49 protein-coding genes and 2 pseudogenes (1 of these 51 cut by a window edge) are annotated in these 56904 nt (G+C 72.9%); 25 read left to right on the top strand and 26 right to left on the bottom strand.

What is annotated here, in order from left to right; translation table 11 throughout:
• Window positions 1-22: 22 nt before the first annotated feature.
• Together E4N63_RS22755 and E4N63_RS22750 are read right to left on the bottom strand one after the other, a co-directional pair.
• Complete coding sequence (locus E4N63_RS22755; protein ID WP_230241574.1) at window positions 23-982, bottom strand: permease; 960 nt, start codon at window positions 980-982, stop codon at window positions 23-25.
• On the bottom strand, window positions 975-1331 hold the full coding sequence (locus E4N63_RS22750; protein WP_230241573.1) for a helix-turn-helix transcriptional regulator: 357 nt from the start codon (window positions 1329-1331) through the stop codon (window positions 975-977). Before E4N63_RS22750 ends, E4N63_RS22755 begins: the two co-directional genes overlap by 8 nt.
• 281 nt (window positions 1332-1612) lie before the next feature.
• Here E4N63_RS22750 and E4N63_RS22745 point away from each other — a divergent pair, with 281 nt between their 5' ends.
• The 3 genes from E4N63_RS22745 to E4N63_RS22735 are packed head-to-tail and all read left to right on the top strand — an operon-like array spanning window position 1613 to window position 2756.
• Window positions 1613-1756, top strand: a complete 144-nt coding sequence (locus E4N63_RS22745; RefSeq protein WP_185831248.1) for a hypothetical protein — start codon at window positions 1613-1615, stop codon at window positions 1754-1756.
• Window positions 1753-2322 (top strand): PRC-barrel domain-containing protein, encoded by a 570-nt coding sequence (locus E4N63_RS22740; protein WP_125624525.1) that lies wholly within the window; start codon window positions 1753-1755, stop codon window positions 2320-2322. Before E4N63_RS22745 ends, E4N63_RS22740 begins: the two co-directional genes overlap by 4 nt.
• Complete coding sequence (locus E4N63_RS22735; RefSeq protein ID WP_125624524.1) at window positions 2322-2756, top strand: PRC-barrel domain-containing protein; 435 nt, start codon at window positions 2322-2324, stop codon at window positions 2754-2756. The genes E4N63_RS22740 and E4N63_RS22735 overlap by 1 nt, the downstream gene beginning before the upstream one ends.
• A 33-nt stretch (window positions 2757-2789) precedes the next feature.
• Here E4N63_RS22735 and E4N63_RS22730 read toward each other — a convergent pair whose 3' ends face one another.
• Entirely contained in the window at window positions 2790-3992 is a 1203-nt protein-coding gene (locus E4N63_RS22730) for a VanZ family protein (RefSeq protein ID WP_230241572.1), read from the bottom strand.
• A 212-nt stretch (window positions 3993-4204) separates the two neighbouring features.
• On the bottom strand, window positions 4205-4993 hold the full coding sequence (locus tag E4N63_RS22725; protein ID WP_230241571.1) for a helix-turn-helix transcriptional regulator: 789 nt from the start codon (window positions 4991-4993) through the stop codon (window positions 4205-4207).
• 158 nt (window positions 4994-5151) lie between these two features.
• Between E4N63_RS22725 and E4N63_RS22720 the strand changes: the two genes are divergently transcribed.
• Together E4N63_RS22720 and E4N63_RS22715 are read left to right on the top strand one after the other, a co-directional pair.
• The gene (locus E4N63_RS22720) at window positions 5152-5907 is read left to right on the top strand and encodes an SDR family oxidoreductase (RefSeq protein WP_125624522.1); all 756 of its coding nucleotides are present in this window, start codon (window positions 5152-5154) and stop codon (window positions 5905-5907) included.
• A gap of 140 nt (window positions 5908-6047) precedes the next feature.
• Entirely contained in the window at window positions 6048-6257 is a 210-nt protein-coding gene (locus E4N63_RS22715; protein WP_019709133.1) for a 4-oxalocrotonate tautomerase family protein, read from the top strand.
• Window positions 6258-6322: 65 nt separating this feature from the next.
• Here the strand turns inward: E4N63_RS22715 and E4N63_RS22710 are convergent, their stop codons facing one another.
• From E4N63_RS22710 to E4N63_RS22700, 3 genes and pseudogenes are all read right to left on the bottom strand, one after another.
• Window positions 6323-6520, bottom strand: a complete 198-nt coding sequence (locus E4N63_RS22710; RefSeq protein WP_230241570.1) for a DUF397 domain-containing protein — start codon at window positions 6518-6520, stop codon at window positions 6323-6325.
• A 3-nt stretch (window positions 6521-6523) separates the two neighbouring features.
• Window positions 6524-6829, bottom strand: a pseudogene (locus E4N63_RS22705) (Scr1 family TA system antitoxin-like transcriptional regulator); the annotation flags it as partial.
• Window positions 6830-6859: 30 nt separating this feature from the next.
• A complete protein-coding gene (locus E4N63_RS22700; protein ID WP_125624520.1) occupies window positions 6860-7642 on the bottom strand; it encodes a TSUP family transporter in 783 nt (260 codons plus the stop codon).
• 174 nt (window positions 7643-7816) lie between these two features.
• On the opposite strand from E4N63_RS22700, the gene E4N63_RS22695 reads away from it, so the two are divergent.
• The 5 genes from E4N63_RS22695 to nirD all read left to right on the top strand — a co-directional run bounded on the left by E4N63_RS22695 (window position 7817) and on the right by nirD (window position 14064).
• Window positions 7817-8398 carry a TetR/AcrR family transcriptional regulator gene (locus E4N63_RS22695; RefSeq protein ID WP_230241569.1) on the top strand — a complete coding sequence of 194 codons (582 nt, stop codon included), beginning with the start codon at window positions 7817-7819 and terminating at the stop codon, window positions 8396-8398.
• Window positions 8395-9234, top strand: a complete 840-nt coding sequence (locus E4N63_RS22690; protein ID WP_230241568.1) for an oxidoreductase — start codon at window positions 8395-8397, stop codon at window positions 9232-9234. Before E4N63_RS22695 ends, E4N63_RS22690 begins: the two co-directional genes overlap by 4 nt.
• 180 nt (window positions 9235-9414) lie before the next feature.
• A complete protein-coding gene (locus E4N63_RS22685) occupies window positions 9415-10986 on the top strand; it encodes an NAD(P)/FAD-dependent oxidoreductase (RefSeq protein WP_230241567.1) in 1572 nt (523 codons plus the stop codon).
• A 130-nt stretch (window positions 10987-11116) separates the two neighbouring features.
• Window positions 11117-13666, top strand: coding sequence for a nitrite reductase large subunit NirB (gene nirB, locus E4N63_RS22680; protein ID WP_230242603.1), 2550 nt, complete (start codon window positions 11117-11119; stop codon window positions 13664-13666).
• Entirely contained in the window at window positions 13663-14064 is a 402-nt protein-coding gene (gene nirD / locus E4N63_RS22675; protein ID WP_125624516.1) for a nitrite reductase small subunit NirD, read from the top strand. The genes nirB and nirD overlap by 4 nt, the downstream gene beginning before the upstream one ends.
• A 133-nt stretch (window positions 14065-14197) precedes the next feature.
• Here the strand turns inward: nirD and E4N63_RS22670 are convergent, their stop codons facing one another.
• Window positions 14198-15325: an endo-1,4-beta-xylanase gene (locus E4N63_RS22670; RefSeq protein ID WP_125624515.1), complete on the bottom strand. Its 1128-nt coding sequence runs from the start codon at window positions 15323-15325 to the stop codon at window positions 14198-14200.
• Window positions 15326-15451: 126 nt separating this feature from the next.
• On the opposite strand from E4N63_RS22670, the gene E4N63_RS22665 reads away from it, so the two are divergent.
• The 7 genes and pseudogenes from E4N63_RS22665 (at window position 15452) to E4N63_RS22635 (ending at window position 25631) form a co-directional block, all read left to right on the top strand.
• Window positions 15452-16489 carry a LacI family DNA-binding transcriptional regulator gene (locus E4N63_RS22665; protein ID WP_019709123.1) on the top strand — a complete coding sequence of 346 codons (1038 nt, stop codon included), beginning with the start codon at window positions 15452-15454 and terminating at the stop codon, window positions 16487-16489.
• 662 nt (window positions 16490-17151) lie between these two features.
• Window positions 17152-18462 carry an ABC transporter substrate-binding protein gene (locus E4N63_RS22660; RefSeq protein ID WP_125626884.1) on the top strand — a complete coding sequence of 437 codons (1311 nt, stop codon included), beginning with the start codon at window positions 17152-17154 and terminating at the stop codon, window positions 18460-18462.
• Between the two features lie 5 nt (window positions 18463-18467).
• A complete protein-coding gene (locus E4N63_RS22655) occupies window positions 18468-19427 on the top strand; it encodes a carbohydrate ABC transporter permease (protein WP_125626885.1) in 960 nt (319 codons plus the stop codon).
• Window positions 19424-20326 (top strand): carbohydrate ABC transporter permease, encoded by a 903-nt coding sequence (locus E4N63_RS22650; protein WP_374112815.1) that lies wholly within the window; start codon window positions 19424-19426, stop codon window positions 20324-20326. Before E4N63_RS22655 ends, E4N63_RS22650 begins: the two co-directional genes overlap by 4 nt.
• Before the next feature lie 40 nt (window positions 20327-20366).
• A pseudogene (locus tag E4N63_RS22645) lies at window positions 20367-23139 on the top strand (glycoside hydrolase family 3 N-terminal domain-containing protein).
• Between the two features lie 54 nt (window positions 23140-23193).
• Window positions 23194-24174, top strand: a complete 981-nt coding sequence (locus E4N63_RS22640; protein WP_230241566.1) for an oxidoreductase — start codon at window positions 23194-23196, stop codon at window positions 24172-24174.
• A 299-nt stretch (window positions 24175-24473) separates the two neighbouring features.
• On the top strand, window positions 24474-25631 hold the full coding sequence (locus E4N63_RS22635) for an alkaline phosphatase PhoX (protein WP_230241565.1): 1158 nt from the start codon (window positions 24474-24476) through the stop codon (window positions 25629-25631).
• On the opposite strand, the gene E4N63_RS22630 is transcribed toward E4N63_RS22635, so the two are convergent.
• Both E4N63_RS22630 and ppdK read right to left on the bottom strand, forming a co-directional pair.
• Entirely contained in the window at window positions 25609-26667 is a 1059-nt protein-coding gene (locus tag E4N63_RS22630; RefSeq protein WP_125625598.1) for a helix-turn-helix transcriptional regulator, read from the bottom strand. The genes E4N63_RS22635 and E4N63_RS22630 overlap by 23 nt on opposite strands.
• A gap of 631 nt (window positions 26668-27298) precedes the next feature.
• Entirely contained in the window at window positions 27299-30049 is a 2751-nt protein-coding gene (ppdK, locus tag E4N63_RS22625; RefSeq protein ID WP_230241564.1) for a pyruvate, phosphate dikinase, read from the bottom strand.
• 618 nt (window positions 30050-30667) lie between these two features.
• Here ppdK and E4N63_RS22620 point away from each other — a divergent pair.
• The gene (locus E4N63_RS22620) at window positions 30668-32164 is read left to right on the top strand and encodes a trehalase family glycosidase (RefSeq protein ID WP_125625601.1); all 1497 of its coding nucleotides are present in this window, start codon (window positions 30668-30670) and stop codon (window positions 32162-32164) included.
• Between the two features lie 51 nt (window positions 32165-32215).
• On the opposite strand, the gene dusB is transcribed toward E4N63_RS22620, so the two are convergent.
• Together dusB and E4N63_RS22610 are read right to left on the bottom strand one after the other, a co-directional pair.
• Window positions 32216-33343 (bottom strand): tRNA dihydrouridine synthase DusB, encoded by a 1128-nt coding sequence (gene dusB, locus E4N63_RS22615; RefSeq protein WP_125625596.1) that lies wholly within the window; start codon window positions 33341-33343, stop codon window positions 32216-32218.
• A 222-nt stretch (window positions 33344-33565) separates the two neighbouring features.
• Window positions 33566-34948, bottom strand: coding sequence for a glycine--tRNA ligase (locus tag E4N63_RS22610; RefSeq protein WP_125625595.1), 1383 nt, complete (start codon window positions 34946-34948; stop codon window positions 33566-33568).
• A 175-nt stretch (window positions 34949-35123) separates the two neighbouring features.
• Here E4N63_RS22610 and E4N63_RS22605 point away from each other — a divergent pair, with 175 nt between their 5' ends.
• From E4N63_RS22605 to E4N63_RS22590, 4 genes are all read left to right on the top strand, one after another.
• Window positions 35124-36155, top strand: coding sequence for a metal ABC transporter substrate-binding protein (locus tag E4N63_RS22605; RefSeq protein WP_125625594.1), 1032 nt, complete (start codon window positions 35124-35126; stop codon window positions 36153-36155).
• A gap of 86 nt (window positions 36156-36241) precedes the next feature.
• A complete protein-coding gene (locus E4N63_RS22600) occupies window positions 36242-37012 on the top strand; it encodes a metal ABC transporter ATP-binding protein (RefSeq protein WP_039821314.1) in 771 nt (256 codons plus the stop codon).
• A complete protein-coding gene (locus E4N63_RS22595; RefSeq protein ID WP_230241563.1) occupies window positions 37012-37908 on the top strand; it encodes a metal ABC transporter permease in 897 nt (298 codons plus the stop codon). The genes E4N63_RS22600 and E4N63_RS22595 overlap by 1 nt, the downstream gene beginning before the upstream one ends.
• Window positions 37909-37993: 85 nt before the next feature.
• A complete protein-coding gene (locus E4N63_RS22590; RefSeq protein WP_125621786.1) occupies window positions 37994-38446 on the top strand; it encodes a Fur family transcriptional regulator in 453 nt (150 codons plus the stop codon).
• An 86-nt stretch (window positions 38447-38532) separates the two neighbouring features.
• On the opposite strand, the gene E4N63_RS22585 is transcribed toward E4N63_RS22590, so the two are convergent.
• The 11 genes from E4N63_RS22585 to E4N63_RS22535 form a co-directional block, all read right to left on the bottom strand.
• Window positions 38533-39372, bottom strand: a complete 840-nt coding sequence (locus E4N63_RS22585; RefSeq protein WP_125621788.1) for an isoprenyl transferase — start codon at window positions 39370-39372, stop codon at window positions 38533-38535.
• Between the two features lie 14 nt (window positions 39373-39386).
• Window positions 39387-40133 carry a DNA repair protein RecO gene (gene recO, locus E4N63_RS22580; protein WP_019712126.1) on the bottom strand — a complete coding sequence of 249 codons (747 nt, stop codon included), beginning with the start codon at window positions 40131-40133 and terminating at the stop codon, window positions 39387-39389.
• Window positions 40134-40209: 76 nt separating this feature from the next.
• Window positions 40210-40884, bottom strand: coding sequence for a TerB family tellurite resistance protein (locus tag E4N63_RS22575; RefSeq protein ID WP_230241562.1), 675 nt, complete (start codon window positions 40882-40884; stop codon window positions 40210-40212).
• Window positions 40885-41251: 367 nt separating this feature from the next.
• On the bottom strand, window positions 41252-43039 hold the full coding sequence (leuA, locus tag E4N63_RS22570) for a 2-isopropylmalate synthase (protein ID WP_125621793.1): 1788 nt from the start codon (window positions 43037-43039) through the stop codon (window positions 41252-41254).
• A 341-nt stretch (window positions 43040-43380) separates the two neighbouring features.
• The gene (gene era, locus E4N63_RS22565) at window positions 43381-44343 is read right to left on the bottom strand and encodes a GTPase Era (protein ID WP_185831064.1); all 963 of its coding nucleotides are present in this window, start codon (window positions 44341-44343) and stop codon (window positions 43381-43383) included.
• A 113-nt stretch (window positions 44344-44456) separates the two neighbouring features.
• Window positions 44457-44822, bottom strand: coding sequence for a cytidine deaminase (locus E4N63_RS22560; protein ID WP_125621796.1), 366 nt, complete (start codon window positions 44820-44822; stop codon window positions 44457-44459).
• Between the two features lie 87 nt (window positions 44823-44909).
• On the bottom strand, window positions 44910-46253 hold the full coding sequence (locus E4N63_RS22555; protein WP_125621798.1) for a hemolysin family protein: 1344 nt from the start codon (window positions 46251-46253) through the stop codon (window positions 44910-44912).
• Complete coding sequence (ybeY, locus tag E4N63_RS22550) at window positions 46250-46747, bottom strand: rRNA maturation RNase YbeY (RefSeq protein ID WP_230241561.1); 498 nt, start codon at window positions 46745-46747, stop codon at window positions 46250-46252. Before ybeY ends, E4N63_RS22555 begins: the two co-directional genes overlap by 4 nt.
• Window positions 46748-46759: 12 nt before the next feature.
• On the bottom strand, window positions 46760-47824 hold the full coding sequence (locus E4N63_RS22545; RefSeq protein ID WP_125621802.1) for a PhoH family protein: 1065 nt from the start codon (window positions 47822-47824) through the stop codon (window positions 46760-46762).
• A 196-nt stretch (window positions 47825-48020) separates the two neighbouring features.
• Complete coding sequence (locus E4N63_RS22540; protein ID WP_230241560.1) at window positions 48021-48938, bottom strand: ribonuclease Z; 918 nt, start codon at window positions 48936-48938, stop codon at window positions 48021-48023.
• Window positions 48939-48942: 4 nt separating this feature from the next.
• The gene (locus E4N63_RS22535) at window positions 48943-49302 is read right to left on the bottom strand and encodes a histidine triad nucleotide-binding protein (protein WP_125621806.1); all 360 of its coding nucleotides are present in this window, start codon (window positions 49300-49302) and stop codon (window positions 48943-48945) included.
• 147 nt (window positions 49303-49449) lie between these two features.
• Here E4N63_RS22535 and E4N63_RS31235 point away from each other — a divergent pair, with 147 nt between their 5' ends.
• From E4N63_RS31235 to E4N63_RS22520, 3 genes are all read left to right on the top strand, one after another.
• Complete coding sequence (locus tag E4N63_RS31235; RefSeq protein ID WP_125621808.1) at window positions 49450-49698, top strand: DUF397 domain-containing protein; 249 nt, start codon at window positions 49450-49452, stop codon at window positions 49696-49698.
• A 101-nt stretch (window positions 49699-49799) separates the two neighbouring features.
• Window positions 49800-53027: a S41 family peptidase gene (locus E4N63_RS22525; RefSeq protein ID WP_125621810.1), complete on the top strand. Its 3228-nt coding sequence runs from the start codon at window positions 49800-49802 to the stop codon at window positions 53025-53027.
• A gap of 133 nt (window positions 53028-53160) precedes the next feature.
• On the top strand, window positions 53161-53673 hold the full coding sequence (locus E4N63_RS22520) for a hypothetical protein (protein ID WP_228429794.1): 513 nt from the start codon (window positions 53161-53163) through the stop codon (window positions 53671-53673).
• Between the two features lie 34 nt (window positions 53674-53707).
• Here E4N63_RS22520 and E4N63_RS22515 read toward each other — a convergent pair whose 3' ends face one another.
• The 3 genes from E4N63_RS22515 to dnaJ form a co-directional block, all read right to left on the bottom strand.
• Window positions 53708-54448, bottom strand: coding sequence for a 16S rRNA (uracil(1498)-N(3))-methyltransferase (locus tag E4N63_RS22515; RefSeq protein WP_125621814.1), 741 nt, complete (start codon window positions 54446-54448; stop codon window positions 53708-53710).
• Window positions 54445-55632: a nitronate monooxygenase gene (locus E4N63_RS22510; protein WP_125621815.1), complete on the bottom strand. Its 1188-nt coding sequence runs from the start codon at window positions 55630-55632 to the stop codon at window positions 54445-54447. The genes E4N63_RS22515 and E4N63_RS22510 overlap by 4 nt, the downstream gene beginning before the upstream one ends.
• Before the next feature lie 142 nt (window positions 55633-55774).
• Window positions 55775-56904, bottom strand: the 3' portion of a protein-coding gene (gene dnaJ, locus E4N63_RS22505; RefSeq protein WP_043460094.1) for a molecular chaperone DnaJ. Its footprint extends 7 nt past the window's final position; only the last 1130 of its 1137 coding nucleotides appear in the window; its start codon lies beyond the right edge, outside the window — the gene reads right to left on this strand; its stop codon occupies window positions 55775-55777.

The following is a 56904-nucleotide window of genomic DNA, read 5'->3' as shown; positions in this document are numbered from 1 at the left end:
GACGGGGTCGCGGCGGCGGTTGTCACCGCACTACGACGGGCACGAGGTATCCGACGGCCACGGCGACGCCGACCACGGCAAGCGTGTAGGCGGCCAGCAGTCGGGGCGACAGCAGTCGGCTGAGCAGGCCCAGTTCGGGGATGTTGACTCCCGCCGCGGAGATGACCAGAGCGAACACGGCACCGAGGGCCATACCGCTGGACTCGAGGGCGGAGGCGATCGGCAGGAACGCCTCCGTGGAGACGTAGAAGGGGACACCCAGCAGGGCGGCGACCGGCACCGCGAGGGGGTTGTCCGAACCCGCCCAGCGGGCAACGAGGTCCTGCGGGACGAAACCGACGATCGCGGTGGCGATGCCGACCGCGATCACCATCGGCACCGCCAGACTCCGTGCCAGATCCATCGCGTAGCGCAGTGCCCGCCGGATCTCCGCGCGTCCGCCCCGCCAAGGGGTCTCGTCGCCGAACGGGTCCGGTGTGCCGCAGACAGGGGCACCGTCGGCTGTGCGGTCACCGGCAGGCGGTGCTGCGCGCCCGGCCGCCACCCGGGCGGGCAACAGGTGGCGCTCCAGGCGGGCGGCGTCCGCGGCCAGTGCGGCCGGCAGCACGGCAGCGAAGGTCACCACCGCGTAGCCGAGGGTGGCCTGCCAGCCGAACAGCGCGAGCAGCACCGCCACAACGACCGGGTCGAGCAGCGGGGAGGCCAGCAGGAAGCCAGCGATCGTGGCCGTCTGGACCCGGGCCTTGACCATGCCTGCCACCACGGGGATCGCCGAGTACGAGCAGAACGGCATGACGAAGCCGAGCAGGATGCCTTTCAGCGCTCCGCGCAGCCGCCCGCCGCCGAGCCGTTCCCGGAGCCGGGCCACCCCGATGCGCCGGGCGCCCAATGCCAGCAGCACCGCGACGGCCGTCATCAGGACCGCGAGCTCGGCCAGCAGTACCGCGAACTGCACGGCGGCATCCGCTGTCCGCTCACGCATCCCCGCCCCCCGCCTGCCACGGAGCCAGGGTGTGCCGCCTGCTGCCGGCCCTGACCGGGGCCTGCCCCATGACCACCTCGGCGGCGGAGGGGAACTCGGCCAGGCAGTCGGGATTCACCCGCACATGGCTGGCGGTGCCCACACGCTCGACGAACACGAACTCCAGCTCGGCAAGGCGCCGCACATGCCGCGAAACGGTGGGCTGACCCACGCCCACCCGGGCGGCGAGGGCGCCGACGGTCATGGGCTGCCGGGCGGTCGCCAGCAGGTGGAGCAGCTGCAGCCGGGTCGGGTCGGCCAGGCACCCGAACCAGCTCGCGTAGGCCTCGGCGTCAGCGCGGTCCAGCATCACGGCCTCCTCTATCGTTCATCGCCGATGATACATGAATGCCGGGCGGAGGCCGCACCGCAGTGGAGCGGGTGCCTGCCTTCGCGGTGCATGAACCGCCGCAGCCGGCGAAGCCCGGGGGAAGGCGGCCGGCTCGGCCACGTCTCCTGCTCGGTCAGCCGTCTCCCGGCCGAGGGTTCGGATGCGCCGTTGCCACGGCGCATGCCTGTACTCCGGAGATGCGGGCAGGATGCCGGTAGGAGGGATGCCGGCCTTTCCGGCGTCGTACCGGGAGGTGTGCGATGGAGTGGTGGCTGTGGCTCGTCATCGCCGGGGTGCTGGCGGTGGTGGTGATCGGGGCGATGCTGGGCGTCCAGGCCCGGCGCCGGTCCGGCGGTGTGATCGCGGTGCGCCGCGGCCGGGCGGGCAGGAAGGGGAGATCATGAGCACGCTGATGCTGGCCTCGGAGATCGGCAAACGTCCCGTGGTCACGCTGTCCGGCGAAGCGGTCGCGCAGGTGAAGGACATCGTCTTCGAGAGCGGTGCGGGCCGGGTGGCGGGCTTCACGCTCAGTGGACGGGGCATGTTCTCCGGCCCCAAGCGCCATGCCCTGCCCTGGACGGCGGTGACCGCCCTGGGCTCTCACGCGGTGATGGTCCGCGACGAGGCGGCGTTCGAGACCCGGAAGGAGGTCGTCGACCGCGGTGAGGCGGGCGGCGGGGACGTGCTGGGCTCGCGGGTGCTGACCGACGCCGGCACGGACGTGGGGAAGGTCACGGACGTGGTCATCGAGGTGACCGCGACCACGGCCGCCGTCGCCGGCTACCAGGTCGCCTCCAGTGAGGCACTCGGCCGCCAGGAGCGCACGGTGTACGTCCCGCTGGCGGAGACCGTCGCGGTCTCCGGCGAGGCGCTGGTGATCCCCGCCGCCGCGACCGACTTCGTCGCCGACGACCTGCCCGGTTTCGCCGGCATGGTCCAGGCGTTCCGCGCCCACCTGCAGGAGACCTGATGCTGCTCTCCCAGATCACCGGCCTGCCGGTCATGGACACGGCCGAGGCTCACCGGATCGGCAGGGTCGACGGGCTCGTCCTCGCCGCCCAGCCGCCGCGGGTCCTCGCCCTGCGGCTGAAGAAGACCGGCCGTTCCGGCTCCTACATCACCTGGGAGAACGTCCAGGCCGTCGGCCACGACGCGGTCATGGCCCGCACCGATGCCCTGCGGGACGCCGACGGTGATCTCGCCGCCCCCGCCGCCGTCTGCAAGGACCTGGTCGGCCGCCGCGTCCTCACCGCCCGGGGAGAAGAGGCCGGCACCCTCCAGGACCTCGACATCGACACCGGCACCGGAGCGGTGCTGACCGTGCACAGCGCCAACGACCAGCACCCCGGTGCCGCGCTGACCGGCATCGGCTCCTACGCCGTCGTCGTCACCACGGAGTCCTGACCCGGGGCCCGTTCCGCCGGACCGGGGCGGCGGTCAGCGGTGGGCGCCGGGAACGCGACGCTCGGAAGAGTGCGCCTCCGCGGCATCCCCAAGGGGTGGAACCGGGGATTCACGGGGGCTGAGGAAGGCTGTGTTGACGGTGGAGGACCACCGTTCGTACCAGGCCCCCTCGTCCCGCCGCAGCAGGACCGCCAGTACCGGGCCGCCCCAGACGAGGACACCGGCGAGCAGGGCGAGGTGCGGGAGCAGACGGCCGGCGAGGTCGGGGAGATCGAGCGACGCCGTGTGGTGGGCCAGGGCGGTCCAGGCCAGGGCGAGGGGGCAGTAGACGATCCAGGTGCGCAGGGTGAGCCTCAGCGCACCTGCCCTGGTGCCGTCGGGCCGGGTGAGGCGCAGGAGTACGGCCCGTTTGCCCGGGGTGGTCGTGAAGACGGCCGGCAGCAGCCAGAACCAGACCAGCCCGAGGGCGGCACCGACCGGCAGCGCGTAGTGCCGGCCGGCAGGCCAGGAGGTGGCGACGGCGAGCAGACCGGTGGCCAGCGTCCAGACGATGAGCCAGCCGGCCAAGTCGGTGAGGAAGGCGAGGAGCCGTCGGGTGAGGGTGATGCGCCATGCGTAGCGGTGGCGTTCGCGGTCCGGGTCGTTGACGGGCAGCACCCGGATGAGAGGGCCGGCGGCGAACCACCCCAGGCACGCGCCGGCGGTGTTGAGCATCAGGTCGTCCACGTTGAACTGGCGGTAGGGACAGGCGTAGACGAACCACAGACCGGTGTACTGGGTGGTCTCGAAGAACAGCGAAGTGGCGAAAGCCGCGAACGTCGCACGGAGCAGCCGCTGCCGCAGGTGGTAGCGGAGGTAGACGCCCAGCGGCAGGAGCAGCACGGCGTTGAGCACGGTGGTCCATGCCGGGGCGAGACCTGCCAGCACGCCGGGTGACCAGATGCCGCCACTCGCCGAGGAGATGGCCGCTGTGAAGGCGAAGGGCTCCAGTTGCGGCTCGGCGGCGTAGTGGACGGTGGTGCAGTAGTCGTCCGTGTCGGCGGGCAGCGGCATCACCGTTTGCAGCAGCGCGGCGAGCAGGTAGAAGACGAAGCTGTAGAACACGAGAACCGGCCAGCCGCCAGCCCGACCGCGCCTGCGGTATCCGCGGACGGCGGCCGGCACCAGGATCACCGCGGCGACGAGCGGGAACCAGGTGACCGCGGCCTCGACGGGCAACAAGTAGGTGCGGAACACGGCGTGCGCTTTCTGCGGCTGACGGGCGGCAGGCTCCGCCCCGGACTGCGGGAAGCGGGTGGCACGGCGGACAGCCGGCCCGAAACGAACTGACCGGCCCCGAGGGCTCGGTGTGCGTGCCGGGTAACAGACTAGGGCCCGCGCCGGCCGTCAACGCACACCACCACAGGAACGCGCGCACCGGATGACGCGGCCGCCCCGAGGGGGAGGCTTCAGCGCGTCGGTTCGCTGATGTCCTGGGTGCCGATGACGGCGAGCAGATCGAGGAGGTCGGCGCTGTCGGTGCCGACCGCGGGGGTGAACCAGAGCAGCCGCTGCCGGCCGTCCTCGCTGAACAGGTTGAGGCAGTTGACCTCGATCAGGCCGAGTACGGGGTGGACGAGGCGCTTGCGGTCGTCGCGCCGGAACGCCACGTCGTGGTCGGCCCACAGGGCGGCGAACTCGGGGGAGGCGTCGAGCAGCGAGCTGATCATGGAGCCGGCTTCGGTGTCTCTGGCGTCTCGTCTCGCGGCGGCTGCCCGCAGGTCGGCGACAAAGGCGCGGGACTGGCCCTGGTGATCGGCTTCGGGATACAGCCGCCGGGCGTCGGGCTCGGTGAACCACCGGTGGACGAAGCTGGCCCGTGGACCCCGGAGACCGGAGTGGTCCCCGAGCAGCGCCACCGCGAGCGGGTTCTGTACGAGGGTGACGTGCAGGTCGGTGATGACCTGTGCGGGTGTCGAGGTCAGACGGGTGAGCAGGTCGAGCATGCCGGGGTGGACGTGCGAGCCGGCCGAGCCGGGCACGGGCACCGGGCGGTCCGCCAGGTGGTACAGGTAGTCGCGCTCGTCGGCGGTCAGGCGCAGCGCCCTCGCCAGCGCGGCGATCATCTGCTCGGAGGGCTGGGATCCGGCTCCGCGTTCGAGTTCGGTGTAGTACTCCACCGATGCTCCGGCGAGCTGGGCGACCTCGTCCCGGCGCAGCCCGGGCACGCGGCGCCGGGGCCCGTGGGGCAGTCCCACGTCGGCCGGGCGGATGCGTCCGCGCCGCGACCGCAGAAAGGCCCCCGGCTGGTGTATTTCGCAGACCCCATGCCTCCCATTCTGCGTGCCGTCCGGCCGCGGACACAGGGGATGACATCCCCTGGTTCCGCCCGCGGGTCCCGCGCATCGTGGAGGACATGACTACGAACCATGCCCCTCCGGGGGCCGAACGGACCGCTGTCGTCACCGGCGGATCACGCGGCATCGGCCGGGCGGTCGCCCACCGGCTCGCCCGGGACGGCCTGGCCGTCGTGGTGAACTACGCCCGCGACGCGGATGCCGCCGAGGAGACGGTGGCTGCGATCACCGCCGCCGGCGGGCAGGCGATCGGCGGGCGGGCCGACGTGGCGGACGAGCACGCGGTCGCCGCGCTGTTCGACCGGGCGGAGCAGGAGTTCGGCGGCGTGGACGTCGTCGTGAACTGCGCCGGGCGGCTCGCTCTGTCGCCCATCGCCGACCTCGACCTGACCGTCCTCGACGCCGTGCACCGCACCAACATCCGCGGCACCTTCGTCGTCGCCCAGCAGGCCGCGCGGCGTCTGCGGGCGGGCGGCTCGTTCGTGGGGTTCTCGACCTCCGTGGTCGGCACCCGGTTCCCCGCTTACGGCGCGTATGCGGCGAGCAAGGGGGCCGTCGAGGCGCTCACGCTGATCCTCGCCCGCGAGCTGCGCGGGCGGGACATCACGGTGAACACCGTCGCCCCCGGCCCCACGGCCACCGACCTGTTCCTCGACGGCAAGACGCCCGAGCAGATCGACCAGCTCGCCAAGGCCCCGCCCCTGGAACGGCTGGGCACCCCGGAGGACATCGCCGAGGTGGTCGCCTTCCTCACCAGCCCGGCAGGGCACTGGGTGAACGGCCAGGTCCTCCGGGCCAACGGGGGCATGGTGTGAGGGCACCGCTCACGCCCCACGCCGGCCTCTGACACCACGCCGGCCCCGGCCGGGAAGCGGCCCCATTGCCGCAGGGAAGCGGCGCGCACCCCGGACACGCTCCCGCGCCCCGGAAGAAACCAGCCCAAGGAGAACCAGCCATGCCCTTCGCCCACTTCAAGGTCCCCGCGGGCACCATCACCGCCGAGGACAAGAAGAAGATCGTCGAGCGCACCACCGACCTGTACGCGGAGATCTACGGTGAGCGGGCCCGCCCCACCACTGTCGTCCTCGTCGACGAAGTCGCCGACGGCGGCTGGGGCGTCGCCGGCGACGTCCTGACCGCCGCCATGCTCAACGGCGACGCCTGACCTCCACTGCGTGTGCGGGGCCCGCTGCCACGGTCCACGGCGCCGGGCCCCGCACAGCCCTGCCCTCAACCGCCGAAGCGGAGGCCGGCGGACACAACGCCGCTGGTGAACACGGCCCAGCTCGGGGCCGCGACACGGAGTATCGGGCCGTCCGGGGTCTTGGAATCGCGTATGGCGACCTCGCCCGGGACGTTGCCCGCGACTTCCACACACTCCCCGCTCCCACTGCTGTAGGTGGACTTCACGAAGTCGTAAGAAGGCACGGCCTAAATCTCCTCGCGGATGCTTTCCAGAAGAGCGCGTGAGTCGTGTTGCGACAGGGACAGTCGCGCGATGCGGTCGAAGAGCGCGGCATGACGCGTGGCGTCCCTCTCGCTCTCCAGCCACAGCGTAGTTGACGTCGTGTCCATGTGAACCACGTCGACCGCGCCGGGCTCGGCGAAGGAAATCACGGTGAAGGAGCTGGTCATTCCCGGGTGGGCGCCTGCGCAGTACGGCACCACCTGAAGCCTCACGTTCGGCAGTCGTGCACTGTCCAGCAGGCGCTCAAGTTGCTCACGCATGACTTGGCGACCGCCGGCGGGTCCGCCGGCTGAAGCCTCTCAGCCCAGCCACTGGTCGTACGCCAGCTTGGCGACCAGGCCGAGGACCACGACCACCAGCACCACGCGGACGAAGCCGCTGCCCCGCTTGAGGGCCGTACGGGCGCCGAGGGTGCCGCCCGCGAAGTTGAAGAGGGCCATCAGGGCGGCCAGTTTCCACAGCACCGTGCCCTGCGCGGTGAAGACCACCAATGCGCCGAAGTTGGTGCAGACGTTGACGATCTTGCTGGTGGCGGAGGCCGTCACCAGGTCCAGGTGGAGGATCGCCACCAACGCGATGACCAGGAAGGTCCCGGTTCCCGGGCCGACCAGGCCGTCGTAGAAGCCGATGCCCAGACCCGCGACGAGGATCGCCGTCAGGACGCGCCGCCGGGTCACCGGGCCGCTCACCGGGACCGTCGTGCCGAAGGAGGGGCGGAGCATGACGAAGGCCAGCACGCCCAGCAGGATGACGATGATCAGCGGGCGGAGCACCGCGCTCTCGACGCCGGCGGCGAAGAACGCCCCGAGCAGGGAGCCGCCGAGCGCCGCCAGCCCGATCCGCACGGCCGTCCCGACGTCCACCGGGGCCTTGCGGGTGTAGGTGACGGCCGCGGCGGTCGTGCCGACGATGGACACGGCCTTGTTGGTGCCGAGGAGATACGCGGGCGGAAGGTGCGGCAGCCCCACGAGCAGCGCCGGGAGCTGGAGCAGCCCGCCACCGCCGACCACGGCGTCGATCCACCCCGCGGAGACGGCCGCCAGGCACAGCAGGGCCACGGTCGCCAGTGATACGTCGTCCATCCCCGCAGTTCCCGTTCACGGCGGAAGCGCTTCGCCGGCGACCGCACCACCCGGGGAATCGTACGTGCGTCCGCACGAAAGCCCGGAACCGGCCACCGCCGGACCCCTGGCCCGGCGAGGCGGGTCCCCGCCACCGGGTTGAACAGACTGACATTCCATGCAAATATTGTCAGCATGTTGGAGGATGAGCGGCTCGACCAGATCCTCGATGCCGCATATGCGTGTTTCACCCGGCACGGCGTGCGGCGCACCACGATGGACGACATCGCCCGGGAGGCGGGCCTGTCCCGGCCCGGCGTCTACCAGTACGTCCGCAATAAGCAGGACGCGTTCCGCCGCCTGACCACCCGGCTGCTGGACGCCTCGCTGAGCGACGCCCGTTCCGCGGCGACGGCCCGGGGAGACCTGGCCGAGCGGCTCACCGGCGTGCTGGAGGTGAAGCTGCGGCTGACCGCCGGGGTGTGGCGGGACAGCCCGGCGCACGCCGCCGAACTGCTCGGGGTCGATTCCCGTCAGTCGGCGGATCTGCTGGAGGCCTACGAGACGGCCATGTGCGAGCTGCTCACCTCGGCCATCACCGCCGCCCGCCCGGATCTGCCGAAGGCCGGGGCGGACGAGGTGGCCCAGCTGCTCCTGGCCTTCGCCCGCGGCCTGGAGGCCGACCTGACCGACCCACAGGCCCCCGTCCGGCGCCTGCGTCACGGCGTCGCGCTGTTCGTCGCCGGCATGGACCACTACTCCGAGGAGACAGCATGACCACGACCGCGATACTGATCACCGGGACCTCCTCGGGCATCGGCCGGGCCACGGCCCTGCGCCTGGCCGCCCGCCCGGACCTGACCGTCTACGCCACCGCGCGCCGGCCCGAGACGCTCGCCCCTCTCGCCGCGGCCGGAGCCCGCACCCTGGCTCTGGACGTCACCGACGAGGAGTCCATGGCCGCCGCCGTCAAGACCGTCGAGGCCGAGCACGGCTCGGTCGGCGTACTGGTCAACAACGCCGGATACGGCGCGTACGGGACCGTCGAGGAGACCGATCTGGCCGAGGTACGCCGCCAGTTCGAGACCAACGTCTTCGGTCTGGCACGGCTGACCCAGCTGGTGCTGCCCGGTATGCGCGCCGCCGGGCACGGCCGCATCGTCAACGTCGGTTCCATGGGCGGCCGGCTCGTCTTCCCCGTCGCGGGCTACTACCACGCCAGCAAGTACGCGGTCGAAGCCCTCACCGACGCGCTGCGCTTCGAGACCGCACCGTTCGGGATCAAGGTGAGCCTGGTCGAGCCCGGCCTGATCCGTACCGCGTTCGGCGGCACCGCGGCCCGTACTCTGGCCGGCTCCGCCGCTGCGACCGGCCCGTACACCCGGCTGAACGACGCGATGGACCAGCAGATGGCCCGGTCCTTCCAGTCACGTACGCTGTCCGCCCCGCCCGAGGCGGTCGCCGAGGTCATCGAGCGCGCCGCCACCGGAGCGCGCCCGCGGACCCGTTACGTGATCACGCCCGCCGCCCGGCTGCTGGTCCAGATCCGCCGGCTGTTCGGTGCCGGTGTCTTCGACGCCTACCTGCGCCGGCAGTTCAGGGCGGCGGTCTGACCGCGCGGCCCCTGCCGCGACCGCGGACCGGTGCACCGCGCGGTGCCGCACGCCGGCCGGCCGCGGCCCCACGGGAGCCGATCCGGCTCACAGTGAGGGGCGGGGCCCGCTGAGGGCAGCGTTGCCGGGGGGAAACAGCGGGGATGCGGTCGGGAAACAGCAGCCGCGCACGCTCTCCGTATGACCTCGAACAAGGAGCCGGACCGGGACCCGGGCCGCCGTCGCGTTGTGGTGATCGGCGGTGGCATGGCCGGTGCCCGGCTCGTGCAGCAGCTGACCGCCCTCGGCGGCGGTGCGCCCGCCGGCGGCACCGACGTCACCGTCATCGGCGAGGAACCGCACGGTCCGTACAACCGGGTCCTGCTCGCGGACGTCCTCGCGGGACGGTACGGGCCCGAGGTGATCGCCCTGCCCGCCCCCGGCGCCTCCGTGCGGCATCTGACCGGCGTGCGCGCCGTGCGGATCGACCGCGACGCGCGGCTGGTGCTGTGCGACGACGGGCAGAGCGTGCCGTACGACGCGCTGGTGCTGGCCACCGGCTCCAACCCCGTACTGCCGCCCCTGCGCGGCCTGTTCGAGCCCGACGGCCGCGATCTGCCGGCCGGGGTGCACCCCTTCCGCACCCTCGACGACTGCCGGGCGCTCGCCGAGGCCGTGCGCCCCGGCGTGCGCGCCGTGGTGATCGGCGGCGGGCTGCTCGGCGTCTCCGCCGCACGGGCCCTCGCCCGGTGCGGCGCGCAGGTGGTACTGGCGCAGCAGGGCGAGCACCTCATGGAACGCCAGCTCGACGCCGACGCCTCGGGCATGCTGCGCGGCCACCTGGAGGCGCTGGGCGTGGAGGTGCACACCGAGTGCCGGGTCCGCGGGCTGCGCACCCGGAGCGTCACCCGGGACGGCGGCTCGTCCGCCCGCGAGGTGACCGCCGTGGAGCTCGCCGACGGTTTCCGGCTCGACGCCGAGATCGTCGTCCTCGCCTGCGGGGTGCGGCCCCGCACGGGCCTCGCGCTGGCGGCCGGGCTGAAGGTCGCGCGCGGCATCGTCGTCGACGACGAACTGCGCACCGCCGACCCCCGCGTCCACGCCATCGGCGACTGCGCCGAGCACGACGGCATCGTCTACGGACTGGCCGGGGCCGCGCAGGAGCAGGCCGACGTCCTGGCCGGGGTGCTGGCCGGAGCCGCGGGCGGTCCTGCCCCGCGCTACCGCGGCACCCGCGCCCTGACCCGGCTCAGCCTGCCGGCCTGGTCCGGCCCGCTGCCGGCCGGTGGTGGCGGCAACGGCGCCGCCGCCACCGGCCGGACGGTCCCGGTACCGGTCCCGGCGGACGACGGTGACCTGTCCGCCCTTCGCCCGGATCCGCGGCGCCCGGAGCCGCAGCCCGTCACCGCCGGGGCCGCCACCGCTGCCGCCGGGGACGCCGCGGCCACCGCGGCCACCGCGCTCGCCGCCGCGCCGGGATCCGGCACCACCGGCCCCGCGGCGGACGACTCCGGAGCCGGCGCAGCCGCCGGCCCTCTCGACCTCGCCGCCTTCGGCGAGACCACCCCCGCCCCCGGGGACGACGTCATCCATCTCTCCGACGCCACGCGCGGCGCGTACCGCAAGGTCGTCGTCCGCGGCGACCGGCTTGTCGGCGGAATCCTTCTCGGCGATCTCGGCACTGTCGGCGCGCTCGCCCGCACCTGGGAGGGCGACGAGCCGCTGCCCTCCGCTCCCCTGCTCCATCTGCTCACCGATGACGGAGGTCGCTGAGATGGCACCCGACCGGACCCCCCGCCTCAACCGCGTGAACGGCGTGAACGGGACGTTCGCCGCGACCGCGGGCACCGCCCCGGGCACCGACGGCACCGGCCGTCCCACCATCGTCCTCGTCGGCCATGGCATGGTCGGCCAGCGCTTCCTGGAGGCCCTCGCCGACCGCGGGCTGACGGAGCGCGCCCACATCGCCGTGTTCTGCGAGGAACCCCGCGCCGCCTACGACCGGGTCCAGCTCACCTCGTACTTCTCCGGCCGCGCCCCGGAGGACCTGGCGCTCGCCGAGCCGGAGTTCATGGAGAAGCACGGCATCGAGTTCCACCTCGGCGACCCGGCCGTGGCCGTCGACCGCGAGGCGCGCACCGTCACCTCGCGCGCCGGGCGCACGCTCCGGTACGACACCCTCGTGCTCGCCACCGGCTCGTACCCCTTCGTCCCGCCGGTGCCCGGCAAGGACGCCGAGGGCTGCTTCGTCTACCGCACCATCGAGGACCTGCTCGCCATCGAGGAGTACGCGAAGAACTCCCGCACCGGCGCGGTCGTCGGCGGCGGCCTGCTCGGCCTGGAGGCCGCCGGGGCGCTCAAGGGCCTCGGCCTGGAGACGCACGTCGTGGAGTTCGCGCCCCGGCTGATGCCCGTCCAGGTGGACGAGGGCGGCGGCACCGCGCTCCGCCGCACCATCGAGGACATGGGCGTCGAGGTGCACACCGGCGTCGGCACCCGGGAGATCACCACCGGCGACGGCGGCTCCGTCACCGGCATGGCCCTCTCCGACGGCTCCGTGCTCGCCGCCGACCTCGTCGTGTTCTCCGCCGGCATCCGCCCCCGCGACCAGCTCGCCCGGGACTGCGGCCTGGCGGTCGGCGAGCGCGGCGGCATCACCGTCGACGAGAGCTGCCGCACCTCCGACCCGGCGGTCTACGCCATCGGCGAGTGCGCCCTGGCCGCCGACGGCAGGGTCTACGGCCTGGTCGCCCCCGGCTACGAGATGGCCGAGACCGCCGCCGCCGCCATCGCCGGCGCGGAGGCCGCCTTCACCGGCGCCGACACCTCCACCAAGCTCAAGCTGCTCGGGGTGGACGTGGCGAGCTTCGGCGACGCGCACGGCACCGCCGAGGGCTGCCTCGACGTCGTCTACTCCGACTCCCGCTCCGGCGTCTACAAGAAGCTGGTCGTCGGCCCCGACGGTGCGCTGCTCGGCGGCGTCCTGGTCGGCGACGCCGACGCCTACGGCATGCTGCGCCCGCTCACCGGGTCCGTGCCGCCGGTGCCGCCCGAGCAGCTCGTGCTGCCCGCGGGGGCCGGGGCGCCGGTCGCGCTGGGGCCGTCCGCGCTGCCCGACGAGGCCGTCATCTGCAGCTGCCACAACGTCACCAAGGGCAGCATCCGCGGAGCCGTCACCGAGCACAACTGCGGCACGGTGCCCGAGGTCAAGAAGTGCACCAAGGCCGGCACCGGCTGCGGCAGCTGCGTCAAGGTGCTCACCACGCTCGTCAACCACGAGCTGGAGGCCCAGGGCGTCAGCGTCGACAAGGGCCTCTGCGGCTGCTTCGCGCACACCCGCGCCGAGCTGTACGAGATCGTCCGGGTGCGGCAGCTGACCTCGTACGCACAGGTGCTCGACGAGCACGGCCGTGAGGAGGCGCGCGGCGGCGACGGCTGCGAGATCTGCAAGCCGACCGTGGCCTCGATCATCGCCTCCCTCGCCCCCTCCATCGGTGCCGACGGCTACGTCCTGGACGGCGAGCAGGCCGCCCTCCAGGACACCAACGACCACTTCCTCGCCAACATCCAGCGCAACGGCTCCTACTCGGTCGTCCCGCGCATCCCCGGCGGTGAGATCACCCCGGAGAAGCTGATCGTGATCGGCGAGGTGGCCCGCGACTTCGGGCTCTACACGAAGATCACCGGCGGGCAGCGGATCGACCTGTTCGGCGCCAGCGTGGACCGGCTCCCGCAGATCTGGGCCCGGCTGGTCGACGCGGGCTTCGAGTCCGGGCACGCGTACGGCAAGGCGCTGCGCACCGTGAAGTCCTGCGTCGGGCAGACCTGGTGCCGCTACGGCGTGCAGGACTCGGTCCGGATGGCCATCGAACTGGAGCTGCGCTACCGGGGCCTGCGCTCGCCGCACAAGCTGAAGTCCGCCGTCTCCGGCTGCGCCCGGGAGTGCGCGGAGGCGCGCGGCAAGGACTTCGGGGTCATCGCCACCTCGAACGGCTGGAACCTGTACGTCGGCGGCAACGGCGGCGCCGACCCGCGCCACGCCGACCTGCTCGCCCAGGACCTGTCCGACGCCGAACTGGTCCGCCTCATCGACCGGTTCCTGATGTTCTACATCCGCACCGCCGACCGGCTGGAGCGCACCTCCGTCTGGCTGGAGCGGATCGAAGGGGGCCTGGACCACGTCCGGGACGTGGTGGTGCACGACTCGCTCGGCATCTGCGGCGAACTGGAGCGGCTGATGGCCGACCATGTCGCCGGCTACCGCGACGAGTGGGGCGCGACGCTGGAGGACCCGGAGCGGCTGCGCCGCTTCGTCTCCTTCGTCAACGCCCCGGGCACCCCCGACCCGTCCGTCCGCTTCGTGCCCGAACGCGACCAGGTCAAGCCGGACCTCGACATCCTGGCCGGCCCCGTTCTCCCCGTCCGCACCCTCGAAGGGAGCTCCGCCCGATGACGCTCGCACCCGAGACCACCCTGGACCGGCTCACCCCGGCCGCCGCCGGTACGGCCACCACCACCACGACCCGTGTCGAACTGCTGGTCGGCAACCGCTGGCACGCGGTCTGCGACACCGCCGGCCTCACACCCGGCCGCGGGGTGGCGGTGCTGCTGCCGGACGGGCGGCAGGCGGCCGTCTTCCTGGACCGGGCGGGCGCGGTGTACGCGATCGGCAACCAGGACCCGTTCACCGGCGCCTACGTCCTCTCCCGCGGGCTGATCGGCCGCACGGGGCGGGACGGCCGGCCGTTCGTCGCCTCGCCGCTGCTCAAGCAGCGCTTCGACCTGGCCACCGGCCAGTGCCTGGACGACGCCTCGGTGGCCGTGCCCGCGTACACCGCGCGCAGGAGCTGAGACCGCCACGGTCGGCACCACCGCGGCCGCCGCCCTCCACGCCGTCGTCCGCACACGCGTCCGGCGCGCCACCGGTCCCTCACGGGCCGGGGCGCGCCGGAGCCATGCGGCGGGGCGGGCGGCTGTCCGCGGCTCAGCGCCGTCCGGGCAGGTGGTGCTTCCATCCGGCCACGGTGTAGGCGAGCTTCATGGCGTAGTAGGCCGGCTTCGGCCGGTACTCCTCGTCGTACGGGCAGGCCGCGCCCTCGCCCTCGAACCAGCCCGGCACCCAGGAGTCGGCGTCCGAGAAGCCCCAGACGGTGATGCCCTCGCAGCGGGCGACGGCCGTGCAGGCGTCGGTGACGGCCTTGTACTCGACGGCCTGCCGGAGCAGCTTCTTCTTGGTGACCGGCAGCTCCATGCGGATGTCGAGCTCGGTGACGACGACGTCCAGGCCGAGGTCGGCGAAGCGCTGGAGGTTGGCCTTCATGTCCTCCGGCTGCTGTCCGAGCACCAGATGGCCCTGGACTCCCACGCCGTGGATCGGCACGCCCTCGGCCAGGAGCTTCTTGACCAGCCGGTACGTCGCGTCGCTCTTGGGGCCGAGACCGTCGGTGTTGTAGTCGTTGATGAACAGCTTCGCGTCCGGGTCCGCCCGGTGGGCGGCGTGGAAGGCCTCGGCGATGTAGTCCTCGCCCATGGCGTTGTGGAAGATGGTCTCCCGGAAGGTGCCGTCCTCGTTGAACGCCTCGTTGACCACGTCCCACCGGTCCACCCGGCCCTTGTAGCGGCCTGCCACGGTGGCGATGTGGTCTGTCATGATGGTACGGATATCGGACGGGCTGAAGTCGCCCTCGTTCAGCCAGGCGGGGAGCTGGCTGTGCCACACCAGGACATGTCCATACAGATCCTGCTCGTTCGCATCCGCGAAGTCTGCGATACGATCGGCGTCGGTCCAGTTGAACTCGCCGCGCTCCGGCTCGACCGACTCCCATTTCATCGCGTTCTCGGGAGTGATACTGCTGAACTGCGTGGCGGCGATACGCGCGTAGGTGGGATCGTCCAGCCGGTGGGCCGCGACGGCCGTGCCGGCGAAGCGGCCCGTCGACGCGGCGGCATCGCTCAGCGTCCTGCCGTGGGCCTTGCGGTGAGCCTCGCCGTGGGCTCCTCCGGAGGTCTCCGCGGCGGTCGCGGGCGAGGCCGAGACAGCGCCGAGACCACCGAGCAGGGCGGTCGTGACGAGAGCCGCCACCGCGGCCCTCCGGACGCGCAGTAGATTCATGAGGTTCCCTCTCAGCTTCACGCGCTTCCAGTTTTCCGGAAGAATGCTGCAAGTTTTCGGAGGCTGCGCCGGGAACGCTAGAGCTGGTTGGGACACCCGTCAACGGGTGTGGTGCAAGGAGGTTCCATGGCGGTCGACGAAGCCGGGCAGTCGCGACCCAAGGTCACGATCACGGCGATCGCACAGGAAGCGGGGGTTTCCGTCCCGACGGTCTCGCGCGTGGTCAACGGCCGGTCCGACGTGGCGCCGGAGACCCGCGCCAAGGTGGAGGACCTGCTCCGCCGCCACGGCTACCAGCGGCGGGGCACCGCCGGCCGCGAGGGGGCGGGCCTGATCGACCTGGTCTTCAGCGATCTCGACAGCCCGTGGGCCGTGGAAATCATCCGGGGCGTGGAGGAGGTGGCGCACGCGGCCGGCATGGGCACGGTCGTCTCCGCCACCCACGGCCGGGCCGGTGCCACCCGGCAGTGGCTGGAGAATCTGCGGGACCGCGCCTCCGACGGCGTCATCCTGGTGACCTCCGCCCTGGAACCGCTGCTCCAGAAGGAACTGCGGCGGCTGGACGTCCCCATCGTGGTGGTGGACCCGGCCGGCTCCCCCGCCCTGGACGCCCCGACCGTCGGCGCCACCAACTGGGCGGGCGGCATGGCCGCCACCGAACACCTGCTGGAGCTCGGGCACCGCCGGATCGGCTTCATCGGCGGCCCCATGCGGCTGCTGTGCAGCCGGGCCCGGATGGACGGCTACCGCACCGCGCTGGAGGCGGCGGGCATCCCCGCGGTGGACGAACTCATGGTGGGCGGCGACTTCTACCACGAGTCCGGTTTCACCGGAGCGCAGAAACTGCTGGACCTGCCCGAACCGCCCACCGCGATCTTCGCCTCCAGTGACCAGATGGCCCTGGGCGCGATCGAGGCGCTGCGCCGCCGGGGACTGCGGGTGCCGGACGACGTGAGCGTCGTCGGCTTCGACGACCTGCCCGAGATGCGGTGGTCCTCGCCGCCGCTGACCACCGTGCGGCAGCCGCTGGCCGAGATGGGGAAGGTCGCGGCGCGTACGGTGCTGCGCCAGGCCCGGGGTGAGGAGCTGGACTCCCCGCGGGTCGAGCTGGCGACCGAGCTGATCGTCCGGCACAGCTCGGCGGCGCCCGCCCGGGAGTCCTGAGCGGCGCCGGCCCCGCCGCCGGTCCAGCCCGTCCGACCGCCCCGCCGCCGGTCCAGCCCGTCCGGCCGGTCCCGCCGCCGGCGCCCTCCGGGGTCCGCGGCTCCGGGGCACAGGGCCCCGGGCCCGCAGCCGGCGGGCCCCTCAGGCGCCCCTCCGGACCCGCTCGGGGCCCCTGGTGCCCTCGGCGCCCCGGCGCCCCGTGAGGGCGGGAGAGCGTGAACCTCCCGCGCCGGCCGCACCACCGACCCGGGGCCGGCCCTGTGCATCCCGCCCACCCCGGCGGCCCCCGAACCCGGCAGCCCCAAACAGCCCCAATGGACACTTGGGTCCCACACACCCCCTCGGCCACCCGCACCGGGAAGCACCGGCGAACGCGGACGCGGGCGCCGGGGCGGTAGCCTCAGGCAACCGGCAACCCCCGTGGCCCCTGCACCCGTTCCGCGGACCGCGCCGGCGGCCCGGCCTTCCGGCACCCCGTCAACCGGCCCTCCATGCCCCGGCATTCGGGTGCCCGTACGGCGGCCCGGGGGGGCCGCCCGAACCCCTCCGGCACGAACCCTCCGATCCCATTTTCGTTACAGCCGTTGACACAGCTCATGATGGATCCGTAACTTCCAGAAACATCGACCGATAATTTTCGGAAAGCTTCCGGAAGGTGTGCCATGCGGAACAACCTGTCACGTAGAGGCGGCCGTACCATCGCCGCCGTCACGGCCACGATCGTCGCTTCGTCCGTCCTGGCCGCCTGTGGCAGCAGCGGCCCCGAAGGCTCCGGAGGCGGTGAGGAAGGGACCCTCAACGTCTGGGTCTACGGAGACGCCTCGACCAAGGTGCAGGACGAGGCCGTCAAGCGGTTCAACAAGAACTCCGACGTCAAGGCCAAGCTCACCAAGGTCCCCGGCGACAGCTACCAGGACAAGCTCCGTACCGCGATGGGCACCCCCAACGCCCCGGACGTCTTCTTCAACTGGGGCGGCGGAAGCATCGCCAACTTCGTCGAGAAGGACATGCTCGTCGACCTCACTCCGGAGTTCGAGAAGGACCCGGACCTCAAGGGCGCGTTCATCGACACGATTGTCGACGCCGGCAAGGTCAACGACAAGTACTACGGCGTCCCCATGCGCGGTATGCAGCCGGTGATCCTGTTCTACAACAAGAACGTCTTCGAGAAGGCCGACGCCGAGCCCCCGCAGTCCTGGGAGGACATGCTCGCCCTCGTCGACACCTTCAAGGAGGAGGGTGTCACCCCGTTCGCCCTGGCCGGCGCCGACGCCTGGCCCGAGCTGATGTGGGTCGAGTACCTGCTCGACCGCAACGGCGGCGCCGAGGTCTTCCAGCGCATCCAGGACGGCGACTCCGAGGCCTGGGGCGACCCGGCCGTGCTCAAGACGGCCGAGCAGATCAAGGAACTGGTGGACCGGGGCGCGTTCGGCAAGAACTACGCGTCGGTCAACTACACCGAGGACGGTGCCTCCACCCTCTTCGCCAAGGACCGCGCCGCCATGCACCTGATGGGCAGCTGGGAGTACGCCAACCAGAAGGCGAACCAGCCCAAGTTCGCCGAGGACGGCATCGGCTGGACCTCCTTCCCGGCCCTCCCCGACGGCGAGGGCGACCCCAAGAACGTCGTCGGCAACCCGACGAACTACTGGTCGATCAACGCCAAGGCCAAGGAGCAGGAAGCGGCTCTGGAGTTCGTGAAGACCGCCGCCGAGGACGCGTACGTCAAGGACCTGGTCGCCAACGGTGACGTGCCCACCACCTCCGACGCCGAGGAGCGGCTGAAGGCCCACGACGCCCCGCAGTACGCCGAGTTCCAGTACGAGATGGTCAAGGCCGCCCCGAACTTCACCCTCTCCTGGGACCAGGCGCTCCCGTCCCAGCAGGCGGAGCCCATGCTCACCAACATCCAGAAGCTCTTCAACGGCCAGCTCTCGCCGAAGGACTTCGTCGAAGCGATGAAGGGTCTGTAAGTCACATGCCGGCGTCCGCCACCCCTGGTACCACGGTGAAAGAGCCCCCCACGGGAGCGGTCAGGGCCCGGCCGTCCCGCGCCTCATCAGGCGCGGGGCGGCCGGGCCTCGGCTGGGCCGTCCCCGGGCTGCTCTTCTTCACCTTCTTCGCGATCATCCCGATGCTGCTGGTCGTGGCTCTGTCCTTCACCTCGTGGCAGGGCCTCGGCCTCCCCGAGTGGACCGGCGGCGCCAACTGGTCCCGGCTCTGGGAGGACCCGGAGATGCGGCAGGCCATCTGGCTGAGCGTGCTGCTCACCGGGCTGTCCTGGCTCTTCCAGACCCCGGTGGCGCTGCTGCTGGGCGTCTGGGCCGCAGGGCCGCAGCGCAACCGCGCCGTCCTCTCCGCGATCTTCTTCCTGCCGCTGCTGGCCTCCTCGGTGGCCCTGGCGCTGCTCTGGAAGTCACTGCTCGACCCGAACTTCGGTCTGATCGCCGACATCGGCCCGTACATCGGCTTCCCCGACGGCAATCTGCTCGGTGACCCCCAGGGCGCCTTCGCGGCCGTGCTGTTCGTCGCCTCCTGGCAGTTCATCCCGTTCCACACGCTGCTCTACCAGGGCGGCGCGCGGCAGATCCCGAAGTCGCTCTACGACGCGGCATACGTGGACGGGGCCGGTACCGTCCGGCAGTTCTTCAGCGTCACCCTGCCGCAGCTCAAGAACACCGTCATCACCTCCTCGGTGCTGATGGTGGTCGGTGCGCTGACCTTCTTCGACACCGTGCTCATCCTCACCGAGGGCGGTCCCGGTACGGACACGACCATCGTGCCGTTCCTCATGTACACCACCGGATTCGACGCGTTCGACATGGGCTACGCCAGCGCCATCGCCACCATCCTGGTCGCCATCGCCACCGGCATCTCCCTGCTCCTCGTACGACTCACCGGCTTCAGCGCCATGCGCAGTACCCGGGAGGGAATGTGACCGACGTGCTGTCCAAGCGCCCCGCCACCGGCTCACCGGAGCACGGCGGCCCCCGGCCCGCGTCCGGACGGCGGTCCTTCCGGCTGCCGCGATGGAACTACCCGGCCGGTTTCGCCTCCCTGATCTGGCTGCTCATCGTCGGCGTCCCGCTCTACGCCCTGGTGACCTCCACCCTGCGGACCCGGGACGACTATCTCGACAGCGGAGCGCTGTCGGTGCCGGGCGACCCGACCCTGGACAACTACCGCAAGGTCTTCGAGAGCGACTTCCTGACCTACCTCACCAACACGGCCATCGTCACCGTGGCGACCGCGGCCATCGTGGTGGTGCTCGCCGTGACGATCGGATACACCGTCGTCCGCACCCGCAGCCGGATGTCCAACCGGATCTTCCAGGTCTTCCTGCTGGGTCTGGCCATTCCCGCGCAGGCCGTGATCATCCCGGTCTATCTGATCATCACCAAGATGCATCTCTACGACTCGCTGCTCGCGATCATCCTCCCGACCGCGGCCTTCACGCTGCCGGTCAGCGTCGTGATCCTGGCGGGCACCATGCGCGACATCGACGAGGAGATGTACGAGTCCATGGCCCTGGACGGGGCCAGTTCGCTGCGCATCCTGCGGCAGCTCGTCGTACCGCTCAGCCGGTCCGGCATCTCCACGGTGATCGTCTATGCCTCGCTCCAGGCGTGGAACAACTTCCTGTTCCCCCTGATCCTCACCCAGTCCCCGGAGACCCGGGTGCTGACCCTCGGCCTCTACGACTTCGTCGGCCAGTTCCGGGTGGACATCCCGGCGCTGCTTGCGGCCGTCGTGCTGTCGATCGTGCCCATCTTCGTCGTCTATCTCTTCGCCCGCCGTCAGCTGGTCAGCGGCCTGATGGGCGTCGGCGGCAAGTAGACGGCACCGCCCCCCACCTCATGCGCCGGACAGGAGTCCCATGCACCCCGAGACGAAAGGCCCCTGGCAGGACACCTCGCTGTCCGCCGGGGACCGCGTCAGCGACCTGCTCGCCCGGATGACCCTGGAGGAGAAGCTCGCTCAGCTGTTCAGCATCTGGCCCGGCTCCGACTCCGAGGGCGAGGACGTCGCCCCTCTCCAGCACGAGATGACGGCGTCCGACGAGCCGGCGGACCTCGACGCCCTGATCCGGCACGGACTGGGCCAGCTCACCAGAGCCTTCGGCACCGCGCCCCTCGAACCGGCGGCGGGCGCCGCGGCCCTGGCCCGCACCCAGGCCCGGATCGCCGCGGCGAACCGTTTCGGCATCCCGGCCATCGCCCACGAGGAGTGCCTCACCGGCTTCACCACCTGGGGCGCCACCGTCTTCCCGACCCCGCTGGCCTGGGGAGCCTCCTTCAACCCGGCGCTCGTGGGCCGGGCGGCGGAGCTGATCGGCTCCACCATGCGCTCCGCCGGGATCCACCAGGGCCTCTCCCCCGTCCTCGACGTGGTGCGCGACCCCCGCTGGGGCCGCACCGAGGAGTCGATCAGCGAGGACCCGTACCTGGTGGCGACCATCGGCACCGCCTATGTGCGGGGGCTGGAGTCCAGCGGCGTCATCGCCACCCTCAAGCACTTCGCCGGCTACTCGGCCTCCCGCGCCGGCCGCAACCACGCCCCGGTCTCCGCCGGGCGGCGCGAACTGGCCGACGTCCTGCTGCCGCCGTTCGAACTGGCGGTACGGGACGGCGGAGCGCGCTCCGTCATGCAGGCGTACAACGAGATCGACGGGGTGCCGGCCGCCGCCGACTCCTGGCTGCTCACCGAACTGCTGCGCGACGAGTGGGGGTTCACCGGCACGGTCGTCGCCGACTACTTCGGCATCTCCTTCCTGGAGTCGGCCCACCACGTCGCCGGCTCGCCCCGGGAGGCGGCCGGGATGGCCCTGGCCGCCGGCGTGGACGTGGAACTGCCCGCCGTCCGCTGCTACGGCACCCCTCTGCTGGACGCCGTACGGGCCGGGGACGTCCCCGAGTCCCTGGTGGACCGCGCGGTCACCCGCGTCCTCCGGCAGAAGTGCGAACTCGGCCTCCTCGACCCGGACTGGGACCCGGCCCCGCCCGCCCTCGCCGCCCGCCCGCCGCGGTCACCGGCCCCGCCGCCCGGCGGCGGACACCGCCCCGGACGCCGCGGGCACGGCGGATACCGCGGGCGCCGTGGCCCCGCTGACCGCCGCCCGCGAGGCGGCCCTGCGGCCGGGCACCGTTCCGGGCGCCGCGGGTGTCGACTTCGACCCGGCCGAGATGCGGGCGGTGGCCCGGCAGCTGGCGGAGGAGTCCGTCGTGCTGCTCGCCAACGACGCAGGACTGCTGCCGCTCACCGACGGCCCGGGCTCCCGGATCGCCGTGATCGGCCCGATGGCCGACGACCCGGCCGCCATGCTCGGCTGCTACACCTTCCCCCGCCACGTCGGCGTCGAGCACCCCGAACTGCCGCTGGGCGTGGAGGTCCCCACCCTGCTGGAGTCCGTCCGGGAGGCCCTGCCCGGAGCGGAGATCTCGCACGCCGCCGGCTGCGTACCGCCGGAGCCGGAGAAGTCCGGCGCGGTGGCCGCGGGCGTCGCCGGCGCGGATTCCCCGTCCCTCGGCGGCGTCCTCAGCAAGCCGGAGACCGCTTCCGGCGGAGGGGCCGGGCTGCCCACGGCCGCGGAACTCCTCGGCGCCGAGGAGGACCTGCTCTCCGAGGCGGTCGGACTGGCCGGCGCGGCGGACGTCTGCGTGGCCGTGCTCGGCGACCGCTCGGGTCTCTTCGGCCGCGGCACCTCCGGCGAGGGCTGCGACGCCGCGGACCTCGAACTGCCCGGCGCGCAGGGTGCGCTGCTGGACGCCCTGCTGTCCACCGGCACCCCGGTCGTGCTGGTCCTGCTGACCGGACGCCCGTACGCCCTCGGCCGGTACGCCGGCCCTGGCCGCTCCGGCGGCACGCCCCCGGCCGCCGCCGTCGTCCAGGCGTTCTTCCCCGGGGAGGAGGGCGGGCCGGCCGTCGCCGGTGTGCTGTCCGGGCGGGTCAACCCCTCCGGACGGCTGCCGGTCAGCGTGCCGTACGGGTCCGGCGGCCAGCCCTGGACGTACCTGGCCCCGCAGCTCGGGCTGCACAACGAGGCCAGCTCGCTCGACCCGACGCCGCTCTACCCGTTCGGGCACGGCCTGTCGTACACCTCGTTCGCGTGGACCGGCGGTGCGGTGGAGGCCGCGGACGGCTCCGCGGCCTCCACGGCCGACGGCGACGGGACCGTCCTGCTGGACACCGACGGGGAGGCCACCGTCCGGCTCACCGTGCGCAACACCGGCGACCGGCCCGGCACCGAGACCGTCCAGCTCTATCTGCACGACCCGGTGGCCCGGACCACCCGGCCGGTGAACCGCCTCATCGGCTACGCGCGGGTGCCGCTCGGGCCGGGCGAGGCCGCGGAGGTGCGGTTCGGCTTCCACACCGACCTCGCCGCGTACACCACGCGCGACGGCCGCCGCATCGTGGAGCCCGGCGACCTGGAGCTGCGGCTCGCCGCGTCCAGCGCCGACATCCGGCACACGGCCCGGGTCCGGCTGAACGGGGCGGAGCGCACCGTCGGGCACTGCCGGCGGATGGTCTGCGCGGCCATGGTGCACCGGCTGGGCGTGCCCGGGCAGGGCACGGCCGCGGCGGCGCCGGAACCGGCGCGCGAGGAGAACGGCACCGTGGCCGTCGCGCCCCCGGTGCGGTCCCTCTAGGCTGACGGCGGGCCGTGTGAGCGGCCCGCCACCAGCCGATCCGAGGAGCAGGGCGTGCGGCGCTGGAGCGTGAGCGACATCCCCGACCAGAGCGGCCGCACAGCCGTGGTGACCGGCGCCAACAGCGGCCTCGGCCTCGTCACGGCCCGCGAACTCGCCCGGCACGGCGCCGAGGTGGTGCTCGCCTGCCGGGACGAGACGCGCGGCCGGGCCGCCGAGGCCCGGATCGCGGAGGAGATTCCGGGCGCGCGGGTCCGGCTCGCCCGGCTCGACCTGGCGGACCTGGCCTCCGTGCGGGAGTTCGCCGGCGCCTTCCTCGGGGACGGCGGAAGCGGCGGGTCCGGGTCCGGCGGTACCGCGCGGCTGGACCTGCTGATCAACAACGCCGGTGTCATGGCGCTGCCGTACCGGCGCACGGCCGATGGCTTCGAAACCCAGTTCGGGGTCAATCACCTTGGCCACTTCGCCCTCACCGGCCTGCTGCTGCCGGCCCTGCTCGCGACACCGGGCGCACGGGTGGTCACCGTCTCCAGCGCGATGCACCTGCTGCCCGGCACGGGCGATCCCGGCGATCCCTCCGGCGAGGAGCCGTACCGCCGGTGGACGGCCTACGCCCGTTCCAAGAGCGCCAATCTGCTCTTCACCCATGAGCTGTCCCGCCGGCTGCGGCGGGCCGGCTCGGACATGGTGGCCGCCGCGGCCCACCCCGGCTACGCCGCCACCAATCTGCAGACCGCGGGCCCACGGATGGAGGGACGCCGCGGGACCGAGCGCCTGATGGGGCTCGGCGGCCGGCTGCTGGCCCAGCCCGCGGCGGCCGGCGCGCTGCCGACGCTGTACGCGGCCACCGCCCCGGACGTCCGTCCGGACGGCTTCTACGGGCCCGGCCGCACGATGCCTCCCCGGGGCGGACCGGCGCCCGCGCGGCGCGCGGCGCGGACGCTGGACGACGCGGCGTCCGAACGCCTGTGGCAGCGCTCGGAGGAACTCACCGGCGTCCGCTACGCGGCCCTGGACGTGCCTCCGGCGGTGTAGGCGGCGGCAGCGCGCCCTCCTTCCCGCCGCTTCCCGCCTCTTTCCGGTCCCGCCCCGCCACGGGACAGGAGCGGCCCGCGAGGCAGGCCCGGCGCCCGGGGCGGCCGGGGAGCCACCACGCCCGCGTGCCGTCCGGGCCGCGGGGGAAGCCGTGCCCGGTTCCGCCGCGGTCGTCCCCGCTCCGCCGCCCGCCCGTCACCGCTTGTTGATGCTCAGTCAACTACCGCCGCACAGACTCCCGGACACCGACTCCGCGTCCGGTCCGGCGCGGGGCAGACACGATCCTGGTGGGAGGATCCGTGGAACGTCGTACCTTCCTGCGCACCACCGTCATCGGCGGTTCGGCCGCGGCTTTCGGCGGCAGTCTCTGGCGCGGTGCCGCGTACGCGGCACCCGCTCAGCCCGGCAGCGGTCCCTACGGGGCCCTGCGAGCGGCGGACGCCAACGGCATCCGGCTGCCGGCCGGTTTCAGCAGCAGAGTGATCGCCCGGTCCGGCCACAAGGTCTCCGGCACCTCGTACACCTGGCACAACGCCCCCGACGGCGGAGCCTGTTACGCCGACGGCAGCGGGTGGATCTACGTCTCCAACTCCGAGATCAACCCCTCGGGCGGCGCGGGCGCCGTGCGCTTCTCCTCGTCCGGCTCGATCACCGGCGCGCACCGCATCCTCTCCGGCACCCGGCAGAACTGCGCGGGCGGCAAGACCCCCTGGAACACCTGGCTCTCCTGCGAGGAGGTCGACCGGGGCTACGTCTACGAGACCGACCCGTGGGGGGTGGAGCAGGCCGTCCGCCGGGACGCCATGGGCCGCTTCAAGCACGAGGCCGCGGCGGCCGACCCGGTGCGCAAGGTGGTCTACCTCACCGAGGACGTCTCCGACAGCTGCTTCTACCGCTTCCGGCCCACCACGTGGGGCGACCTCTCCTCCGGCACGCTGGAGGTGCTGAGGATGGGGCCGGGCACCTCCGGCCCCGTCACCTGGGCCACCGTGCCCGACCCGAGCGGCGCCTCGGCCGCCACCCGCAACCAGGTCTCGGGCGCCAAACGCTTCAACGGCGGCGAGGGCTGCCACTACGCCGACGGCACCTGCTGGTTCACCACCAAGGGCGACAACCGCGTCTGGCAGTACAACGCGGCCGCCGAGACCATCGAACTGGCCTACGACGACTCGCTGGTGAGCGGCGGCACACCGCTCACCGGCGTCGACAACGTCACCCGCACCGCCTCCGGCGACCTCTACGTCGCCGAGGACGGCGGCAATATGGAGATCTGCGTCATCACCCCGGACAACGTGGTGGCGCCCTTCCTGCGCGTCGACGGCCAGTCCTCGTCCGAGATCACCGGACCGGCCTTCTCCCCCGACGGCAGCCGGCTCTACTTCTCCAGCCAGCGCGGCACCAGCGGCCGTTCCTCCGGCGGCATCACCTACGAGATCACCGGCCCGTTCCGCTCGTAGCGGCGGCCCGGAGGCCCGCGGCTGCCGTGGGCGGGGGCACATCGGCGCCGCCGTGGAGGAGGGCGGCGCCGAGCGGCGTCAGGGTGTGCAGCACGGCGCTGCCGTGCCGCAGGGTGACCACCAGCCCGGCGTCGCGCAGCACACTGGCGTGCTGGCTGGCGGAGGCCGGGGAGACGCCGACCCGGCGGGCCAGCTCGCCGGTGGTGCACCCGCCCTCGATGGTGCGCAGCACGGCGGACCGGGTCTGGCCGACCAGCTTGCCCAGCGAGCCGACCCCGGCCGCGTACGGCCGCAGCGGTGCCGGGGCGGCGCTCTCCCCGGAGTGCTGCACCGGATAGACGAGCACCGGGGCCAGCTCCGGGTCGTGAAAGGCGACCGGGGTGACCCGGCAGAAGAACGACGGCAGGAGGAGCAGGCCCCGGCCGTCCAGGCGGAGGTCCCGGTCCACCGGGTAGTCGGCCTCCAGCACCGGCGGACGCCAGCGCATCGCCGGGGGCAGCGAGGCCAGCAGCCGGTCGGCGCCGCCGTCGAGCAGCGCCCGGCCGCGGGCGGCCCGGTCGGCCTCGATCTGCGCGCGGATGTGTGGCCAGTACGGGGCGATGGCGGCCCGGTGGTAGCCGCGCAGCGCCGCGATGAGATCGCCCAGGGCCCGGGGCCGCCCGGCGGCCAGTCCCTCGTGCCGCGGCGCGGGCCCGTGCGGGCCGTGGCCGCCGGCGGCGGCGAGCAGCCCGAGGTCCCGGCGGAGGCGCTCCTCCGGGGTCTCGCGGAGCGCCTCCATGGCGGGCTCCATCCCGCAAATACCCTCGGGCGGTGTCAGAAAGTCGGGAAAATAGCCGCGCACGGGCACCAGGGAGGCGAGCAGCCGTCCTTCACCGTTCAAGCGTGCCCGGGTCTCCCTCCGCCATTCTCCGAAGACCGCCGCGGAACGTTTGTCGCGCAGCCGGTGGAAACTCAGAACCGTTTCCCACAAGGCGTCCGGGCGCGCGGCTATGCGTATGCGCCCGAGGTCGCGTCCGGTGAAATGGATGCGTAGCACCAAACCCCCACAAGTATCCCCCCGTCCGGCTTCCCGACGAGTATGCACCTGCATACATTGGGTCACCACGTGCTTTTGGCCACAGTTGAAACGGGTCGCGGGGGACGGCCGCCCCACGGAAGGGTGGGACCCGTCGGGCTCCGGGAAACGGTTGTGAGGCTGTCGTGGGGGCAGTGCGGAAACCGTTTCCGGGCGGCTGGGTACCGCCCATGGGCCCGATGGGGTGGAGGACCGCGGTCCGGTGATTCTCGAGCTCGCCGGACCGCGGGAGTCCAGTTATGTGCGGCCCGGCGTCCGGGCCTGTCCCTTCCGGTGCGGAATGCGCTTTCCGGTCAGGTTGAATTTCAGAACATTTCTCCCCCCGTCCCGGGACACGCCATGGAACCGGCCCCGGAAAGGGGCGAGAAATTAGCGGTGGCAATCGGTCCGGCGCCCGGCCCGCCCCGGCCGCCTCCGCCCCCGCGGCCGCCCACTCGGCCGCCGGCTCCGCGGCCCGGCCCGTGCCCCGGCATGCGGAAGGGGGCGGCGCCCCGCACAGGCACCGCCCCCTTCGCCCGGGGATCCCGGGCCCGGCCGCCGCCGGTGAGGGTCGTGGCCGCGGCGGCCGGCTCCGGTTCGGCCGTGCTCCGGATCAGCGGCTGTCGCTGCCCAGGCTCTCCGCCGCCGCCCGGCCCGCCTCCAGGCGGGCGACGGGGATGCGGAACGGCGAGCAGGAGACGTAGTCCAGGCCCACCTCGTGGAAGAAGTGGACGGACTCCGGGTCGCCGCCGTGCTCACCGCAGACGCCGAGCTTGATGTCGGGACGGGTGGCCCGCCCGGCCTCGACCGCGTTCCGCACCAGCGAGCCGACACCGTCGCGGTCGATGGTCTCGAACGGGCTGACGCCGAAGATGCCCTTCTCCAGGTAGGCGGTGAAGAAGCTGGCCTCCACGTCGTCGCGGGAGAAGCCCCACACCGTCTGGGTCAGGTCGTTGGTGCCGAAGGAGAAGAACTCCGCGGCCTCCGCGATCTGTCCGGCGGTCAGCGCGGCCCGGGGCAGCTCGATCATGGTGCCGATGGTCAGCTTGAGGTCGGCGCCGGCGGCGGCCTCCACCTCGGCGATGACCCGCTCGGCCTCCTCGCGGACGAACTCCAGCTCCTGGACGGTGCCCACCAGCGGGATCATGATCTCGGCGCGCGGGTCGCCGTTGGCCGTCCGGCGCTCCGCCGCGGCCTCCGCGATCGCCCGGACCTGCATGGCGAAGAGGCCCGGGATGACGAGTCCGAGGCGTACACCGCGCAGACCCAGCATCGGGTTCTGCTCGTGCAGCTTGTGGACGGCCTGGAGCAGCCGGAGGTCGTTCTCGTTGGAGTCCTTGCGAGCCTCCGCGAGGGCGACGCGCACCGACAGTTCGGTGATGTCGGGCAGGAACTCGTGCAGCGGCGGGTCGAGCAGCCGTACGGTGACGGGCAGCCCGTCCATGGCCTCGAACAGTTCGACGAAGTCGGCCTTCTGGAGCGGCAGCAGCGCGTTCAGCGACGCGTCGCGCTCCTCGTCCGTGTCGGCGAGGATCAGCCGCTCGACCAGCTCGCGCCGCTCGCCGAGGAACATGTGCTCGGTGCGGCACAGGCCGATGCCCTGGGCGCCGAAGCGGCGGGCGCGGGCGGCGTCCTCGGCGTTGTCGGCGTTGGCGCGGACCCGCAGCCGGCGGACGCGGTCGGCGTAGGCCATCATCCGGTGCACCGCCTTGACCAGGTCATCGGCGTCCTCCGCGCCGGCGTGCATCCGGCCCTCGAAGTACTCCACGACCGGCGACGGCACGACCGGGACCTCACCGAGGTACACCTTGCCGTTGGAGCCGTCGATGGAGATGACGTCGCCCTCCTCGACGACGACCCGGCCCTTGCCGTCCGGCGACTTGGCGGTCAGGCAGCGCCTCTTGGTGTCGACCTCCAGCTCCTCGGCGCCGCAGACGCAGGTCTTGCCCATGCCGCGGGCGACGACGGCGGCATGCGAGGTCTTGCCGCCGCGGGACGTCAGGATGCCCTCGGCGGCGATCATGCCGTTGAGGTCGTCCGGGTTGGTCTCGCGGCGGATGAGGATGACCTTCTCGCCCGAACGGGACCACTTGACCGCGGTGTACGAGTCGAAGACGGCCTTGCCGACGGCGGCGCCGGGCGAGGCGGCGATGCCGCGGCCGAGCTGCTCGGAGGCGGCGGACTCGTCGAAGCGCGGGAACATCAGCTGCGCGAGCTGGGCGCCGTTGACGCGCTGCAGCGCCTCCGCCTCGTCGATCAGCCCCTGGTCGACGAGCTGGGTGGCGATCCGGAAGGCGGCACCGGCGGTGCGCTTGCCGACCCGGGTCTGGAGCATCCACAGCTGGCCGCGCTCGATGGTGAACTCGATGTCGCACAGGTCCTTGTAGTGCGTTTCGAGCGTCTCCATGATCTCCATCAGCTGGTCGTAGGACTTCTTGTCCAGCTGTTCGAGATCGGCGAGCGGCACGGTGTTGCGGATACCGGCCACGACGTCCTCGCCCTGCGCGTTCTGCAGGTAGTCGCCGTAGACGCCCTGCTGGCCGCTGGCGGGGTCGCGGGTGAAGGCGACGCCGGTGCCGGAGTCCGGCCCGAGGTTGCCGAAGACCATGGAGCAGACGTTGACGGCGGTGCCGAGGTCGCCGGGGATGCGCTCCTGGCGGCGGTACAGCTTGGCCCGGTCGGTGTTCCACGAGTCGAAGACCGCGCACACGGCCAGGTCCATCTGCTCGCGCGGGTCCTGCGGGAAGGAGCGGCCGGTCTCCTCCCGCACGATGCCCTTGAAGCGCTCGACGATCCGCTGCAGGTCGCCGGCGTCGAGGTCGATGTCGACGGTGACGCCCTTGGCCTGCTTGGCCTCCTCGATGGCCTCCTCGAAGAGGTCGCCGTCGACGCCGAGCACGGTCTTGCCGAACATCTGGATGAGCCGGCGGTACGAGTCCCAGGCGAAGCGCTCGTCACCGGACTGCTGCGCGAGGCCCGTGACGGAGGCGTCGGAGAGGCCGATGTTGAGGACGGTGTCCATCATCCCTGGCATGGAGAACTTGGCGCCGGAGCGGACGGAGACCAGCAGCGGGTCGTCGGCCTGGCCGAGCTTCTTGCCCATCGTCGCCTCAAGGGCGGCGAGGTGCGCGCTCACCTCGTCGCGCAGGGCGGGGGGCTCGGCGCCGGTCTCCAGGTAGACCTTGCACGCCTCGGTGGTGATGGTGAACCCCGGTGGCACGGGGAGACCGAGGTTCGTCATCTCGGCCAGGTTGGCGCCCTTGCCGCCCAGCAGATCCTTGAGATCCTTGTTGCCCTCGGTGAAGTCGTAAACGAACTTCCGCTGCTCGGCTGCGGCTACATGGGGGTTCGTGGTTTCCGACACGGGATCTCGCACTCCTCGTGGTGGGTTTCCCCCTCGGAGCGGTTCGGGGGAGGGGCTGCCCTGACGGCGGGGAGCGTACCCAGATCGAAGGTTGATGAGTACGTCCACTCGGTGGTCATCCGGTTGTAACCCCGCATCTGCCACGGGATCGAAAGTGAGCTACGCCTCCTGGCGGAATCGTTATGCGTTCAGGAAATGAACTCACACGGGCGGGGAACCGGCGGTGAGGCACCGGACGGTCGGGAGGGTTGCACGGTGCGTGACGCACTCCGCGACCTCTTGAAGGCAAGCCGGGTGGCACCCAGTGCCACCCTTTGAGAGGTGCAGGCCGCCGCAAAACGCTCATCTGAGCGAACCTCCGATCACAGTGGCGAGAATCACGCACCCTACGAGTACCCCATCTCACGACATGGACACAGGAGGGCGGCCGTTCGCTCGTATGAGCGAGATGGCCATCGGGCCCGGCTGAGGCGCACATCACAGTGAGACTTTTGCCCTGTGACTGGACAAAACCCTCCTGTACGTTCGTTCGCGTCGGAACCCACCCCATTCGGAGCCCCGGAGCCTCTCGTGGAAAGCGTCGCCCCCTCAGGCAAGCTGCGCCTCCCGCGACCCTCGATGCCCCGGCCCGGCCCCGGCGCACTGCGCCGCGGTGCCGAGCGCGTGCTGGCGGACAACTGGACCGGCACCTCGACCGTCCCCTCCCGCGGCCTCTATCCGCACCAGTGGAGCTGGGACTCGGCGTTCATCGCCATCGGCCTGCGCCACCTCTCCCCCGGCCGCGCCCGGCGCGAGCTGTCCACGCTGCTCGACGCGCAGTGGGAGGACGGCCGCGTCCCGCACATCGTCTTCAACCCGGAGGTGCCGGCCGGGGCCTACTTCCCCGGACCCGAGTTCTGGCGCTCCTCACGGGCCGGTTCCGGCGCCGGGGCTCCCGCCCGCACCGAGACCTCCGGCCTCGTCCAGCCGCCGGTCCACGCGCTGGCCGCCTGGCTGGTCCACGAGGCCGACCCGGAGTCCTCCGCCCGCGAGGGCTTCCTGGCCCGGCTCTACCCGCGGCTGGCCGCCTGGCACCGCTATCTGGTGGAGCGCCGCGACCTCCGGGGCCACGGGCTCGTCTCCCTCGTCCATCCCTGGGAGTCGGGGATGGACAACAGCCCCTGCTGGGACGCGCCGCTGGAACGCGTCGAACCCGCCTGCCGCAGCACCTTCCGGCGCGCGGACCTCGACCACTGCGATCTCGCCGACCGGCCCACCGACCTCGACTACGGCCGCTACGTCCGGCTCGCCGCCGACTACCGCGACCACGGCTACCGCGATGACGCGCCGCACTCCTTCGCGGTCGAGGACGTGGGCCTCAACGCGCTCCTCATCACCGCCGAGCACGCCCTCGCCCGGATCGCCGCGGACATCGGCGCCGATCCCGCGGAGCACCGGGCCCGCGCCGAACGCCTCACCCGCTCCCTGGTCGAACACCTGTGGGACCGGGAGGCGGAGATCTTCCGGGGCCACGACGTGGTGGGCGGCGAACCGCTCTACGGGCTCAGCGCCGCCGGGCTGCTGCCGCTCGCCGTGCCCGGGCTGCCCGACGAGGTCGTCGCCGGGCTGCTGGCCACCGCCACCGGCCCGCACTTCGGCCTCGGCCGCACGGTACGCCTGGTGCCCAGCTACGACCTGCGCGGAGCGGCCTTCGACCCGTCCCGCTACTGGCGCGGCCCGGCCTGGTTCAACATCAACTGGCTGCTGGAGCGCGGGCTGCGGCAGTACGGCGCCGTGGAACGGGCCGACGAACTGCGCGCCGCGACATTGACCGCGGCCGACGCCTCGGGCTTCGCCGAGTACGTCGACCCGCACAGCGGACTGGCACGCGGCAGCCGGGACTTCGGCTGGACGGCCGCGCTCGCCCTCGACCTGCTGACGGCGGCCGACCGCGCCCGGGACGAGGAGCCCGTCACGGCACCGCGCGCGGTGCGGTCCCCGGTGGTCGCCGCGGCCGAGGCGGCCGCGGTGCTCGGCCCGGAGGACGGCGAGCCGGAGCCCGCCCCCGGGGAGCGCGACCCGGTACCGGTCCGGGTCAGCCCGGTGCGGAGAGCGGCCCCGCGGCGCGAGGCATAGCGCGGGACACGGCGCGCGGCACAGCGCACGGCGCGCGGAGACCCGGCGGCGTCAGCCGCCCGAGGTGTCCAGCTCCGCGTCGGCTCCGGCGCACGCGCTGTCGTACGGATCGGCCAGCCAGCCGTCCGGCAGCACCACCCGGTTCCGCCCCGAGGTGCGCCCGCGCGGTCCGTCCGCGTGGGCCGGCCAGGGCTGGTCCGCATCCAGGCGGCCCAGCAGCTCGTCCAGTTCGGCCAGGGACGAGGCGGTCGCCAGCCGCCTGCGCAGCTCGGAGCCGACCGAGAAGCCCTTGGTGTACCAGGCGATGTGCTTGCGGAAGTCGATGACGCCGCGCGCCTCGTCCTCCAGCCACTCCCCCAGCAGCTGGGCGTGGCGCCGCATCACCGCGGCGACCTCCCCGAAGGACGGCGCCGCGGTCTCGCCGCCGCCCTCGAAGGCCGCCACCAGATCGCCGAACAGCCAGGGGCGCCCCAGGCAGCCGCGGCCGACGACCACACCGTCGCAGCCGGTCTCGCGCACCATGCGCACCGCGTCGGCGGCGGACCAGATGTCGCCGTTGCCGAGCACCGGGATCTCCGGGACGGCCTCCTTGAGGCGGGCGATGGCCTCCCAGTCGGCGGTGCCGCCGTAGTGCTGGGCCGCCGTCCGGCCGTGCAGGGCGATCGCGGTGACGCCCTCCTCGACGGCGATCCGCCCGGCGTCGAGGTAGGTGAGGTGGTCGTCGTCGATGCCCTTGCGCATCTTCATGGTGACCGGCAGCCCGCCCGCGCCGGCGACGGCCTCGCGCAGGATCGCGCGCAGCAGCGGCCGTTTGTACGGCAGCGCCGACCCGCCGCCCTTGCGGGTCACCTTGGGCACCGGGCAGCCGAAGTTGAGATCGATGTGGTCGGCCAGGCCCTCGTCGGCGATCATGCGGACGGCCTTGCCGACGGTCGCCGGGTCCACACCGTAGAGCTGGACGGAGCGGGGCTTCTCGGTGCCGTCGAAGTGGATCAGCCGCATGGTCTTGGCGTCCCGCTCGACCAGCGCCCGGGTGGTGATCATCTCGCTGACGAAGAGGCCCTTGCCGCCGGAGAACTCCCGGCAGAGCGTGCGGAACGGCGCGTTGGTGATTCCGGCCATGGGCGCGAGCACCACCGGCGGCTGCACGGGGTGCGGGCCGATCTGCAACTGCGTCATCGGGCGGCTTTCCTCGGTTCGTACGGTTCCGGCCGCCCCCGTACGGGGGCGGGGGCGGAAGGGGCGGCCTCCCATTGTCCCGCACCGGCGGACCGGTCGTGCCGCGGACGGGAACGGCGGGCGAGCAGCACCGCGCCCCGGTACCCGCCGTCAGCGGGCACCGGGGCGCCGGTGCGTTCACCGGGCGGGCGGCCGGCCCGGGGAGCCGGGCCGCCCCCGCGGTCAGCAGCCCGGGAGGCGGGCTCCGAGGTAGCCCTGGATCTGGTCCAGGGAGACCCGCTCCTGCTTCATGGTGTCGCGCTCGCGGACGGTCACCGCGTTGTCGTCGAGGGTGTCGAAGTCGACGGTGACGCAGAACGGAGTGCCGATCTCGTCCTGGCGGCGGTAGCGGCGGCCGATGGCGCCCGCGTCGTCGAACTCGATGTTCCAGTTCTTCCGCAGATCGGCGGCGAGGCCCTTGGCCTTCGGCGACAGCTCCGGGTTCCGGGAGAGCGGCAGAACGGCGGCCTTCACCGGCGCGAGGCGCGGGTCGAGGCGGAGCACGGCGCGCCGCTCCATCTTGCCCTTGGCGTTGGGCGCCTCGTCCTCGACGTAGGCGTCGAGCATGAAGGCGAGCATGGCGCGGTTGACGCCGGCCGCCGGCTCGATGACGTACGGGGTCCAGCGCTCACCGGCCTCCTGGTCGAAGTACGACAGGTCGTGGCCGGAGGCCTTGGAGTGGGCGCCGAGGTCGAAGTCGGTGCGGTTGGCCACGCCCTCCAGCTCGGAGAACTCGCTGCCGCCGAAGTTGAAGCGGTACTCGATGTCGGCGGTGCGCTTGGAGTAGTGGGAGAGCTTCTCCGCCGGGTGCTCGTACCAGCGGATGTTCTCCTCCTGGATGCCGAGGTCGCGGTACCAGTTCCAGCGCTCCTCCATCCAGTAGATGTGCCACTTCTCGTCCTCGCCGGGCTTGACGAAGAACTCCATCTCCATCTGCTCGAACTCGCGGGTCCGGAAGATGAAGTTGCCGGGCGTGATCTCGTTCCGGAAGGACTTGCCCATCTGGGCGATGCCGAACGGCGGCTTCTTCCGCGAGGTCTGCTGCACCGCGGCGAAGTTGGTGAAGATGCCCTGGGCCGTCTCGGGCCGGAGGTAGGCGACGGAGGCGGAGTCCTGGGCCGGGCCGAGGTGGGTGGAGAGCAGGCCGGAGAACTGCTTGGGCTCGGTGAAACCGCCCTTGTTGCCGCAGTGCGGGCAGTTGAGGTCGGCGAGGCCGTTCGCCGGCATGCGGCCGTGCTTGGCCTCGTACGCCTCTTCCAGGTGGTCGGCGCGGAACCGCTTGTGGCAGGAGGTGCACTCGGTGAGCGGGTCGCTGAAGGTGGCGACGTGGCCGGAGGCCTCCCAGACCTCGGGGGCGAGGATCACCGACGAGTCGAGACCGACCACGTCCTCACGCGCGGTGACCATGGAGCGCCACCACTGGCGCTTGATGTTCTCCTTGAGCTCCACACCCAGCGGCCCGTAGTCCCAGGCGGCTCGCTGACCGCCGTAGATCTCACTGCACGGGTAGACGAAGCCACGGCGCTTGCTGAGGCTGACGATGGTGTCGATCTTGTCGGCGGCCACGGTGCTCTCTTCATGATGACGACGAACAGCGGAATGCCTCAGGCTACCGGCGGGCGGTCCCCTGGGACCAATTGGTGTCCGGGCTTTGGCCGTCAGGTGCCCCGGAGGGTCCGTGACACGGTCCTCTCATCCGTTTTATTGACAATCGTTTCCACCTTTGTTGAAAATGGATGTCATGAACGTACGCCGGAACCGCCCCGCCTCCCGAATAACCATCGCCGCGGCCGCCGCCGGGGCCACCGCCCTCGGCCTCGTCACGCTCACCGCCTGCGGCACCGGCACGGCGGACGCGGGCGGGGACGGCACGGTGGACGTCGTCGCCTCCTTCTACCCGCTGGAGTTCGTCGCCGAGGAGGTCGGCGGGGAGCACGTCTCCGTCACCACCCTGACGAAGCCCGGGGTGGAGCCGCACGACCTGGAGATCAAGCCCCGCCAGACGGCCGAGCTGAGCGAGGCCGACGTGGCCTTCTACCTCAAGGGGCTCCAGCCCGCCGTGGACGCCGCCGTGGCCCAGTCCGGCGTGAAGAAGGCCGTGGACGCCGCGGAACTCGGCGCCGGAGAGCACGGCGAGGAGCACACCGGGGAACAGCCGGACGAACACGGCGAGGAGCACGGCGGCGAGCACACCGGCGAACACTCCGGGGAGCCCGAGTCCGGCGGCGACGGCCACGACCACTCCGGCGGCGCGTCCGACCCGCACCTCTGGCTCGACCCCACCCAGTACGCCGAGGTCGCCGAGGGCTTCGCCAAGACCCTCGCCGAGGCCGACCCCGACCACGCCGCCGCGTACGAGAAGAACGCCGAGGCCCTGGTGAAGAAGCTCGAGGCGCTCGACAAGGACTTCGCGGACGGCCTGCGCAACCGCACCACCGACACCTTCATCACCACCCACGCCGCCTTCGGCCACCTCGCCTCCCGGTACGGCCTGGAGCAGGAGGCGATCGGCGGCCTGGATCCCGAGGCCGAGCCGAGCCCCGCCCGGATGCGGGAACTGCACACCATCGCGGAGCGTGAGAAGGTGACCACCGTCTTCTTCGAGACGCTGGTCAGCGACGCCACCGCGAAGACCCTGGCTGCGGACACCGGCCTGAAGACGGACGTGCTCGACCCCCTCGAGGGAATCACCGACCGGTCCGCGGGCGATGACTACTTCGAGGTCATGCGCGCCAACCTGGACGCGCTGCGGAAGGCCCTCGGCTCCGGGTGACCCCACCGCCCGGCACCGGCCCCGCCCGCACCCCGCACGCCCCTCCACCCCACCCGCCCCACGACCGTCACCGAAAGGCCCGGACCATGGCCGTACCGCCCGTTGTCTCCCTGCGCGGGGCCACCGCCCGGCTCGGCGCGCGCACCGTGCTGCGCGGGATCGACCTGACCGTCGGCCGGGGCGAGGTCGTCGCCCTGCTCGGCGCCAACGGCTCGGGCAAGTCCACCGCCGTACGGGCCGTCGTCGGCCAGGTGGAGCTGGAGGAGGGCTCCCTGGAGCTGTTCGGCACCCCGCTGCGCCGCTTCCGGGACTGGGCCCGCATCGGCTACGTGCCGCAGCGGACCACCGCCGCGAGCGGCGTGCCCGCGACGGTGCGCGAGGTCGTGGCTTCCGGCCGGCTGGCCCGGACGGGGCTGCGACCGCGGCGGAGGGCCGACCGGGCCGCCGTCGACCGGGCGCTGGAGCTGGTCGGCATGGACCACCGAGCCGGGGACTCCGTCAACGCGCTCTCCGGCGGCCAGCACCAGCGGGTGCTGATCGCTCGCGCGCTGGCCTCCGAACCCGAACTGCTGATCATGGACGAGCCGATGGCGGGCGTCGACCTCGCCGGGCAGGAGGTCCTCGCGGACATCCTGCGCGCCCAGGTCGCCGCCGGCGCCACCGTCCTCCTCGTCCTGCACGAACTGGGCCCGCTGGAGCCGCTGATCGACCGCGCGGCCGTCCTCCGCGACGGCTGCGTGGTGTACGACGGGCCGCCGCCCGAGGCCGTGGGCCAGCACGCGCTGCCCGGCCACGACCATGTCCATCCGCACGCCGGCCCGGCGGCGGAACCGATCCGGACGGGGCTGCTGACCTGATGGAGATCCTGAACTACGCCTTCATGCAGCGGGCCCTGCTCGCCGCCGTGCTCGTCGGCGTCACCGCGCCGGCCATCGGCATCTACCTCGTCCAGCGCCGCCAGGCGATCATGGGGGACGGCATCGGCCATGTCGCCATGACCGGTGTCGCCCTCGGCTTCCTGCTGAACACCAGCCCGGTGTGGATGGCGACCCTGGTCGCGGTGGCCGGCTCGGTCGGCATGGAACTGATCCGCTCCCGCGGCCGCACCAGCGGAGACGTCGCGCTCGCTCTGCTCTTCTACGGCGGCATGGCCGGCGGTGTCATGATCATCAACCTGGCGCCGGGCGGCTCCACCGCCAATCTCTCCACCTATCTCTTCGGCTCGATCACCACGGTCGCCCCCGAGGACGTGGTGGCGATCTGCCTGCTCGCCGCCTTCGTGATCGCGATCACCCTCGGACTGCGCCGGCAGCTCTTCGCCGTCTGCCAGGACGAGGAGTTCGCGCGGGTCACCGGGCTGCCGGTGCGGCTGCTGAACCTGCTGCTCGCGGTCACGGCCGCGCTGACCGTCACCGTCGCCATGCGCATCGTCGGGCTGCTGCTGGTCAGCGCGATGATGGTGATCCCGGTCGCCGCCGCCCAGCGGGTCACCCGCGGCTTCGCGGCGACCCTGGCCATCGCGATGGGGATCGGCGTCACCGTCTCGCTGACCGGTACGGTGACCACGTACTACGTGGACGCGCCCTCGGGCGCCGCGATCGTCCTGCTGGCCATCGCCGTCTTCCTGGCCTTCGCGGCCGTGACCGCGCCCCTGGCCCGCAGGCGGGCCCGCCGGGCCGCGGCGGACGAGGAGGGCACCTGCGCACGGGAGACGGCCGGGGGGCGCACGGCGGCCGACGACGTGAAGGTCTGAGGCCCCGGAAGGGACCGGCGAGGGCGCCCGTACGGACTGGCACAATGGCCAGTCGGATGTGCGGGCCGGCGAGGAGGAGGCAACGGTGGCCACAGCGGGGAGCGGCGGAACGAGCACGGCGCCGGTGCGCGGCCGGTCGACGCGGCAGCGCGCGGCCGTGGCCGCGGCCCTGGACGAGGTGGACGAGTTCCGCAGCGCCCAGGAGCTGCACGACGTCCTCAAGCACCGGGGCGACTCCGTCGGCCTGACGACCGTCTACCGCACCCTGCAGTCGCTCGCCGACGCGGGCGAGGTGGACGTCCTGCGCACCGACGAGGGCGAGGCCGTCTACCGCCGGTGCAGCACCGACGACCATCACCACCACCTGGTCTGCCGGGGCTGCGGCAAGGCGGTCGAGGTGGAGGGCCCGGCGGTGGAGACCTGGGCCGACCAGATCGCGGCCGAGCACGGCTTCGTCGACGTCGCCCACACCATCGAGATCTTCGGCACCTGCGGCGACTGCGCGGCGAAGGCCGCGGCGGGCGGCGGCAAGCGCTGACGGCACCCGCGGGCGGGCGGAACGGACGGAGAGCGGCCCCGGCCGGGGAAGACCCGGCCGGGGCCGCTCCGTGCCCGGGGAGAGCGTCAGGCGGACGCCCCGGCCACCCCCTCGCCCGGCTGCGCCAGGTTCGGCTCCGCACCGCCGAAACGGCGGTCGCGCCGGGCGAACTCCAGGCAGGCCCGCCACAGGTCGCGGCGGTCGAAGTCCGGCCACAGCACGTCCTGGAAGACCATCTCGGCGTAGGCGCTCTGCCATATCAGGTAGTTGGAGGTGCGCTGCTCCCCCGACGGCCGGACGAAGAGATCCACGTCCGGCATGTCCGGGTAGTACAGGTACTGCTGGACCGTCTTCTCGGTGACCTTGGACGGATCGAGCTTCCCGGCCCGCACATCGGCCGCGATGGCCGCCGCTGCGTCGGCGATCTCGGCGCGGCCGCCGTAGTTGACGCAGAAGTAGAGCGTCATGGCGTCGTTGTCCTTGGTCTGCTCCTGCGCTATCTGCAGCTCCTGCACCACGGACTTCCACAGCTTCGGCATCCGCCCCACCCAGCGGATGCGGATGCCCAGGGCGTCCATCTCGTCCCGGCGGCGGCGGATCACGTCCCGGTTGAAGTTCATCAGGAAGCGCACCTCCTCGGGCGAGCGCTTCCAGTTCTCCGTGGAGAACGCGTACAGGGAGAGGTTCTTGACGCCCATCTCCAGGCAGCCCTTGAGCACGTCCAGGACGACGCCCTCACCGACCTTGTGCCCCTCGGTGCGCGGCAGTCCGCGCTCCTTCGCCCAGCGCCCGTTGCCGTCCATGACGACCGCCACGTGCTTCGGGATCAGCTCGCCGGGGATCTCGGGCGGGCGCGCACCACTGGGGTGAGGCTCCGGCTGCTGGTACTCGCGGCGGGTACGGCCCAGAATCCCGCGTCGTGCCATGCGGTCCACGTCTCCTATTTCTCCACATACCTGAGGGAACGCAGTCCGCGCTCCAGGTGCCAGTGCAGATAGGCTGCCACGAGCCCGCTGCCCTCCCTGACGTACCGCGCCTCGCACGCGTCCGCCGTCTCCCAGTCGCCCGTCAGCAGCGCTCCGAGCAGGGCCAGCGCCTCCCCCGAGGGCACGACGCTCCCCGGCACCCGGCAGTCCCCGCACACCACGCCGCCCGCCGACACCGAGAAGAAACGGTTCGGGCCCGGCAGCCCGCACCGGGCGCAGGCGGCGAAGCTGGGCGCGTAGCCGTTGACGGCCAGCGAGCGGAGCAGAAAGGCGTCGAGCACCAGCCGCGGCTCGTGCTCACCGCCCGCGAGCGTCCGCAGCGCCCCGACCAGCAGCAGATACTGCTGCACGGCCGGCTCCCCCTCGTGGTCGGTGAACCGCTCGGCGGTCTCCAGCATGGCCGTGCCCGCGGTGTAGCGGTCGTAGTCGGTGGCGATGGCACCGCCGTACGGAGCGATGGTCTCGCTCTGGGTGCACAGCGGCAGGCCGCGGCCGACGAGTTCGCCGCCCCGCGAGAAGAACTGCACGTCCACATGGGAGAAGGGCTCCAGCCGGGCCCCGAACTTCGACTTGGTGCGCCGCACCCCGCGCGCCACCGCCCGCACCCGGCCGTGGCCCCGGGTGAGCAGGGTGATGATCCGGTCCGCCTCACCCAGCTTCTGGGTGCGCAGCACGATGCCGTCGTCGCGGAACAGAGTCATGCGGGCCATTGTCCCGCACGGAGAGCACCGCCGGGCGCGGGGGCGGGAGACGGCCCGCGCGGCTCCGGGACGAGACTCAGGAGGGCGTGCGGGCCGCGGCGGCGAGAAGCCGCTCGGTCTCCTCGCGGCGGATGGTGAGGGCCGCGCCGACGGCGGAGAGCGCCTCCTGCTCGGCGGGGCGGTACGGCCCGTCCGCGAGGGCGATCCGGGCGCCCTGGAGCAGGATGCTCTCCCGGCCGGCCGGGGCGAGATGCGGGGCCAGCGGGCCCAGGGCCTCGTGGAGCTCTATGGTCAGCGCCGTGCCGCTGCGGTCGCCGAAGTCCTCGGCCCAGCCGGGGAGCCGGCCGGCGTCGGCGGCCAGCGCCTCGACGAGGGTGAGGAGCTGCCCCTCGGTGCAGTCGGTGAACCCCGCGGCGCGCACCACGGAGACGGCCGCCTCACGGGTGGGCCGGGCCTCGGTGCCGCCCGCGGCGAGGACCGCGAGCGCGACGGTGTGCACGGCGTCGCGGAGCATCGCCGAGAAGCGGACGGTGGTGGGATGGTCCAGGGTCTCCGTGCCGAAGTGACCCCGGCAGGAGGAGCATTCGACGACCGGGCCCGCCGTGCCACGGGGCAGGACCGGGACGCCGAGGAAGGTGAACCGGCGGCGCCCGGTGCGGCGCCGGTAGTTGCGGTCGCCGCCGCAGTCGGGGCAGAAGAACTCGCCGTCGCCGACCGTGTGCCAGCTGGCGCACACTCCCCACACGCGCATCTCGCGCACCTCCGGCGGCTCATCCCGAAACATCGGGGCACCGCGCGCCGCCGGATTGTCATCGCGCGGCAACGGTGCCGTATGGACGTGATGTTAACCACAGCGGACGGGTGGCGTCAGCACCCCGGACGGAGGAGGCGGGGGTCCGGCGGCGGCCGACGGTGGCCGGGAACGGCCGTTCGGGTCCCGTGCGAGCGCTCCGACCTGCGGCGCGGCGCTCGCGGCGTGCCCGGTCCCGGCCGGACCGGGACGTCCGGTTCCGGCAGAAAACCCACCGGGGAGGAGAGGCCGGAGACGGGGAACAGCCGTGCCGCCGCCCCGGGTCCGGAGCGGCGGCACGGGCGCGCCTCGCGCGGCGCGGGAGAGGTCAGGCGGCGCGGGCCGAACGGTTGACCGCGGAGACCACGGCCTTCAGGGAGGCGCGGACCGTGTTCGGGTCCATGCCGACGCCCCACAGGACCTTGCCGTCCACGGCGCACTCGACGTAGGCGGCGGCCCGGGCGCCGGCGCCCTCGCTCAGGGCGTGCTCGGCGTAGTCCAGGACCCGTACGTCCACCCCGATCGAGCCCAGGGCGTTGATGAAGGCGGCGATGGGGCCGTTTCCGCTGCCGGTCAGCACGGTGTCCTGCCCGTCGACGACCGCCTCGACGGTGAGCGCGTCGCCGCCCTCGCCGGTGGTCGAGGTCTGGGTGGAGCGCAGCGCGATCCGGCCCCAGGGGGCGTCGGTGGTGGGCAGGTACTCGTCCTGGAAGACGGACCAGATCTGGGCCGGGGTGACCTCGCCGCCCTCGCTGTCGGTCTTCATCTGGATGATCTTCGAGAACTCGATCTGCATCCGGCGCGGCAGGTCCAGCTTGTGGTCGTTCTTGAGGACGTAGGCCACACCGCCCTTGCCGGACTGCGAGTTGACCCGGATGACGGCCTCGTAGGAGCGGCCGACGTCCTTGGGGTCGATGGGCAGGTACGGCACGGCCCACTCGATGTCGTCCACCGTCTTCCCGGCCTCGGCCGCCCGGGCCTCCATGTCCTCGAAGCCCTTCTTGATGGCGTCCTGGTGGGAGCCGGAGAAGGAGGTGTAGACCAGGTCGCCCGCGTAGGGGTGGCGCGGGTGGACCTCCATCTGGTTGCAGTACTCGGCGGTGCGGCGGATCTCGTCGATCCGGGAGAAGTCGATCATCGGGTCGATGCCCTGGGAGAACAGGTTCATCCCCAGGGTGACCAGGTCGACGTTGCCGGTGCGCTCGCCCTGCCCGAACAGGCAGCCCTCGACCCGGTCGGCGCCGGCCATGACGGCCAACTCGGCGGCGGCGACGGCGGTGCCGCGGTCGTTGTGCGGGTGCGCGGACAGGCAGACGAACTCGCGGCGGGAGAGGTTCCGCGACATCCACTCGAAGCGGTCGGCGTGGGTGCTGGGCGTCGAACGCTCCACGGTGGCGGGCAGATTGAGGATGATCTCGCGGCCGTCCTCGGGCTGCCAGACGTCCATGACGCTCTCGCAGACCTCCAGGGCGAAGTCCAGCTCGGTGTCGGTGAAGATCTCCGGGCTGTACTGGTAGCCGAAGAGGGTCTCCGCGTCCAGCAGCTTCTCGGCGTACTCCATGACCAGCCGGGTGCCGTCGACGGCGATCTGCTTGACCTGCTCGCGGCTGCCACGGAAGACGACGCGGCGGAAGACCGGGGCGGTGGCGTTGTACAGATGGACGGTCGCGCGGGGGGCGCCGCGCAGCGACTCGACCGTGCGCTCGATCAGTTCCTCGCGGGCCTGGGTCAGGACGGAGATCGTCACGTCCTCGGGGATCGCGCCCTCTTCGATGATCGACCGTACGAAGTCGAAATCGGTCTGGCCGGAGGAGGGGAAGCCGACCTCGATCTCCTTGTAGCCCATGGAGACCAGCAGGTCGAACATGGCCCGCTTGCGGGCCGGCGACATCGGGTCGATCAGCGCCTGGTTACCGTCCCGCAGATCCGTGGACAGCCAGCGGGGAGCCCGGGTGATCCGGTTCCCGGGCCAGGTGCGGTCGGGGATCGCCACGGCCTCGTAGGGGCCGTACTTGTGGACCGGCATCCCGGAGGGCCGCTGGGAGACGGTGGCGGCGGTGACGGGGGTGGTACGGCCGACGGGGCGGTGACCGGTGACGTGCTGGGAGGAAGACATCTGCGCGGGGCTCCTGCCGAAGAGTTCTCGACGGCCGACGGTGGCATCACCGAACTCCGCGGGGAGGGGGTCGGCCTCGACTACAGGCCCTCGCCGCGGCGGCTAAGGAGAAGCAGCCCGAAACGCATGGTGCACAGCAGCTTAGCCGAGCCAAGCCGTGACGTGGGGGGTGAGTCCAGTATGCGGGACGGGCGGGAGGTCACGGGATAGATCGTGACGCATCCCTCATTCCGGGCGCTTCCGGACTTCCGGACGCCGGGGCGGGGTGCGCGTCTCCCGGCGCCCCGCCGCCCCCGCCCCCCCGCCCCCGGTGCGCCTCGCGCCCGCCGCGGGCCGGGCCGTCAGAAGCCCAGCTTGCGCAACTGCCGGGGGTCCCGCTGCCAGTCCTTGGCGACCTTCACATGGAGGTCCAGAAAGACCGGGGTGCCGAGGAGCGCCTCGATGTGCTTGCGGGACTTCATGCCGACGTCCTTCAGCCGGGCGCCCTTGGGCCCGATCACGATGCCCTTCTGGCTGGGCCGCTCGATGTAGAGGTTGGCGTGGATGTCCAGCAGCGGCTTGCTCTCGGGGCGTCCCTCGCGGGGGATCATCTCCTCCACGACGACGGCGATCGAGTGCGGCAGTTCGTCCCGTACGCCCTCCAGCGCGGCCTCGCGGATCAGCTCCGCGACCATGACCTGCTCCGGCTCGTCGGTGAGGTCGCCCTCCGGGTAGAGCGGCGGGCCCTCCGGCAGCAGCGGCACCAGCAGATCGGCCAGCAGGGACACCTGCTGCCCGGCGACGGCCGACACCGGGACGATCTCCGCCCAGTCCAGTCCCAGCTCCTGCCCGAGCCGGTCCACCGCGATCAGCTGCTCGGCGAGCTGCTTCGAATCCACCAGATCGGTCTTGGTGACGACGGCGACCTTCGGCGTCTTCCCGGCCTTGGCCAGTTCCCCGGCGATGAAGCGGTCCCCCGGGCCCAGCTTCTGGTCGGCGGGCAGGCAGAAGCCGATGACGTCGACCTCGGCCCAGGTGGTCCGCACGACGTCGTTGAGCCGCTCGCCGAGCAGGGTGCGCGGCTTGTGCAGCCCCGGGGTGTCGACCAGCACGAGCTGGGCGTCGGGCCGGTGCACGATGCCGCGGACGGTGTGGCGGGTGGTCTGCGGCCGGCTGGAGGTGATCGCCACCTTCGTCCCCACCAGCGCGTTGGTCAGGGTCGACTTGCCCGCGTTGGGGCGGCCGACGAAGCAGGCGAAGCCCGAACGGTGCGGGGCGGCCCGCGGCCGGGGCTGGGACGGGGAACGATCGCTCATGGCGGCCATTCTCCCCGATCGGCGCACCGCCCCCGACCACCGGACCGGGCGGGCTCGGGGCGAGCGCCGCACGGTCGCGGCCGGGCCCCGGTCCGCCCGGCCCGGCCCGCGTGCCGTGCCGCTCAGCCGGCGCTGACGGTCGTCCGGAGGGTGCCGTCCGGGCCGGCGAGCAGGACGGGGGTGTCCGGGCCGCCGAGGTCGCGCACGGCCGCGCGGTCCTCCTCCGCCACGGACTCGGCGGACGACACCACGACGGCCGCCTCCAGTGACCGGGCGCCGCTGGCCACGGCCATGGCGACGGCCGTGCGCACGGCGCTGAGCTCCAGCGACGCCAGGGCGACGGTCCCGGCGACGTAGGTCCTGCCCGTCTCGTCGCGCACGGCGGCGCCCTCCGGCACGCCGTTGCGGGCCCGGGTGGAGCGGGCCAGGGTGACGAGCTTGGCGTCTTCGGCGTCGAGGGCGGGGGCGCTGTCCGTGGTGTCCGTCATGGCTACGAGGATAAGGACCGCCCGGGCGCGCGGCGGCCACCGGGTGGTCCGGGCCGCGGGGGCCCGACGGGAACGGCCGGGCAGACTCTACGCCCGCTCGGCCCGCCGTCCGCCGTGGCCGTCCCCGGTGGATCCGTTCCGCTCCACGGGGACCGGCTCGACCAGCACCGTGACGATGCGGTTGCGGCGGCCGGCCGGCGACTCGGCGGTGAGCCGCAGGGCCGGCGGCTCCGGGTCGGTGACGTAGTCGGCGAGGTCCACCACGGCGGTCGCGCCCGCGATCGGCACCCGGCCCAGCAGCTTGGCGAGCAGCCCGCCGACCGTCTCCACGTCCTCGTCGTCCAGGTCGAGCTCGTAGAGGTCCCCCAGGTCGCCGATGTCGAGGCGGGCGGTGACGCGGTAGCGGCCCCCGCCCAGCTCCTCGACCGGCGGCAGCTCCCGGTCGTACTCGTCGGTGATCTCGCCGACGATCTCTTCCAGGATGTCCTCGATGGTGACGATGCCGGCGGTGCCGCCGTACTCGTCGACGACGACCGCGACGTGGTTGCGCCGCTGCTGCATCTCGCGCAGCAGGTCCCCGGCGTTCTTGGTGTCGGGGACGAAGGCGGCCGGGCGCATGGCCGTGGAGACCAGGTCGTTCTCCGACTCCCGGTTGATGTGCGTCTTCCGGGCGAGGTCCTTGAGGTAGACGATGCCGACCACGTCGTCCTCGCTCTCCCCGACCACCGGGATCCGGGAGAAGCCGGAGCGCAGCGCGAGGGTGAGGGCCTGCCGGATGGTCTTGCCGCGTTCGATGACCACGAGGTCGGTGCGCGGCACCATCACCTCGCGGACGAGGGTGTCGCCCAGTTCGAAGACGGAGTGCACCATCTTCCGTTCCTCGGCCTCGATCAGCTGTTCCTGCTCGGCCAGGTCCACCATGGCCCGCAGTTCGGCCTCGGAGGCGAACGGGCCCTTGCGGAAACCCTTGCCCGGGGTGAGGGCGTTGCCGAGGAGGATCAGCAGCTGCGGGACCGGGCCCATGATCCGGGCCAGCGGCAGCAGGACGTACGCGGCGGCGGTGGCGGTGTTCAGCGGGTGCTGGCGGCCGATGGTGCGCGGGGAGACGCCCACGGCGACGTAGGAGACCAGGACCATCACGCCGGTGGCGATGGCCAGGGCCTCCCAGGTCTCCTCGAACTCCCGTACGGCGGCGAAGGTGACGAGCACCCCCGCCGCCATCTCGCAGGCCACCCGGACCAGCAGGGCCAGGTTGAGATAGCGGCTGGGGTCCTCGGCGACCGCCATGAGCTTGGCACTGCCGCGGCGGCCGGAGCGCACGGCCTCCTCGGCGCGGAACCGGGTCGTCCTGGCCAGTCCGGTCTCGGCGCAGGCGGCGAGCCAGGCCACCACGACCAGCAGGACGGCCGCGGCGATCAGTTGGCCGGTCACCGGGTGGTGGGCGCCGGCGAGGGGCCCTCGACGCCGCGCTCGGCGCGCCAGCCGTCGATGATCGCCTTCTGCAGGCCGAACATCTCGACCTTGTCCTCCGGCTCCTCGTGGTCGTAGCCGAGCAGGTGGAGGACGCCGTGGACGGTGAGGAGCTGGAGCTCCTCGTCCATCGAGTGCGCCGTCGGCGCATCCTCGCCCTGCCGCCGGGCGACCTCGGGGCAGAGCACGATGTCGCCGAGCAGCCCCTGCGGGGGGTCCTCGTCGTCCTTGGCCGGCGGGCGGAGCTCGTCCATCGGGAAGGACATGACGTCCGTGGGGCCCGGGAGGTCCATCCACTGGCGGTGGAGCTGCTCCATGGCGTCGCTGTCGACGACGATCACGGAGAGTTCGGCGAGCGGGTGGATGCGCATCCGGGCGAGGGCGTAGCGGGCGACATCCAGCAGCGCCTGCTCGTCCACTGCGGTACCGGACTCGTTGTTGACGTCGATCGACATGGTGCGGTGAGTCTACTTCCCGGGGTGGCCGTGGCCTCGGCCGTGCCCGCGGGCGCCGTCGTGGCCGTCTTCCCGGCTGTCGTAGCGGTCGTAGGCGTCGACGATCCGGCCCACCAGCTTGTGGCGGACGACGTCGGTGCTGGTCAGCCGGGCGAAGTGGACGTCCTCCACGTTGTGGAGGATCTCCTGCACCTGGCGCAGACCGCTCTTGGTTCCGCCGGGGAGGTCCACCTGGGTGACGTCACCGGTGATCACGATCTTGGAGTCGAAGCCGAGCCGGGTGAGGAACATCTTCATCTGCTCGGCGCTGGTGTTCTGCGCCTCGTCGAGGATGATGAAGGCGTCGTTGAGCGTCCGGCCGCGCATGTACGCCAGCGGGGCCACCTCGATCGTCCCGGCCGCCATCAGGCGGGGGATGGAATCGGGGTCGAGCATGTCGTGCAGCGCGTCGTAGAGCGGGCGGAGATACGGGTCGATCTTTTCGTAGAGCGTGCCGGGCAGGAAGCCGAGCCGCTCCCCCGCCTCGACCGCGGGCCGGGTCAGGATGATCCGGTTGACCTGCTTGGACTGCAGGGCCTGGACCGCCTTGGCCATGGCCAGGTACGTCTTGCCGGTGCCGGCCGGGCCGATGCCGAAGACGATGGTGTGCCGGTCGATGGCGTCGACGTAGCGCTTCTGGTTGAGCGTCTTCGGGCGGATGGTGCGGCCGCGGTTGGAGAGGATGTTCTGCGTGAGCACCTGGGCCGGGGTCTCGGCCTCCGCCTCGCCGTTCCCGGGGGCGCGGAGCATGGCGATCGAGCGCTCCACGGCGTCCTCCGTCATCGGCTGGCCGGTGCGCAGCACCAGCATCATCTCGTCGAACAGACGCTGGACCAGGGCGACTTCCGCCGGGTCACCGACCGCGCTGACCTCGTTGCCCCGGACGTGGATGTCGGTGCCGGGAAAGGATTTCTCGATCACGCGCAGCAGGGAGTCTCCGGAGCCCAGGACCGTCACCATCGGGTGGTTGGCCGGGACGGTGAAGCGGGCGCGCGCCTGCCCCTCGTCGGGGTTCTGTGCTGAAGGTGTCTGCGTCATGGGCCGGCTCTGGGGCCTGCTGATCCCGCCTTCTCTGTTCGGTACACCGCATCAGTGCCGTGCGGTTTCTCTCGTGGTCCAGGGTACGACGGGGGGCCGACAGGGCCCGAGTGGTTTTCCCGGGCCTGTCGGGGCCTGTCGCGGCCGGCGCGGGGCCACCGCGGAGGCGCGGCGCCGCGCCGGCGGCCCCGGGGGGTCAGTGGCGTTTCGGCACCGGGACCCGCATGAGGTCCCGCGCCACCGTCAGGGTGCCCTCGAAGCCCGCGGCGCGGGCCTGCCGCCCGAACTCCTCCGCATCGGTGTACCGCTGGGAGAAGTGGGTGAGCACCAGGTGCCGCACGCCCGCGGCGGTGGCCAGCCGGGCCGCCTGCCCGGCAGTGAGGTGGCCGTGTTCGGTCGCCAGCCGCTCGTCCTCGTCGAGGAAGGTGGACTCGGTGACGAGCATGTCACAGCCCTCGGCGAGCGCCTCCGCGCCCTCGCAGAGCCGGGTGTCCATCACGAACGCGAAGCGCTGTCCGCGCCGCACCTCGCTCACCTGCTCGACATGGACGGTGCCGTGCTCCCCGGTCTCCAGACTGCCCTCACGGATCAGCCGGCCGACGTCGGGGCCGGAGATGCCGTACGCGGCCAGCCGCTCGGGAAGCATGTGGCGCCCGTCCGGTTCGGTCAGCTTGTAGCCGAAGGCCTCGACGGGGTGGGAGAGCCGCCGGGTCTCCAGGGTGAACGGTTCGGTCTCGGCGATGACCCCGTCCCCGTGCACCGGGTGTTCGACCAGCTCCACGGCCTCGTAGTAGGAGGTGGCGTACCGGAGCCGCTCGAAGTAGCGGGCGCCACTGGCCGGGTAGTGCGCGGTGACGGGGTGGGGCACCCGGTCGAGGTTGATGCGCTGGATGACGCCGGCGAGGCCCAGCGAGTGGTCGCCGTGGAAGTGCGTGACGCAGATGCGGGTGATGTCGTGGACGGCCGCGCCCGCGTAGAGCATCTGGCGCTGGGTGCCCTCGCCGGGATCGAACAGAATGCCCTCGTCGTCCCAGCGCAGTATGCAGCCGTGGTGGTTGCGCTGCCGGGTGGGGACCTGGCTGGCGGTGCCGAGGACGATGAGCTCGCGGGTCAAGGGACTACCCGGGGGGCCAGTTGAGGCCGCGTCCGCCGAGGACGTGCGCGTGGACGTGGAAGACGGTCTGGCCCGCGCCGGCGCCGGTGTTGAGGACGACGCGGTAGCCGGATTCGTCCACGTGTTCGTCGGCGGCGACGGCGCCCGCCTCACGGAGAAGGTCCGCGGCGAGCTGCGGATCGGCCGCCGCGAGGGAGGCCGCGTCGGGGTGGTGCGCCCGGGGGATGACCAGGACGTGCGTCGGGGCCTGGGGGTTTATGTCGCGGAAGGCGACCGTGGTCTCGCTCTCACGGACCAGCGTGGCCGGCACCTCCCCCGCCACGATCTTGCAGAACAGACAGTCGGCCTGCGGCTCTCCCGCCATCAGCGGACCTCCTCGGCACGTTCGTTCGGTGGCTGACCGGTGGTCGACCGGTGGTGGCCGGTCGGCACACCGGCCGGTCTGGCCGCATGCTACCGGCCGGATCTTCGGCCACCGCGCCCGCGCCGCCGGTCAAGGCACGCCGTCACGATGGTGCGTCACCCGCTCCCGCCACGGGTCAGGCCGGGACGCCGGCCACCCCGACGCGTCCCCGTCCGTGACAGCAAGGAGTCCCACGGACCCGCGCTGGTCTTCACGGCGGATCGCGGGTCCGCGTTCATCGCCGCCGTCAAGGACGGGGACCTCCGGGCCCGAGTCCCGGGCGACGGCCAGTCCGGCGGGGCCGCTGCCGTACGGGCGCGGGCGCGGCCCCACCGGGCGTGCGGCCCCCGGCCGTAACGGTCCGGCGGTACCGGAGCGTTGGGGGGAAGGGCCCGTCCTGGCGTGGAACCGCCGGTGCCCCCTGTTCGGGCCGGTAATGGGTGAATAGGGTTGCAGTTGTGACGCAGCCTTCGTACCTCCGCTACCCGCATCCGCACGGTGAGTTGATCGCCTTCACCGCCGAGGACGACGTCTGGGCGGCACCGCTCGACGGCGGCCGTGCCTGGCGAGTGAGCGCCGACAACATGCCGGTCTCGCATCCGCGGATATCCCCGGACGGCCGGCACATCGCCTGGACCTCCACGCGCGACGGGTCACCGGAGGTCCATGTGGCCCCCGTCGACGGCGGCCCGTCCCGGCGGCTCACATACTGGGGCAACGCCCGGACCGCCGTGCGCGGCTGGACCCCCGAGGGGGAGGTGCTGGCGGTCACCGCCGCGGGCCAGGCCTCCCTGCGCCGCACCTGGGCGCGGGCCGTGCCGCTGGACGGCGGCCCCGCGCGCACCCTGCCGTACGGGCCGGTCGGCGATGTCGCGTACGGGCCCGAGGGCGCCGTGCTGCTGCTCTCCGCGACCATGGGGCGCGACGCCTCGTCCTGGAAGCGCTACCGGGGCGGCACGGCCGGCAAACTCTGGCTGGACACGTCCGGCGACGGGGAGTTCGCGCGGATCCACGCCGGTCTCGACGGCAACATCGAGCAGCCGCTGTGGGCGGGCGGCCGTATCGCCTTCCTCTCCGACCACGAGGGCACCGGCGCGCTGTACTCCTCGCTGCCCGACGGCAGCGATCTGCGCCGGCACTCCCCCCTCGACGGCTTCTACGCCCGGCAGGCCACCGGCGACGGCACCCGCGTCACCTACGCCTCGGCCGGTGAAATCTGGCTCCTGGACGACCTCGACGGCGCCGAGCCGCGCCGCCTCGACGTCCGCCTCGGCGGCTCCCGCGCCGACCTCCAGCCGCACCCGGTGCGCGCCGCGCACCACCTCGGCGAGGTGGGGCCCGACCACACCGGCCGCGGCAGCGCCGTGGAGGTGCGCGGCACGATCCACTGGGTCACCCACCGGGAGGGCCCCGCCCGGGCACTCGCCGCCGAACCCGGGCAGCGGGCGCGGCTGCCGCGCGCGTTCCGCGTGGACGGTGCCGAGCACGTCGTCTGGGTCACCGACGCGGAGGGAGAGGACGCCCTGGCCATCGCCCCGGCCTCCGGCGCCGAGCCCGGCAGCGGACCGCGCCGTATCGGTACCGGGCGGCTCGGCCGGGTGCTGGACCTCGCCGTCGCCCCGGACGGCGGCCGGATCGCCGTCGCCTCGCACGACGGGCGGGTGCTGCTCGTGGAGCGCGAGTCCGGTGAGATCCGCGAGGTGGACCGGAGCGAGGACGGTGACGCCGACGGCCTGGTCTTCTCGCCGGACTCCGGCTGGCTGGCCTGGTCGCATCCCGGGCCGGGGGCGCTCCGCCAGCTCAAGATCGCCAACACGGCCGATCTCTCCGTGTCCGAGGCCACCCCGCTGCGCTTCCGCGACTTCTCACCCGCCTTCACCGCCGACGGCCGGCATCTGGCCTTCCTCTCCGAACGCGCCTTCGACCCGATCTATGACGTTCACGTCTTCGACCTGGCGTTCGTGGGCGCCTGCCGGCCGCATCTGATCACGCTCGCCGCCTCCACGCCCTCGCCCTTCGGCCCGCAGCGCCACGGCCGCCCGCCCACGCCCGAGCGCAACGACGGCGACGAGGGCGAGGGCCGCGCGGCCTCCTCGTCCGGCTCGTCCTCCTCGGTGCCCGTCACCCGTGTCGATCTGGACGGACTCGCCGACCGCATCGTGCCGTTCCCCGTCGAGGCCGCCCGCTACTCCACCCTGCGGGCCGCCGAGGGCGGCGTCCTGTGGCTGCGCCACCCGCTGCGCGGCGTGCTCGGCTCCGCCCTGGCCCCGGACGCCTCCGGGCCGTCCACCGCCCTGGACCGCTACGACCTCGTCCAGCAGCGGCTCGAACATCTGGCCGACGACGCCGACGACTACGCGGTCACCGGCGACGGCAAGCGGGTCCTGCTCTCCAGCGGCACGAAGCTCCGCGTGGTGCCGGCCGACAGCAAGCCGGGCGAGGACGACGGCGACGACAACATCACCGTCGACCTCTCCCGGGTCCGCCTCACGGTCGACCCGGCCGCCGAGTGGCGGCAGATGTACGCGGAGGCCGGCCGGCTGATGCGGGACAACTTCTGGCGGGCCGACCTCGGCGGCGTCGACTGGGACGGCGTCCTGGAGCGCTACCGGCCGGTGCTGGACCGGGTGGCCACGCACAGCGACCTGATCGACCTGCTCTGGGAGGTCCAGGGCGAGCTGGGCACCTCGCACGCCTACGTCAGCCCGCACGGCGGCTGGACCGACTCCACGCACCGGCAGGGCCTGCTCGGGGCCGATCTGGCCCGGGACGAGGAAGGCGTGTGGCGCGTGACGCGCGTGCTGCCCTCCGAGTCCTCCGACCCCCAGGCCCGCTCCCCGCTCGCCGCGCCCGGTGTCGCGGTGCGGGCCGGGGACGCGATCCTCGCCGTGGACGGACGCCCCGTCGATCCGCTGCTGGGCCCCGGCCCGCTGCTCGTCGGCGCGGCCGGCAAGCCCGTCGAACTGACGGTCGCCCCGGCCGGCGGCGGCGCCCCCCGACATCCCGTCGTCGTCCCCATCGCCGACGAGGAGCCGCTGCGTTACCACGACTGGGTCGCCGGGCGGCGCGCCCATGTGCACGAGACGTCCGGCGGCCGGCTCGGCTATCTCCACGTGCCGGACATGGTGGGCTCCGGCTGGGCGCAGCTCCACCGCGACCTGCGGGTGGAGGTGACGCGGGACGGGCTGATCGTGGACGTCCGGGAGAACCGCGGCGGGCACACCTCGCAGCTCGTCGTGGAGAAGCTGGCCCGCCGCATCGTCGGCTGGGACCTCCCGCGCGGCATGCGGCCGTTCAGCTACCCGCAGGACGCGCCGCGCGGGCCCGTCGTCGCGGTCGCGAACGAGTTCTCCGGCTCCGACGGCGACATCGTCAACGCCGCGATCAAGGCGCTGGGCATCGGCCCGGTCGTCGGCACCCGCACCTGGGGCGGCGTCATCGGCATCGACAGCCGTTACGACCTGGTGGACGGCACGGGCGTCACCCAGCCCAAGTACGCCACCTGGATGGAGGGTTACGGCTGGGGCGTGGAGAACCACGGCGTCGATCCGGACGTCGAGGTGGTGCACACCCCGCAGGACTCCGCGGCCGGCCGCGACCCGCAGCTCGACGAGGCGGTGCGGATCGCGCTGGCGGCCCTGGCGGAGAACCCGGCGAAGACCCCGCCGGAACTCCCGCCGCTCTGACGGGTCATCCGGCGGGCCCGGCGGGCACGGGGCTCGGGGGCGGGCGCCGGGGCCGTCCGGCCTCGCCGGAGGGGTCCCCAACCGCGCGGTACCGGACCATACTGGCGGCCATCACCGCCAGGAGGAGGCAGTCATGAGTCCCGCCCGGACCACGGACACCGCCACGCGCCGTGTCCCCCGCCGCCGGGCGCCGCGCCGGGCGGCGACGGCCGTGGCCGCCGCGGTGGTGCTCCTGTCCCTCACGGGCTGTGCGCAGCCCGGCGCCCCGGACCGCGCGGCGCCGGCGCCGGGTTCCTCCCGGCCGTCCGCGGCCGCCGACGGGCAGCTGCTGGCGCTCACGGTCAGCGGCGGTGTGGCCGGGCACACCAGCCGGGTGACCGTGGAGGCGGACGGCACCGTCGAGACGGTCCGGCGCAGCGGTACGTCGAGGTCGGGACGGATGCGCGACGAACAGGTGTCCGCGCTGCGCGACCTTCTGGCGAGCGAGCGCTACGCGCGGCTGCCCGGGCGGACCTTCAACCGGCCCACCACCGACGCCTTCGTGTACGAGTTCGAAGCCCAGGGGCGCACCGTGGTGGCGGACAGCACCTCACTGCGGAGGCCGCTGAACGAGGTGCTCCAACTGCTCGGCTCCTGGCGGCCGTAGCCAGCGCCCTCGCACGGCCGTGCGGGCCGGCGCCTCAGGACCAGCGGCCAGTGCGCCCCAGCAGCAGCGCGGCGGCGGCCGTACCGGCCGTGGAGGTGCGCAGGACGGTCGGGCCCAGCCGGTACGGCTTCGCGCCCGCAGCGGTGAACGCCGCCAGTTCGTCCGGCGAGACGCCGCCCTCCGGGCCGACCACCAGCACGATGTCGCCGCTCTCGGGCAGCACGGCGGTGGCGAGCGGTTCGGCGGCCTCCTCGTGGAGCACGGCGGCGAAGGCGGCGCCCGCGAGCAGTCCGGCGACCCCGCGGGTGCTCATCGGGCCGGGCACCTCGGGGAGCCGGAGGCGGCGGGCCTGCTTGCCGGCCTCCCGGGCGGTGGCCCGCCACTTGCCGAGCGCCTTGACGCCCCGCTCGCCCTTCCACTGCGTGATGCAGCGGGACGCGGGCCAGGGCACGACGGCGTCCACGCCCGTCTCCGTCATGGTCTCGACGGCGAGTTCGCCGCGGTCGCCCTTGGGGAGCGCCTGGACGACGGTGATCCGAGGGCTGGGTTCCGGCTCGTGGCGGATCTCGGTGATGTCGGCCTCCAGGCGGTCCTTGCCCTCGACGGCCGCCACCGTGCCGTATCCGCCGGTCCCCCGGCCGTCCGTCAGCACGATCTCCTCGCCCGCGCGCAGCCGCCGTACGGAGACGGCGTGCCGCCCCTCGGGCCCGTCGAGAACGAACCGGCCGGGGGCCGGCGGGCGCTCGGGGTCGGTCAGGAACACCGGGGCCGTCATGCGGGCTCCCCTTTCTCCGAAGGTGCGGCCGGCGTGCCCGCCGCGTTCGCCGTTCCGGCCGCCGCGGCAGCGGTGCCGCCCGGGCCGGCCAGGAGGGCCACGCGGGCCTCGTCCAGTTCGGCGGCCAGGGTCCGCACCAGCCGCTCCGCGGAGAGCGTCCGCGCCATCCGGTGCCCCTGGCCGGCCCAGAGCGCCATGCCCTGCGGGTCGCCCGCGCGGGCCGCCGCCCGGCGCAGCCCGGCGGTCATCCGGTGCACCTGCGGATACGCGGCCGGGGCGTACGGGCCGTGCTCCCGCAGGAAGCGGTTGACGAGCCCGCGCGCCGGGCGCCCCGTGAAGGCCCGGGTCAGTTCGGTGTGCGGGAAGAGCGGGTCGGTCAGCGCCCGCTTGTGGAGGGGGTCGGCGCCCGACTCCGGGCAGACGAGGAAGGCCGTGCCGAGCTGGGCGGCGACCGCTCCGGCCGCCAGCACGGCGGCGATCTGCGCACCCCGCATCAGCCCGCCGGCGGCGATCAGCGGAAGGTCCACGGCCTCGCGGACCTGGGCGAGCAGCGTCAGCAGCCCGAGTCCGGGTGAGCCCCGGTCGGCGTACGGATCGTCCCGGTGCGTCCCCCGGTGCCCGCCCGCCTCGACGCCCTGCACGCACACCGCCGCGGCGCCGGCCGCCTCGGCCGTCCGCGCCTCGGCCACGGACGTGACGGTGACGACGGTGACGGTGCCCGCGCGGGCGAGGGCCCGGAGCACGCCGGCGTCGGGGCAGCCGAAGGTGAAGGAGACCACGGCCACCGGGGCTTCGGTGAGGACGGCGAGCTTGCCCTCGTAGCCGTCGTCGCCGTCGTCTTCGCCGCCGTCGGTCTCCGTGTCACCGAGCGGGGCGGCGTACCAGGAGGATTCCCCGGCGAGCTGCTCGCGGTAGACGGCGACCGCGGCGGCGTCGGCGACGGGCCGCTGCGGCAGGAAGAGGTTGACCCCGAAGGGGCGGTCGGTCAGCCCGCGCGCCACCCGGATCTCCTGGTACATGGCCTCGGGTGTCTTGTGGCCGGCTGCGAGGAAACCGAGCCCGCCGGCCCGGCACACGGCGGCGGCCAGCTCCGGGCGGGAGGCCCCGCCCGCCATGGGCGCCTGGATGATGGGGTACCGGAAGAGGTCCGTCACCGCGGGGACACCCCCCGTTGCTGCAGCCATGTGGCACATGGTGTCACGGAGCACTGCGCGGGCGGACCCCTCCCGCCGTTCTTTCCGGCGGGCGGACGGCGGCACGGCGCGGCCCCGGCGGGGATCCGCCGGGGCCGGTCCGTGCGTGCCGAAGGCGTCGGGGCCGGTCGGCTCAGCGGCCGTTGAAGGCGTCCTTCAGCCGGGAGAAGAGACCCTGCTGACCGGGCTGGAAGTGGCCGGCCGGGCGTTCCTCGCCGCGGAGCTTGGCGAGCTGCCGGAGCAGGTCCTCCTGCTGGGGGTCGAGCTTGGTCGGGGTCTGCACCTCGACGTGGACGATCAGGTCGCCGCGCCCGCCACCGCGCAGATGCGTGATGCCGCGCTGGTGGAGCGGGATCGACTGGCCGGACTGGGTGCCGGGCCGGATGTCGACCTCCTCCATGCCGTCCAGCGTCTCCAGCGGGCACTGGGTGCCGAGGGCCGCCGCCGTCATCGGGATGGTGACCGTGCAGTGCAGATCGTCGCCGCGCCGCTGGAAGACCGGGTGCGGCACCTCGTGGATCTCGACGTAGAGATCACCGGGCGGGCCGCCGCCGGGGCCGACCTCGCCCTCGCCGGCGAGCTGGATCCGGGTGCCGTTGTCCACACCCGCCGGGATCTTGACGGTCAGGGTGCGCCGCGAGCGGATGCGGCCGTCACCGGCGCACTCCGGGCACGGGGTCGGCACGACGGTGCCGAAGCCCTGGCACTGCGGGCAGGGGCGGGAGGTCATGACCTGCCCCAGGAAGGACCGCGTCACCTGGGAGACCTCACCGCGGCCGCGGCACATGTCGCAGGTCTGGGCGGAGGTACCGGGGGCGGCACCCTCGCCGCTGCAGGTGTTGCAGACGACGGCCGTGTCAACCTGGATGTCCTTGGTGGTGCCGAACGCGGCCTCGTCCAGCTCGACTTCGAGCCGGATCATCGCGTCCTGGCCGCGCCGGGTACGGGATCTCGGGCCGCGCTGCGAGGCGGTGCCGAAGAACGCGTCCATGATGTCGGAGAAGTTGCCGAAGCCGGCCCCGCCGAAGCCGGGGCCCGCGCCGCCGCCGGCCCCCGACATCGGGTCCCCGCCGAGGTCGTAGACCTGCTTCTTCTGCGGGTCCGACAGCACCTCGTAGGCGGCGTTGATCTCCTTGAACCGCTCCTGCGTCTTGGGGTCCGGATTGACGTCCGGGTGCAGCTCGCGTGCGAGACGGCGGAACGCCTTCTTGATCTCGTCCTGTCCAGCGTCCCGGCTCACGCCCAGTACGGCGTAGTAGTCGG

Origin of the sequence: Streptomyces sp. MNU89, assembly GCF_020982505.1 — a bacterium.
GTDB lineage: Bacteria > Actinomycetota > Actinomycetes > Streptomycetales > Streptomycetaceae > Streptomyces > Streptomyces xinghaiensis.
Note: the sequence above shows the minus strand (reverse complement) of the source record. Positions and strands in the feature narration are given on the sequence as shown.

Bases quoted from the DNA above. Each gene is read 5' to 3' on its own strand.
- E4N63_RS22600 (WP_039821314.1), top strand. From the start codon at position 36,242: ATGGCCGTACCGCCCGTTGTCTCCCTGCGCGGGGCCACCGCCCGGCTC.
- era (WP_185831064.1), bottom strand. From the start codon at position 44,343: ATGGCCGCCATGAGCGATCGTTCCCCGTCCCAGCCCCGGCCGCGGGCC.
- E4N63_RS22750 (WP_230241573.1), bottom strand. From the start codon at position 1,331: ATGCTGGACCGCGCTGACGCCGAGGCCTACGCGAGCTGGTTCGGGTGC.
- E4N63_RS22520 (WP_228429794.1), top strand. From the start codon at position 53,161: ATGAGTCCCGCCCGGACCACGGACACCGCCACGCGCCGTGTCCCCCGC.
- dusB (WP_125625596.1), bottom strand. From the start codon at position 33,343: ATGACGCAGTTGCAGATCGGCCCGCACCCCGTGCAGCCGCCGGTGGTG.
- E4N63_RS22545 (WP_125621802.1), bottom strand. From the start codon at position 47,824: ATGACGCAGACACCTTCAGCACAGAACCCCGACGAGGGGCAGGCGCGC.
- E4N63_RS22655 (WP_125626885.1), top strand. From the start codon at position 18,468: ATGCCGGCGTCCGCCACCCCTGGTACCACGGTGAAAGAGCCCCCCACG.
- E4N63_RS22605 (WP_125625594.1), top strand. From the start codon at position 35,124: ATGAACGTACGCCGGAACCGCCCCGCCTCCCGAATAACCATCGCCGCG.
- E4N63_RS22755 (WP_230241574.1), bottom strand. From the start codon at position 982: ATGCGTGAGCGGACAGCGGATGCCGCCGTGCAGTTCGCGGTACTGCTG.
- E4N63_RS22560 (WP_125621796.1), bottom strand. From the start codon at position 44,822: ATGACGGACACCACGGACAGCGCCCCCGCCCTCGACGCCGAAGACGCC.
- E4N63_RS22575 (WP_230241562.1), bottom strand. From the start codon at position 40,884: ATGCGCGTGTGGGGAGTGTGCGCCAGCTGGCACACGGTCGGCGACGGC.
- E4N63_RS22535 (WP_125621806.1), bottom strand. From the start codon at position 49,302: ATGGCGGGAGAGCCGCAGGCCGACTGTCTGTTCTGCAAGATCGTGGCG.
- E4N63_RS22685 (WP_230241567.1), top strand. From the start codon at position 9,415: ATGACCTCGAACAAGGAGCCGGACCGGGACCCGGGCCGCCGTCGCGTT.
- E4N63_RS22735 (WP_125624524.1), top strand. From the start codon at position 2,322: ATGCTGCTCTCCCAGATCACCGGCCTGCCGGTCATGGACACGGCCGAG.
- E4N63_RS22670 (WP_125624515.1), bottom strand. From the start codon at position 15,325: ATGAATCTACTGCGCGTCCGGAGGGCCGCGGTGGCGGCTCTCGTCACG.
- nirD (WP_125624516.1), top strand. From the start codon at position 13,663: ATGACGCTCGCACCCGAGACCACCCTGGACCGGCTCACCCCGGCCGCC.
- E4N63_RS22740 (WP_125624525.1), top strand. From the start codon at position 1,753: ATGAGCACGCTGATGCTGGCCTCGGAGATCGGCAAACGTCCCGTGGTC.
- nirB (WP_230242603.1), top strand. From the start codon at position 11,117: ATGGTCGGCCAGCGCTTCCTGGAGGCCCTCGCCGACCGCGGGCTGACG.
- E4N63_RS22665 (WP_019709123.1), top strand. From the start codon at position 15,452: ATGGCGGTCGACGAAGCCGGGCAGTCGCGACCCAAGGTCACGATCACG.
- E4N63_RS22620 (WP_125625601.1), top strand. From the start codon at position 30,668: ATGCCCCGGCCCGGCCCCGGCGCACTGCGCCGCGGTGCCGAGCGCGTG.
- E4N63_RS31235 (WP_125621808.1), top strand. From the start codon at position 49,450: ATGGTGCGTCACCCGCTCCCGCCACGGGTCAGGCCGGGACGCCGGCCA.
- ybeY (WP_230241561.1), bottom strand. From the start codon at position 46,747: ATGTCGATCGACGTCAACAACGAGTCCGGTACCGCAGTGGACGAGCAG.
- E4N63_RS22515 (WP_125621814.1), bottom strand. From the start codon at position 54,448: ATGACGGCCCCGGTGTTCCTGACCGACCCCGAGCGCCCGCCGGCCCCC.
- E4N63_RS22510 (WP_125621815.1), bottom strand. From the start codon at position 55,632: ATGGCTGCAGCAACGGGGGGTGTCCCCGCGGTGACGGACCTCTTCCGG.
- leuA (WP_125621793.1), bottom strand. From the start codon at position 43,039: ATGTCTTCCTCCCAGCACGTCACCGGTCACCGCCCCGTCGGCCGTACC.
- E4N63_RS22745 (WP_185831248.1), top strand. From the start codon at position 1,613: ATGGAGTGGTGGCTGTGGCTCGTCATCGCCGGGGTGCTGGCGGTGGTG.
- E4N63_RS22720 (WP_125624522.1), top strand. From the start codon at position 5,152: ATGACTACGAACCATGCCCCTCCGGGGGCCGAACGGACCGCTGTCGTC.
- E4N63_RS22715 (WP_019709133.1), top strand. From the start codon at position 6,048: ATGCCCTTCGCCCACTTCAAGGTCCCCGCGGGCACCATCACCGCCGAG.
- E4N63_RS22700 (WP_125624520.1), bottom strand. From the start codon at position 7,642: ATGGACGACGTATCACTGGCGACCGTGGCCCTGCTGTGCCTGGCGGCC.
- E4N63_RS22690 (WP_230241568.1), top strand. From the start codon at position 8,395: ATGACCACGACCGCGATACTGATCACCGGGACCTCCTCGGGCATCGGC.
- E4N63_RS22660 (WP_125626884.1), top strand. From the start codon at position 17,152: ATGCGGAACAACCTGTCACGTAGAGGCGGCCGTACCATCGCCGCCGTC.
- E4N63_RS22585 (WP_125621788.1), bottom strand. From the start codon at position 39,372: ATGGCACGACGCGGGATTCTGGGCCGTACCCGCCGCGAGTACCAGCAG.
- E4N63_RS22695 (WP_230241569.1), top strand. From the start codon at position 7,817: ATGTTGGAGGATGAGCGGCTCGACCAGATCCTCGATGCCGCATATGCG.
- E4N63_RS22595 (WP_230241563.1), top strand. From the start codon at position 37,012: ATGGAGATCCTGAACTACGCCTTCATGCAGCGGGCCCTGCTCGCCGCC.
- recO (WP_019712126.1), bottom strand. From the start codon at position 40,133: ATGACTCTGTTCCGCGACGACGGCATCGTGCTGCGCACCCAGAAGCTG.